The organism is uncultured Sulfitobacter sp. (assembly GCF_947499945.1).
Lineage (GTDB): Bacteria > Pseudomonadota > Alphaproteobacteria > Rhodobacterales > Rhodobacteraceae > Sulfitobacter.
Genome location: NZ_CANMQD010000010.1, coordinates 1 through 52,052, shown reverse-complemented (window position 1 = coordinate 52,052; position 52,052 = coordinate 1). Strand labels below are relative to the sequence as shown.

The window sequence follows — 52,052 nt, the reverse complement described above, 5'->3', positions numbered from 1 at the left end:
CAAAGGCCGCCAGTCTGCTGAAGATCAAGGTCTGACATTGGTCGCTCTCCTGAGGGGGGATAATTGCATCATCGGGAACGGGGGGGGCGTTGAGAATAATCTCGAATCGCTCGGACCCGACGGGCTGCGCACCGCCAAAGCGGTCTTGGGCGCAGATATAGAGGGTAGGATCGGTTTGTAGTTTGCCCTTTGCCAGCGGGGTGTATTCGGATGCGGGGTTGTCCGCAAAGAACACGTTATGCGCGGCGAGGGGGAAGTCATGCTGTACGGTGCTGGCAAATGCTTGGACCTGCGCAGACAGGCTGCGGGGTTCAACGGCGCTGATGCGTACGGCTTGGGCTAATTTCTCCCCCAACATTCCTTGGGCCAAGGCGCGGGGATCGCCGTTATACAGCACTGCATCAACGGGTATCCGCATTTTTTCTGTATACACAGCGCTGGGGCGTCCGCCTTCTGTTTCAATCCGTTTCACATGGGCCTGATAATGAAATTCGGCCCCTTTTTGGCGGGCCAGTTTCTCGATCGCTACGGCAAGGCGGTGCATGCCGCCCTCTACGTGCCAGACGCCGCGCCGCTCTGCGTCCCAGATCAGCGACAAGATCGCGGGACATTCAGACGGAATGCCGCCGACATAGGTGGCGTAACGCGCAAAAAGTTGGGCGAGTTTTGGTTCAGAAAAGCTGCGCCCCAGCATGTGTGCGAGGCTTTGATGCGGAGCCATGTCGGGAATGATCATGGGATTACTCAGTACCGTCTTCGTGAGTGATGCAACGCTTGGCGCTTCTGACCGCATCATGGGCACCTCGAAGATGTCGAATAGGCGCTTGGCGCGTTCGGACAGGTTTTGAAATTCCTGCGCGGCGCGTTTGCCAAAGGTATCGCCGACATTTGCGACGCTGTGCTCAGGGTCGGCCATCAGGTCAAGCGTGGTGCCATCGCGCCAGAAGTGCCGCGCCAACATCGGCTCGCGCATCAGGGTCACATGATCTTCCAGCCGCGCACCAACATCGGCAAAAAGATCATCAAAGACAGGCTTCATCGTGAGGACAGTTGGCCCTGCATCTACCGGTCCCGCCACCGAGGGAAGGGTACGCATTTTACCACCTGGTGTTGCATGCCGTTCCAACACAGTGACCCGCGCCCCAGCATGCACAAGGCGAAGCGCCGCCGAGAGGCCACCGATTCCCGTGCCTATTACAGCGATATGAGGGGGTTGGTCGGGGATATGGCTCTCCAAGCTGGTGATTGACAAACGATCCGAATGTGTCCAGTTTAGTTTACAGTTAAGCTGTCAGCAACAGTTTACATCATTTAAGTAGCGACCTTGCGCCACGACGGCCGGAGAATAGCATCATGTCATTTGCCAAAAGAATAGACAGCGCAATCATGCAGGCCATCGCAGAGGGGCAAACAGCACCCAGTCCCGCAAAGCTTGCCGAGGCGCTCCACTACGCGGTGACCCCGGGCGGTGCGCGGATCAGGCCAACGATTTTGATGAGCATCGCGGCTGCTTGTGGCGACCAGCACCCCAAGCTTGCAGATGCTGCGGCCACAGCCTTGGAATTGATGCACTGTGCATCGCTTGTGCACGACGATCTACCTTGTTTTGACGATGCAGATACGCGACGCGGCAAACCCTCTGTGCATAAGGTTTATGGTGAGGCGCTGGCCGTTCTTGTGGGCGACAGCCTCATTATCATGGCGTTTGAAGCGCTGGCAAAAGCGGCGGCGGAAGAGCCTGCGCGGGCTGTTGCAATGATGCGGGTTCTGGCCACACGGAGCGGCATGCCGAATGGCATTTGTGCGGGCCAAGGGTGGGAAAACGAGAGCAAGATTGATCTGAGCGCATATCACACCGCCAAGACGGGGGCGCTGTTTATGGCTGCAACGCAGATGGGTGCGATTGCAGGTGGGCATGAGGGCGAACAGTGGGAAGAGCTGGGCGCGCGAATCGGTGAGGCGTTCCAAGTGGCCGATGACTTGCGCGACGCGCTTTATGACGAAGAAACATTGGGCAAGCCTGTAGGTCAGGATGATCTGCACGGACGCCCCAACGCAGTGCAAGAGTTGGGCGTTGATGGTGCGATCCAGCGGATGCGCGATATTCTGGGCGGTGCGATTGCATCGATCCCCAAATGTCCTGGTGAGGCAATGCTGGCTGCGATGGTCACGGCGCAGGCCGAAGTGCTGACCCCGATCAAATGGCGTGCCGAGCAGGCCGCAAAGATTGCGGGCGAGTGACCTTTTCCACAAACACATCAATGGCCGTATCCAAACCTTCAAGGGGCGCATGGTTTAACCGCCTTATGGCGGCACGCGGGTTTCAGAAATGGGCCGCGAAATTTCCGCTCACCCGCCGCATTGTGCGCAGTGAGGGTGAGGCGATGTTTGATCTGCTGGCGGGGTTTTGTCATAGCCAAGTGCTTTCTGCGCTGGTGCAGTTGAGCATTCCACAGAAACTGATGCGCGGCCCGATGGACGCGCAAACGCTGGCGACAGATGCACAGATGCCGTTGGAGCGGATGCAGATCTTACTGCGGGCTGGTGTGTCGCTTGGTGTGCTTAAATCCAAGAGGGCAGGGCGGTTTGGTTTGAGCCGCACGGGTGCCGCATTGGTGGGTGTGCCGGGGCTGAGCCAGATGATCGCCCACCATGATGTGCTTTACCGTGATCTATCCGATCCCGTCGCCTTCTTTCGCGGGGAGGTCAAGACAGAGCTGGCAGGCTTTTGGCCATACGTCTTTGGCGGCAATATGGACCCCGATGTGGCAGCGACCTATTCCGATCTGATGGCGCAGAGCCAGCTTTTGGTAGCGGATGATACGCTTGCTGTTGTGGATTTCTCTGGTGTGAAAACGCTGATGGATATCGGCGGTGGTTCTGGTGCGTTTCTGACAGCTGTTGGCACGGTCTACTCCGATCTTGAGTTAATGCTGCTTGATCTGCCCGAAGTGGCCCCCTCTGCTGCACAACGGTTCGCGGATGAAGGGATGACCGTCCGTGCACGAATCACTGGCGGTTCGTTTCGGGAGAATGACCTGCCCGAGGGCGCTGATGCGATCAGCCTCATTCGTGTGCTTTATGATCACAGTGATGAGACAGTCACAGACTTGTTGGCGAAGTGTTATGCTGCGCTGCCGTCTGGTGGCCGTTTGATCATTTCCGAACCAATGACAGGTGGCGCACAGCCGAGCCGCGCTGGCGATGCCTATTTTGCATTATATACGCTGGCGATGCGTACAGGGCGCACCCGATCTGCCTACGAGATCAAATCATTGCTCCATGCAGCGGGTTTTGAAGACGTAAAAACGCCCCGTGCGCGGCGTCCGTTTGTCACATCTTGCGTTGAGGCACGTAAACCCTGACCATCTTTAGAAGTCAAAAGTGTCTAATCTAGTTGACACTATAGTATGTCTAGTTAGTATTACACTTAGAGCAAACGACCAAAGAGAGTCCCTCAATGTGAGGGCAGTGGGCCGTTTGATGATCGGGAGATTAATTTGCAAACCACTGCTGTCATCCTAAGCGAGCCTAAGACGATCGGGCTTGATGTGTTGGACGTAACCGCGCCCACGCATGATGATATTGTGGTGCAGGTCAGTCATTCAGGTATTTCCACCGGAACGGAAAAGCTGTTCTGGAGCGGTGAGATGCCGCCCTTCCCCGGGATGGGCTATCCGCTGGTGCCGGGCTATGAGGCTGCAGGCGAGGTGGTCGCGGCGGGATCGAATACGAATTTCAAAGTTGGCGACCGCGTCTTTGTGCCGGGTGCTAATTGTTTCGACGGTGCGTTCGGATTGTTCGGCGGCGCGTCGAGCCTGCTTGTCAGCAATGCAGACCGCGCGACAAAGATCGATTCGAACCTTGGGGCCGAGGGTGCGTTGCTCGCCCTTGCTGCCACGGCGCGTCACGCGATGGCCGGCCCGCACAAAGCTGTGCCTGACCTGATTGTGGGTCACGGTGTTTTGGGTCGCTTGCTTGCACGTCTTACGGTTGCGGCGGGTGCGCCTGCGCCAACTGTTTGGGAGACTAACCCTGAGCGCCATGCTGGTGCGGTTGGTTATAACGTGGTGCACCCCGATGATGACCCGCGCAAAGATTACATGTCCGTCTACGACGCCTCTGGCAGTGACGGCATTCTGGGGCAGCTTATCGGGCGTATTGCCCGTGGCGGCGAGATTGTGCTGGCGGGTTTCTACCCCGCGCCAATCAGCTTTGCCTTCCCGCCAGCGTTCATGAAAGAGGCGCGGTTCCGTATCGCTGCCGAATGGACGCGCGACGATCTTACTGCCACGCGAGCGTTGGTCGAATCCGGCGCACTGAGCCTTGGCGGACTTATCACACATACATCACCAGCAGGTGCTGCGGCGGACGCTTACGAGACAGCGTTCAGCGATGCCTCCTGCCTGAAAATGATACTCGACTGGAAAGGTCACGCATGACACTTGATATCCCCAACCTCAAAGATGGCGGCACCATTTCCGATTTTGACCGGCGCTTGCGCGATGAGGCGAACGAAGACTTCGCGGACATTGTTCACGACGAGCCTACCTCCAAGACCCAGATCATCGCGATCTACGGCAAAGGCGGCATTGGCAAATCATTCACTTTAGCGAATCTCAGCCACATGATGGCTGAGCAGGGCAAACGCGTCTTGCTGATCGGGTGTGACCCGAAATCCGACACCACCTCACTGTTGTTCGGCGGCAAGGCGTGCCCTACCATTATCGAAACCTCTACCCGCAAAAAGCTGGCCGGTGAAGAAGTGAAGATCGGCGACGTTTGTTTCAAACGTGGCGGCGTATTCGCGATGGAACTGGGCGGGCCCGAAGTGGGTCGCGGCTGTGGTGGGCGCGGGATCATCCACGGTTTTGAATTGCTTGAGAAGCTGGGCTTCCACGACTGGGACTTTGACTATGTCCTCTTGGACTTCCTTGGCGATGTTGTTTGTGGCGGCTTTGGCCTACCCATCGCGCGCGATATGGCGCAAAAGGTTATCCTTGTTGCCTCGAATGATTTGCAGTCGCTGTATGTGGCCAACAACGTCTGCTCCGCGGTGGAATACTTCCGCAAGTTGGGTGGTAACGTCGGTGTTGCGGGTCTTGTGATCAATAAAGATGACGGTTCTGGCGAAGCGGCGGCATTTGCCGAAGCGGTAAAAATTCCGGTGCTGGCGTCGATCCCGCAGGATGATGACTTGCGCAAGAAATCCGCCAATTACCAGATCGTCGGCACATTCGAGAGCCAATGGGGCCCGCTGTTCGCGGCCCTTGGTGACGAAGTTGCCGTGGCGCCACCGGTCCGTCCAACACCACTGGATCAGGATGGCCTTCTCGATTTGTTTGACGCGTCCCAGACCGGCGGCGATTTCGTGCTGGAACCAGCAACCGACATGGACATGCGCGGCAAGAATGCAGCGCCTGCCGAAAGCCTCGAGGTGATCTATGACACCGTATAAAGAGGATATCTTTCGCGAGCTGAAACAGGTTTTGGCCGAAGCTGAGCCTGAGCAGATCGAACGTTTGCTGAGCGATATCGCCCATGGTGAATTCGTTGAAACAGCGCAAACGCGTGCGGGATCAAACGACAATCAATGCAATGTGACCAACATTAACCATGTAGTTGGTTCGGTTAAGGCAGGCGCTTCACGCCCACGTAATCCCGAGCAGTTGTCTGATGCATCACGTCAGACGCGCCGTACGGGGTATTCCTCGTGAGTGAAGAGATGAAATATGACGCCGTCGATGCAGTCGAAGTGGACACAGGCACCGAGCTTGAAGGCCGCGATGTACTGCTGACCCAAGACGGGCTTGGATGTCATTCTGGCAACGAGATGGAAAAGGCGGCGCGTCTTGCTGGCAATTCCGAGATGCTTGATAAGTTTGCCGCCGACTATCCCAAAGGTCCACACGATCAACCGCAAAGCATGTGTCCTGCGTTCGGCTCGCTTCGTGTCGGTCTGCGGATGAAGCGTGTCTCGACGATCCTGTCGGGCTCTGCCTGCTGTGTTTATGGTCTGACGTTTGTGAGCCACTTTTATGGTGCGCGCCGCTCTGTTGGTTATGTGCCGTTCAATTCGGAATCCTTAGTGACGGGTAAGCTGTTCGAGGACATCCGCGAGGCTGTCCATGATGTGGCCGATCCCGAGAAGAACGACGCGATTATCGTGACGAACCTTTGTGTGCCGACCGCCTCCGGTGTGCCGCTGCGGTTGTTGCCCCGTGAGATTAACGGCGTGCGGATCATCGGTATTGATGTTCCCGGCTTTGGCATCCCGACCCATGCGGAAGCCAAGGATGTGCTCGCTGGTGCGATGCTGAAATATGCGCGCGAAGAGATCAAGGCAGGCCCAGTGCCGATGCCTGCTGCGGGTAAATCCGATCGCCCCACAGTGACGTTGTTGGGTGAGATGTTCCCTGCGGACCCGATGATGATTGGTCAAATGCTTGCCCCTCTGGGTCTGGCTGCTGGTCCGGTGGTTCCGTGCCGCGAATGGCGTGAGTTGTATGGTGCGCTTGATTGCGGTGCCGTGGCTGCGATCCACCCGTTCTATACGTCTGCCGTTCGTGAGTTTCAGGCAGCGGGCCGTCCGGTTCTGGGCTCTGCGCCTATTGGCCTTGATGGCACTGCTGATTGGCTCAAGGGCATTGGCGATATCTTTGGCCTGTCTGCCGATAAAATCGGCGAGGCGCAAAATATGTTCCTGCCGGCGATCAAAGCGGCCTTGGCTGCGACCCCAATCAACGGGACGATTACACTGTCGGGCTATGAAGGCTCCGAGCTGCTGGTCGCACGTTTGCTGATCGAGAGTGGCGCGAATGTTCCTTATGTAGGAACGGCTTGTGCCAAGTCTGAATGGTCTGCGGCTGATGCAGCATGGCTTGAGGCCAAGGGCGTGAAAGTAAAATTCCGCGCGTCATTGGAAGATGACTGCGGTGCGATGGAAGCGATCCAGCCTGATCTGGCCATCGGTACAACACCTGTTGTGCAGAAAGGCAAAGAGCTGGGTATTCCGTCTTTGTACTTCACCAACCTGATTTCAGCGCGCCCTCTGATGGGTGTGGCTGGTGCAGGCTCTCTGCAGGAAGTCGTCAACGCGGCGATGGGCAACAAAGAGCGCATGGGCAAGATGAAAGCCTTCTTTGAGGGCGTAGGCAGTGGCGACACAGCGGGTGTTTGGGAAAAATCCCCGAACGTGAAGCCTGAGTTCCGCGCCTTGAACGCCAAGAAGCTGGAGCGCGCCGCCAAGGCCGCAAAAGCGGCGGAGATGATCTGATGCTGGTTCAAGATCACGACCGGGCAGGCGGTTATTGGGGCGCTGTTTACGCATTTTGCGCCGTCAAAGGTTTGCAATGCGTGATCGACGGTCCTGTGGGCTGTGAGAACCTCCCCGTGACATCCGTGCTCCACTACACCGACGCGCTGCCGCCGCACGAGTTGCCCATTGTGGTAACGGGCTTGGGCGAAGGCGAAATGGGGTCTGGTACCGAAGAAGCGATGAAGCGTGCTTGGGGGACACTTGACCCAGCTCTGCCCGCCGTTGTTGTAACCGGATCGATTGCCGAGATGATCGGCGGGGGTGTGACCCCTGCGGGCACGAACATCCAACGCTTTTTGCCGCGCACCATTGATGAAGATCAGTGGGAAGCAGCTGACCGCGCGATGACATGGATCTTTACCGAGTTTGGCATGACCAAGGGCCGTATGCCCAAGGAAGTGAAACGCGAGGAGGGGTCCGCCCCCCGCGTCAATATCCTCGGGCCGATGTATGGCACGTTTAACATGCCCTCCGACCTCGCCGAAATTCGTCGCCTGATTGAGGGCATCGGTGCAGACATCAATATGGTGATGCCACTTGGTGCCCATGTAGGTGAGATGCGCGGATTGGTGAATTCGGACGTGAACGTCACGATGTACCGTGAGTTTGGTCGTGGCCTGTGTGAAGTATTGGGCAAGCCTTACCTGCAAGCGCCTGTTGGCATCGACTCCACTACGAAATTCCTGCGCAAGCTGGGCGAGATGCTGGACCTCGACCCTGAGCCGTTCATTGAGCAGGAAAAGCATTCGACCATCAAACCTGTCTGGGATTTGTGGCGCTCTGTTACGCAGGATTTCTTTGCCACGGCCTCCTTCGGGATTGTGGCGAACGAGACGTATGCACGCGGGATTCGCGGTTTCCTTGAGGATGATTTGGGTTTGCCGTGTGCTTTTGCAGTTGCGCGGACACGCGGCAAGAAGACTGACAACGACGAAGTGCGCAACCTGATCCATACCAAACGGCCCCTCATCGTGATGGGGAGCATTAATGAGAAGATGTACCTCGCCGAGATGAAATCAGGTTTTGGTCCTGCGCCCACATTTATTCCCGCCAGTTTTCCGGGTGCCGCAATCCGTCGCGCCACTGGAACGCCCTTTATGGGCTACGCTGGTGCCACCTATTTGTTGCAAGAGGTCTGTAATGGCCTGTTCGATGCCCTTTTCCATATCCTGCCGCTTGGCAGCGAAATGGACGAGACGCCAGCAACACTTACCCCTTTGCGCCGTGACTTCCCTTGGGATGCCGACGCACAGACCCGCCTCGATGAAATCGTGGCAACACATCCGATCCTGACCCGCATCTCTGCGGCCAAAACCCTGCGTGACGAAGCTGAAAAGCGCGCGCTGGATAACGGCGCAGAGCGGGTGGTTCTGGAAACGGTGAACGGTCTTCAACCCCAACCGGGAGAAACTAAATGACTGATTTTACCAATGACACAAGCATGCCGCGCAAGCGCAATGTGACCGCCAGCCAGCGGGAATATTACGCATATTTTGCGGTCATTTTTGTCGCCACACTGCCACTGGCGGTCCTCACATGGACCCTCACAGCAGTACGGCAAATGGCCCTGCCAACGCGCGGGCCTGTGAAAGCTGCGTGGAGCCAGGCGCAGATTATCACACCAAGGATCTTTTCGGCCTAAGGGCCAGACGATCCGCACATGAGTTTTTGCTTCTGAGGGACCAGGGCATATCGATATTCGTCATTCCTGCGAAGGTTTGGTGGATTGAAGCAGGGGATAAGCCTCTGTTGTGACCCGGCCGCGGGGGATGCGCGGCGTCGGTACTTATTTTTTCTAGGAGAAAAAACATGGCTGATAAAAATGACCTGTCCTTCACAGGTTTGACAGACGAGCAAGCGCAGGAATTGCACTCGGTCTACATGAGCGGCTTCATGATCTTCACGATCGTGGCATGTGTTGCTCACTTGCTGACCTATTTCAAACTGCCTTGGTTCAACTGGTAAACGGAAGGAATATTCAAACATGGCACAGTTTTACAAAATCTGGCTGATCTTCGACCCCCGTCGCGTTTTCGTGGCGCAGGGCGTGTTCCTCTTTTTGCTCGCAGCAATGATTCACCTCGTTCTGCTCAGCAACCCAGAGACCAACTGGTTCAACCGCGCCTTCGGTGCGGCAGAAGCCAGCGAATAAGCTCAGTTGCACGAACTCGCTGTGGGCGGCGCGGGGCAGTCCTCCGCCGCCCACGGCAAACCCGATCAATTACAACGCGCAAGTCTGCCCCTGATCCGGGTAGGGGGCGCTAGAGGAGACAGAAGATGGCACAGCTCAGCTTCGAGAAAAAATACCGGGTCCGAGGCGGGACTTTGGTGGGCGGAGACTTGTTCGACTTCTGGGTGGGCCCCTTCTATGTCGGCTTTTTTGGCGTCACGACATTTTTCTTTGCCGCACTCGGAACAATACTAATTTTTTACGGCGCATCGCTTGGCGATACGTGGAACCCTTGGCTCATCTCGATCGAGCCACCTGAACTCGAGATTGGACTGGGTGTTGCACCATTGGCCGAAGGTGGTTTGTGGCAGGTCATTACGATCTGCGCGACGTTTGCCTTTATCTCGTGGGCTTTGCGCGAGGTGGAAATCTGCCGCAAGCTGGGCATGGGCTATCACGTACCTGTCGCATTCGGTGTGGCGATCCTTGCCTATGTGACGCTGGTGATTATTCGCCCGCTGCTGATGGGCGCATGGGGGCACGGCTTTCCCTACGGGATTTTCAGCCACCTCGATTGGGTCAACAACGTCGGCTACGCTTACGGCAACTTCCACTATAACCCTGCGCATATGGTTGCGATCACGTTCTTCTTTACAACGTGTCTCGCTCTTGCGCTGCACGGCTCGCTGGTTCTGTCCGCGGTCAACCCCGGCAAGGGCAAGACCATCGGCACACCTGACCACGAAGATACCTACTTCCGCGATCTGATCGGCTATTCGATTGGACCCTTGGGTATTCACCGTCTGGGTCTGCTGCTGGCACTGAATGCTGGTCTGTGGAGCGCCATCTGTATCGTCATCTCCGGCACCATCTGGTTCGACCAGTGGAGCGCATGGTGGGACTGGTATGCTGAATTGCCCTGGTGGGCGGACCTGTAAGGAGGACATGACAAATGGCTGAATATCAAAACATCTTCACCCAAGTGCAGGTCCAAGGACCGGCCGAAATGGGAGTGGACCCATCGGGCACACTCGCACGGGAACGTACAAACGGGGCCAGCTTTAGCAAGCTAGCTGGCCTTTTCGGAAACGCACAGCTCGGCCCGATCTATCTGGGGACGTTTGGTGTGATCTCGCTGGTGACCGGCTTTGCCTGGTTCTTTATGGTAGGTTTGTCCTTCTGGGATCAAGTCGACTATAGCCCTGCACTGTTCCTGCGCGAGTTGTTCTGGCTGTCGCTTGAGCCACCTGCCGAGGAATATGGCCTCGGTATCCCGCCGATGGCTGAAGGGGGTTACTTCCTGCTGGCCTCGTTCTTCCTGCTGATCAGTGTGATCTGCTGGTGGGTACGCACCTACCTGCGTGCCGAAGAGCTGGGCATGGGCAAACACGTTGCATGGGCATTCGCCTCCGCAATCTGGCTGTTCCTTGTGTTGGGACTGTTCCGTCCCGTTCTGATGGGTTCGTGGTCGCATATGGTTCCATACGGTATCTTCTCGCACCTTGATTGGACGAACCTGTTCTCGCTGACCTACGGCAACCTGTTCTACAATCCGTTCCATGCGCTCAGCATTGTGTTCCTCTATGGATCCGCCCTGTTGTTCGCCATGCACGGTGCCACGATCCTCGCTGTGAGCCGTTATGGCGGGGAGCGTGAGATCGAGCAGATCGTGGACCGCGGGACAGCCTCTGAACGTGCCGCTCTCTTCTGGCGCTGGACCATGGGCTTTAACGCGACGATGGAAGGTATCCATCGCTGGGCTTGGTGGTTCGCAGTTCTCACGACCCTCACGGGTGGTATCGGGATCCTGCTGACAGGCACAGTTGTCGATAACTGGTTTATCTGGGCACAAGACCACGGCTATGCGCCGCTTGATTAAGGAGACATGAACATGAGTGAGAATCACGATTACCTCAAAACGTCCGATGACCCCCTCCTAAGGCTTCGCGTTGACGTACTTGCGCTGATGCTAAAGGGGGCAGGTTACGCTGCAATCTTCTGTATCGTTGTCGGTGTCTTTCTTGCCGCAACCATCTGGATTGGTACGCTGTTGCCAGCGGAATCCAAGGAAGCGCCCGACCCATCACTGGGTGCTGTGAAGATCATCCAGATGACCGCACAAGTCTAAGCAATTCGGTGCAGGGCGCGCCATAACTTAGCGCCCCGTACCACACGCCATCGGATAACTCTGTCCCTAGGGTTATCTGGTACTGTCGGGGGCCTCGACCCCCTGACGCCTCCTGTTGGCTACGGGAGACAGAGGGTAACTGGTTTACCCTCTGTTCCCCGGCCAACAGGCAATAGCCAACACGTTCGAGAGCCAACACAGTCGAGAAAAGGAGACCGCCATGGGCAGTCCCACACCGCAGCTAGACCGCATCACTGCCCCCTCCGATATGAAATCCCTGACCGACGCCGAGCTTTCCACGCTCGCGGATGAAGTTCGTGAAGAGGTGATCGCTTCTGTTGCCACGACAGGTGGGCATCTGGGATCATCGCTGGGTGTGGTAGAATTGACTGTGGCGCTGCATGCTGTCTTCGACACCCCAAGGGACAAATTGATTTGGGACGTGGGCCACCAGTGTTATCCGCATAAAGTGCTCACAGGTCGCCGCGACAAGATGCATACATTGCGTCAGGAGAGCGGACTTTCGGGTTTCACAAAACGGAGCGAGAGCGCGTTTGACCCCTTTGGTGCGGCGCACTCCTCTACTTCTATTTCTGCCGCCCTCGGCTTTACCATCGCGCGCGATATGGGTGAGGCGACGGGCGACGCAATTGCCGTGATCGGTGATGGTTCGATCAGTGCCGGCATGGCCTATGAGGCGATGAACAACGCAGGTGCCATGGGCCGCCGGATGTTTGTCATTCTCAACGATAACGAGATGAGCATCGCGCCACCCGTTGGGGCCATGTCGAGCTATATGTCAGGCCTGTCGGGGCTCAAGGATTTCGCGAACGATACACTTGCGGCTTTGCCTGGCCCGATCCGCGATCATGCACGGCGTGCACGTCAGCTTGTAACGGGTGCTGTGGAAGAGCAAAGTACCCTGTTCGAGAACCTTGGTTTTCAATATATCGGCCCGATTGACGGGCATGACATGGGCCAACTGCTCAGCGTTCTACGCTCTGCCCGCACACGGGCCACGGGGCCTGTGCTGATCCATTGCTGCACGACCAAGGGCAAGGGATACGCCCCCGCTGAGGCGTCAAGCGACAGCTACCACGGGGTGGGCAAGTTTGATCCCGTCACGGGTATTCAGGCCAAATCCAAACCTAACGCGCCCTCCTATACCCAGATTTTTGGTGAGGCGCTGACTGATGAAGCACGGCGCGACCCCAAAATTGTCGCGATCACGGCGGCGATGCCGGGCGGTACGGGCCTTGATATTTTCGCCAAGACGCACCCGAACCGTATGTATGATGTAGGCATTGCCGAGCAGCATGGTGTGACTTTCGCGGCGGGTGTTGCCGCAGGTGGGCTCAAGCCGTTTGTGGCGATTTATTCTAGTTTTCTCCAGCGTGGCTATGACCAGATTGTGCATGATGTGGCGTTGCAAAACCTGCCTGTGCGTTTTGCGATTGATCGTGCGGGTCTTGTGGGTGCGGATGGGGCGACTCATGCGGGGGCCTTCGACATCGGCTACCTTGCGGCGCTGCCGAATATGGTTGTGATGGCTGCCTCGGATGAGGCGGAACTGGTGCATATGGTTGCCACTGCTGCGGCCTATAATGATGGGCCGATTGCCTTCCGCTATCCGCGCGGTGAGGGGGAGGGCGTGACCCTGCCCGAGCGCGGTATGCCGCTCGAAATCGGCAAAGGCATCGTCGTGCGCCAAGGATTTGACGTGGCGATCCTGTCGTTTGGTGCGCATCTGGGCGAGAGCCAGCGTGCCGCTGATCTGATCGAGGCACAGGGGCTGACAGTGACTGTTGCCGATGCACGTTTTGCCAAACCGCTGGACAAGAACCTCATCAATGATCTGGCGCGTAAGCACCGTGTTCTCATCACAGTCGAACAGGGCGCCCGCGGCGGGTTCGGCTCTATGGTGCTTGACCATCTGGCGAATGAGGGCTGGCTGGACAAGACGCTGGCTGTGCGTACGGTGAACCTGCCAGACCGTTTCATTGACCAAGCTTCCCCAGACGCGATGTATGCGGATGCGGGCATGACAGCGGGCGATATCGCTGCGACTGCCCTTCAGGCGGCACAGCTTCAGCGGGTCAAAGTCACAGACATCTAAATCAGGCAAGACATGAAAAAGCCCCCGCTGCGGACCATCGCTGCGGGGGCTTTTCTATGTGGAGAGGAGGCTGCTAGGCGTCAGTGCCGAAGATGAGCGTGCTGTGCTGTTCCATATAAATGCGCAGCCACGGGGTGAAAACCTCGGGTGTCGCGGCAAGCTCGGCGCGGAGCGTGTCGACCTTGATCCAGCGTGTGTCCATCACTTCATCGGGGTTGAGCGCGAGGGGCAGATCACGCGTAGTCTCTACCATAAATACCTCAACCAACTCATGTTCGATCAGGCCGTTGCCAACGTCAGCGCGGTACTCGACCTGACCGCGATACTGGGCCTTCACTTTTGCAATGCCCAACTCTTCTTTGAGGCGGCGGGTCACGCAAACTGCGTCAGGTTCATCCCATTCAGGATGGGTGCAACAGGTGTTCGCCCACAGGCCGGGGGTGTGGTATTTTCCCAAAGCACGGCGCTGGATCAGCATTTCGTCGCCTGACATGATGAACACCGAGATCGCCTTGTGCCGCAGACCGCGCAGATGCACGTCGAGCTTTTCCACAGGCTGCAAGCTGCCATCGACCCATGCGGGGATCATGATATTGGTCATTGTCTCTCCGTCGCGCATCGGTTCAGACCTTGGTCTCGGCTACAAGACCCGTCAGGTGTGCAATGTTCTTAATGCCGATTTTGAGATGTGCCAAGGGCCGTGCGGCCACGAGCTTTTTGTTCATGTAGGCCTCGAAGGTCAGCTTTTGCACGTCGACATCATGGCAGAGCGAGACAAAGCGTTCGCGGCGCATATCGGATTTGTAATAGGCGTTTTGCATGGCACCGAGCACTTTGAACACTTGGCCATGCTCGCCCATGAACATCTTGCGGCTGAGTTTGAGATCAGAGGGCATATTTGTGCGCAAGCGACGCGCAGTGGCCAAAGCTGCGGATGTACCGCAGGCCATAGCGTAATAAATACCTTCACCAGAGGAGGGAGCTACAACACCCGCCGCATCACCCGCGAGCAGAACGTCATTGCCATTGTCCCAGCGGTCCAGCGGTTTGAGCGGAATCGGCGCGCCCTCACGACGGATCGTTTTGCAGTCGGTGAGGCCAGCAGTTGCACGCAGATCGGCAGTGGCTTTTTTGAGGTCTACACCATCGATGCAGGTGCCCATGCCGACACTGGCAGATTTGCCATGCGGGAAAATCCAACCATAGAAATCGGGGCTAATCTTGCCGTCATAAATGACATCACAACGTTTGGGGTTATAGGTTTCGGTCGTCTCGGTGGGGGCTTCGATGATCTCGTGGTAGGCGATCACGTATGGGATCTTATCGCCACCCGGCACTTCGGCCTTGGCTACGTTTGAACGTGCACCATCCGCGCCAATCACCATGCGGCAGGTCATGCTGCGCGTCTCGCCGCTGGCCTTGTCGCGGTAATGGACATGGGTGCCCTCGGTGTCGCGTGTGATCTTGGTATAGGTCCCTGTCACCCGCATGGCACCGGCATCCGCTGCACGCACGCGCAGGAATTCGTCAAAATGCTCACGATCCACCATCCCGACATAGCCGTTCTCGATCGGGATATCGACGTGGCGCTGTGTGGGGGAGATCATGCGCGCTGTCTTGATCTTGGCGACGATCTGGCTTTCTGGAATGTCGTAATCCTCAATCATGCGGGGAGGGACAGCGCCACCACAGGGTTTGATCCGGCCATCACGGTCCAGCAACGCCACACTATATCCGCGCTTTGCGAGATCGGCGGCGGCTGTGGCACCGCATGGGCCGCCACCCACAACAACAACATCGAATTTCTGGGCTGACGAGGTCATATCTAGCATCGGTTATTCTCCGGGAACGAGCGCAGGCGAGCCTTGCGCGGTTGTGCGGTCAAGGATGCGCAGGGCCATGAGGGCAGCCGCGACAAACAAAAACGCCTCGAATGTAAAGACAGCGCCGAAGGCGGCACCATCGGGCATGGTGGTCCGTAAGATATCAACAGCGGCGGCCCCTGTAAGACCGCCAAAGCCTGCGGCAATCGCTTGGGCAGCGCCCCAAAGACCCATGCGGGTACCTTCACGACGCTCCCGCCCGTCAGAAGCAAGCGTCATCATGGAACCAATTGCGGCAACAGCGAACATGCCGTTAAAAAAGCCGAGGCCTGTGACCAGCGCGGTGAGCGGGGCAAATGATACGCCCGTCCCGTTGAGCGCGATGAGGCCGAGCAGCGCAGCAGAGCCGAGGCATCCCGCTGTGACCCACCCACGCAAGCTGCCGCGTTTGAGGCCCGTCGCCATAATGCCAACCGTCAACATACCAAGGAAGACACCGCCGTTTTGGGCACCGCTAAGCTGGGTCGATTGTCCCGGGGTGAAGTTGAAGACGAGGCCTGCGTAAGGCTCTAGGATCAGCTCCTGCATGAAGTAGGCGTTCATTGAAAGGAAGACAAAGAGCGTGAAATTGCGCGCACGCGGCTCGGCCCAAATCTCGCGCAGACCTGCCATGAAGGGGGTTGCGGGTTCTTGCTCCGTCACGATGAGGCCACGCTCGATCCGCCCGACGGCGACAATGGTGAGCAGCATTGCGGCGGTCACGACCACAGCGACCACAGCCATGAGGCGAGCAGGGGAGTAAGGGTCAAGGAAGCCGCCCGAGAGGCCAGCGGTGAGCGCAATGCCAAAAATCATCATCAGCCAAGTGATCGTTGCTGCGGCAGCGCGGCGGTTCGGTGCAGTGGTTGTTGCAAGCAGCGCCAGAAGCGAAGTCCCAGACGCGCCGACACCAAGGCCAATCGCGGCATAAGCCAGCAGGGACAGGCCGAGCGCGAGCGCATAGCTGGCAGTGAACAATGTCACGGCATAGGCGGCGAGCAGACCACCCAATGCCAGCACCGCCATACCGCCGATAATCCATGCAGTGCGGTTGCCGCCTTTGTCAGAGATAAATCCCCACTTCGGGCGCGACAGCTGGATTCCATAGTGCAGCCCGACAAGCGCACCGGGCAGGACGGCGGGGAGGGCAAATTCGACAACCATCAGACGGTTGAGTGTCGAAGTGGTGAGAACAACAATTGCACCGAGTGCCATTTGCACAAAGCCCAACCGGACGATCTGGAACCATGTCAAATACATCTAAAGCCCTCTCAGTGCAAAGGCGGCGATCATCATGCCGCTGATATAGAAGAGGATGCCGGTGCCCTGATACCACGGAGTCTTACCCTCTGGATCGCGCAGCAGGATGCGCATTGCCGCGAGTTGGACGCCCAGCATAATGGTGACACCAAGAGCATGCAGCGGTTTGTCCCACCACAGCAGGAGGGCAACAACAGCAGTTTGAGGCACAGCCATGATGATGCAGGCAAGCCGCGCGGCGCGGTCAGGACCGAGGGTGACAGGAAGCGAGCGCAGACCCATCTGGCGATCACCCTCAATCGCTTTGAAATCGTTGAGCGTCATGATGCCATGGGCGCCCAGGCCATAAAGAACGGCGATCACGATGATAGGGGTCGAGGGCGCACCAGCGGAAAGGACAGCGGCACCAGTGATCCACGGCAGCGTTTCGTAGGCCAGACCGCACAGGCCCGGACCCCACCAGCCCGAGCGTTTGGCGCGGATCGGCTCGGCCGAATAGGCCCAAGCCGCAGCAACACCCATCAGAGTGGCGGCAAATCCCCATGGTCCAAGCTGGTATCCGACAAAAAGCGACAGCACAGTCATGGCAAGGGCAATCCACAAACCCCACTGACCCGGAATACGGCCAGAGGGAATCGGGCGATGTGGCTCGTTGATCGCATCGACGTCTCGGTCGCACCAATCATTGGCTGCTTGGGACATGCCGCAAACGACAGGGCCTGCAAGAATCACACCCAGCAGGACCAGTCCCCACTGGCCAGATGGCGACACACCAGAAGAGACAGCTCCACAAAGATAGGCCCACATGGGGGGGAACCATGTAATAGGCTTTATCAACTGCAACGCGGCAGCAGGCTCCGGCAGGCGGCGCTGAATGGGGGAGGTGGCTAAGCTCATACTGTCAGAATAGTCTGACACTTGGTTCTGGAGCAAGTGTAAACTTGAATTGACACATGGACAATTTGCAGCAGGCAAGCGCCGTTGCCAAAACAGTGTATTGGCCTTACTCACTAAGTGTGCATAAAATTGCACTTAAACCTTTACTTAGGGCGCTACCAGCCTAGGTCTTTAGGTGAAAATATAGGAGAATAACTATGAAACTATTCGCAGCAACAGCATTGGGCTTCGCGCTCATGAGCGCTCCCGCATTCGCAGAAGGCCACGCAACAGGCGACGCCGAAGCCGGTGAAAAGGTATTCAACAAGTGCAAAGCGTGCCACATGATCCAGGACGCTGACGGCAACGACATCGTAAAAGGTGGCCGCACGGGTCCAAACCTGTACGGACTTCTGTCTCGTGTCGCAGGTTCGGCCGACTTCCGCTATGGTGATTCCATTGTAGAAGCTGGTGAAGCAGGCCTAGAATGGAACGAAGAAGAGTTCGTGAAATACGTAGCCGATCCGAAGAAATATCTGGCTGAATATACAGACAACAAGCGTGCTAAGTCCAAAATGGCCTTCAAACTGAAGGACGAAGAAGATGCGGCAAATGTTTGGGCCTACATCGTATCAGTTGGTCCAGCACCAGCAGACGGTTGAGCTTTTAGCCCACGTTAAGAAAATGGCGGCCCCTCGGGAGCCGCCATTTTTACATCTAGCATTTCATTTTCAACTGACTTGTACCCGATCAAATGTCTGGTTCCAGATGTTGCGGGCCTGTTCGATTGCGTCATCCATACTGGTCGGAAGTATATCAACGCCCAATGCTTTCACATCGTTATAAGACGTCTCGAAAATTGCACCGCTCACCATGATCGCCGCATTCGGCGCGCTGATACGCAGCGCTACAATCAGCCGCGCAAGAGGCGCGAGGCCGTGCTCCCCGCCCGCCGACAGGCCAACAAAAGGCGCGCCCGACGATACGGCATATTGCACAATCTCGTCGTGATCCAAGTCCCGTTTGAGCGCAATATCCCAACCATCTTTACGAAATAGGTCGGCAGCCATTGAGACGCCAAGGAGATGGGTTTCACCTGGAACTGCTGTAAAAAACGCTGTTGGTTGTGACTGAACCGAAGCTGTCGGGCGGAACATTGGTTTCAACCCACGCATCACCGCATAGATGTGTCCCGTCGCTGCCGTCACTTCGGCAAAACTGACCAGATCATCCTCCCACCAATTACCAAGCGTTTTAGCAGCTTCCGCGAGATAGGCGATATAGACCGTCTCGACAGAGGCTCCCCGCTTTCGCACACGATTAATAAAAGCGATTCCCGCTTCAGCACCAGGCTCCATCAAAGCCCGGGCAAGCTCGTCGATTTTCGCTTCACTCGGAAAGACGACTGAATCAGACGGAACAGAGGGATGATCAGACAAACGTTTGATCACCTCTCGCGCCAAAGCAGCAAATACATCTTCTGGTAGTTTTTCTTTTAATGTCCCTATTTCTTTAACTGCCTCACGATAGAGACCGTCATGAAACAAGGACCGACCGCTATCACGATCTGTCATTGACCCCCCTGACGCAACGTGGCTAACGCTGCAACCTATAGGGTAGCGCAACTTATGATTCTTGCAAGAAAGTTCGGTTCACCGGCGGTATAGTGCATACAGCCGCATACAAATATTAACTTCGATAATATGAATTATGTAATTTTAAAGACTAATACGGATCAATTGCCCGACTTGAGTAAGTCGTACTTTCGCAGCTTTACATAGAGCGACTGACGCGACAGTCCGAGCATCTCTGCCGCCGCCACGCGGTTGTTCGAGGTCAGCTCGACTGCGGTTTCAATACACATCTTTTCAACAACATCAGTCGTCTTGGCCACAATCTCGCGCAGTGACTGGCTGCCGATGAGGTCCACGACAGATTGCATATCAACTTCACCCAACTGATGGGTTTCAGAACGGGCACCGTCCGCGCGGCTGATGTCACGCAGGATGAGTGCAAAAACAGGATCCGCCCCGGTTTGAACGTGCGTTGTTGAAACCTCCACCGCTCGCTCTGCACCAAATTCCCCTGTGACACGGGTGGTATAGGCACGCATCATCCCGCTGCGGGCGGCATTCTCAAGCATAACGTTGAGATCAACAGTCCCGCGCCCGAGGAAATCAACGATCGAACGTCCTTTGAGCGCCTTACCATGTGTCACGTCAGCAAGATTGAGGAACGCCTCATTTGCGCTGAGAATGACGCCCAAGCTGTCAACGAACACCATCGCATCTGCGCCGCGCTCATAAAGACCTGTTAGGTTGCTCTGCAGGCTATCAGATTTGAGGGTTTCTGGAACTGTGGCGGTAATTCGGCACAGCATTGCCTGATCACCGCCATTGCGGAACAACACAGGCCGCAATGTTACCATACGCGACGGTGTGCGTGCCTTGATCATAAGTTGTGCGGTCGCACTCTCGTTCGCTAAACCGATTAGTTGGTCCACCAATCCGCCTCTGCCTTTGTCATCGAGCACATGATCGAGGGATACACCCACCAGATCACCGCCTTGCTTGCCCAACAAAACACGCGCAGCAGGATTACAATCCTGAATCTTACCGCCCGGCAGGGACACGAATAGCATTGCATCCTCAATAGAGGCCATCAGCACACGAAACTGCATGTCATGGACACGGCGTGTCTCGTAATCTTTTTCAAGTGTAAGCTGGGCATTGATCAACTGCTGCTGCATCTCGGCGACCGCACGCAGGTCACGCCCCATCAACAAGATTTTGCCGTTCTCGCCCACCCGGTGAAAGCTATAGCGCACAGGAAAACTCGACTGGTTGTCAAAATCCTTGTGGTTCAATTCGACTGTGCGGGATTTCTCCGGCGATGCTTGAAACTCGGCCAGCCGCTTTTCGAACTTGGATACACTCTCGGTGGTGAAAGTATCGCGCAGCAACATGCCTTCGTAGCGCATCAGCGCGTCTTTTGGACGAAACGCGGGGTTGGCAAAGACACCTGTGACAGTACCGTCAGGCGCCATCACAATTCCCAGATCGGCAACCCGCCCAATAATGTCCTGAAAGCTCTCCGAGCCGATCAGCGGGATTAGTCCGCTTGTCCATGTGCCGTCCGTATTCAACATTAGGGTTGTACTCTTTGCGCGCAAAAACTTAGTGCGGCTTGCCAATCATTCATTGCGTGATCCGCACCGATGACCGCGCTCACATCACATTCTCGCTCTAAAACACTTCCGCCCACCAACACAGGCACCCATGGATTTCCATCGCGGACCTTTTTCACTACTGCCGTGAGGAAATCAAGCGGCTCCCATGGGGACGCAGATAACATAACACCGACAGTTGCAGGAGAGCTGACAAACTGGGCAATCTGATCGAGTGGTAAATCGCATCCAAGATGCACATCATATCCGGCACGGCGCATCTGTCCTGCCAGAATACTAGCTCCCAGCGAATGCTGGACACCTTCGGGCACAATAATGCAAATTTCGCCCAATGTGCCAAAGGGCGCACGCTCTGGCATGCACCAGCTGGAATCGAGCGTGCGCAGCATCGCTTGCAAATTCGAAACACCAACGGTCACTTGGGAAAATCCCATTTCATCATCAACCCATCCTTCACCCAACCGACGGGCGACAACGGGGATATAAAAATCAGCAATGTCGGTATCGCGGATACCGCTGCAGCGCATATCATCAAGGATCTTTGTGATGTTCTTCGGATTCGGCTGGGTCAAAGCAGCCTGCATATCATCAAGATACCGCACCAGAGCACGCGGCGGCATGTCGGGATAGATCAACCGAAGCTCACTCGACAGCACAGAGAGGACCTGACGCGCCACACCGCCCACAAATTGTGGGGGCAAAGCCGTACCGTCTGTCGCATCTTGTGACATCATTCCTCCGTCTGGCCTGTAAAGCAGGAAAACTGAATGTTTCTAGTGAGATCGCCTCTATGGTCTATGGCCCCTATACCATTGTCAATTAACATTGACATGCAGTTTAGTGCACTCTTTTTTTTCTATATTTTACAATAGGTAAGCTAAACGTGTTTAAAATCAGTCAATTTTCAAAAGTGTAAATCAAAGTTGACACTTGGTGTATTCGGTGTCAAATTTCTTGAAAGGTTTTAACCAGAGGATCACTAGATGGGACGCCCGCAACAGCGCAGCGCACAATACCAGCCGCTCTACACCCCTGCCCAACGGGCGCGGCGGGATGGTTCTGTCTGGACGCTGGTGCAGGGGATATTGGCCCCCGTTCAATTCGTGATTTTTCTGATCTCGCTGGCTCTTGTTCTGCGCTATCTCACCACGGGTGAAGGCTACTATGCCGCGACGGTTTCGGTGCTCGCCAAAACCGCCGCGCTCTACCTCATCATGGTCACTGGCGCGATCTGGGAGAAAGTCGTCTTCGGCCAGTACCTGTTCGCCCCCGGCTTCTTCTGGGAGGACGTGTTCAGCTTTGTCGTGATCGCCCTTCATACCTTATATTTATATGGGCTAATCACAGGGTCAATTGTGCCGCAAACGCTGATGCTGATCACACTGGCCGCCTACATCACATACGTTATCAACGCAGGTCAATTCCTGTGGAAACTGCGCATTGCGCGGCTGCAATCTGAGGTTCCCGCATGAACGATCTGACACCCCCTCCCCCGGCACTTGGTTGCCGCACTTCCCCTGTTCTCAAGCAACGCGGACAGCGTGAGGTTTTCTGTGGTTTGACAGGTATCATCTGGCTGCACCGCAAAATTCAGGATGCGTTCTTTTTAGTTGTCGGTTCACGCACTTGTGCACACCTTCTTCAGTCTGCCGCAGGTGTTATGATCTTCGCCGAGCCACGGTTTGGCACAGCGATTCTCGAAGAATCAGACCTCGCCGGGTTGAATGACGCCCATAAAGAGCTCGACCGCGAAGTCGCGCGCCTTCTGTCACGTCGCCCTGACATTCGTCAGCTTTTTCTTGTGGGTTCCTGCCCCTCCGAAGTGATCAAGCTCGACCTGAGCCGCGCCGCCGAGCGCCTCACCCAAGAATTTGCACCCAAAGTACGCGTGCTGGAATATTCCGGTTCCGGCATTGAGACGACATTCACCCAAGGCGAGGATGCCTGTCTTGCTTCTATGGTTCCCGTGCTCCCGCAGTCAGATGCGCGTGAGTTGCTGGTTGTCGGTGCATTGCCCGATGTGGTTGAGGATCAAATGCTTGGCCTGTTGGAAGCTATGGGCATCGGTCCTGTGCGTGTCCTGCCTGCTCGCAACATTGATGATGAAATGGGTATCGGCGAAAACACCATCTATGCCCTGACCCAACCTTTCCTGAGCGAGACTCACGCCGCACTCGAGCGCCGCGGTGCGAAACATATCCAAGCGCCCTTCCCCCTTGGCGAAGAAGGCACAACAGCATGGCTCTCCGCCGTTGCAGAAGAATTCGGTGTTGACCGCGACCTGTTCGACAAAGTGACCGAAGCCCCCCGCCGCCGTGCCCGCCAAGCAGTCGCAGCAGCCGCCGAAACGCTTACAGGCAAGACAGTCTTCTTCTTCCCCGACAGCCAGTTGGAAATCCCCCTCGCCCGCTTCCTTGCGCGTGAATGTGGCATGACCCCGCTCGAAGTCGGCTCCCCCTATATCCACGATGCGCTGCACGGTCCCGATCTTGACCTGCTGCCCGAAGGCCCACAAATCTCCGAAGGCCAAGACGTCGATCTGCAACTCGACCGCTGCCGCGAAGCGCGTCCCGATCTGACGGTCTGCGGCCTCGGCCTCGCCAACCCACTGGAAGCCGAAGGGCTGTCCACCAAATGGGCGATCGAACTGGTCTTCACCCCTGTTCATTTCTACGAACAGGCAGGCGATCTTGCCGCCCTCTTCGCCCGCCCCCTACGCCGCAAGGGCATCCTCAAGCATGGCGAAAGCACATCTGATCCGATGTTCGCGGAGGCCCGCGCATGAAGCTCACCGTTTGGACATATGAAGGCCCGCCGCATGTCGGCGCGATGCGCGTTGCCACTGGCATGACGGGTCTGCATTACGTCCTGCACGCACCCCAAGGTGACACATACGCCGACCTGTTGTTCACCATGATCGAGCGCCGCGATCACCGTCCACCCGTGACTTACACTACATTTCAGGCCCGCGATCTGAGCCGCGACACAGGCGGTTTGTTCAAGCAAGCCTGTCAAGAAGCCTATGACCGTTTTAAACCCGAAGCGATGATCGTTGGCGCCTCCTGCACTGCCGAGCTGATCCAAGACGACCCCGCAGGTCTGGCCGAAACTATGGGCCTGCCCGTGCCGATTATTCCGCTGGAACTGCCCAGCTACCAGCGTAAAGAGAATTTTGGCGCGGATGAGACATTCCTGCAAATCGTGCGCCATCTGGCAAAGCCGATGGAAAAAACTGCGCGTATCTCCTGCAATATTCTTGGGCCAACTGCCCTAGGCTTTCGTCACCGCGACGACGTGCAAGAGATCACAAACCTGCTTTATGAAATGGGCATCGAGGTCAACGTGACCGGCCCGATGGGCTCCTCCCCCTCAGACATTGCCAAGATGGGTCAGGCGCATTTCAACGTGCTGCTCTACCCTGAAACGGGCGAGAGTGCGGCGCGGTATTGCGAGAAAACATTTGGCCAGCCGTACACTAAAGTCGTGCCGATCGGCGTTGGCGCCACAAACGATTTCATCGCCGAAATCCGCGCCCTCACAGGCAGCACCTCCACTATCGATATGCAGAACTCTCGCCAGTCATGGTGGAGCCGTTCAGTGGACAGCACCTACCTCACTGGCAAGCGCGTGTTCATTTTTGGCGATGGCACACATGTCGCCGCCGCTGCCCGTTTCGCCCGTGACGAGATGGGTTTCGAAGTCGCTGGCATGGGCTGTTACAACCGCGAATTCGCCCGCCCAATCCGCGCATTGGCAAAAGATTACGGTCTTGAGGCGCTAATCACCGACGACTACCTCGAAGTCGAGGAAGCTATTGAGGCGCTCCAGCCCGAAATGATCCTTGGGACACAGATGGAACGGCACATCGGCAAGCGTTTGGGCATCCCCTGCGCCGTAATCTCCGCGCCCGTTCACGTTCAAGATTTCCCCGCCCGCTACTCCCCCCAGATGGGTTTCGAGGGCGCGAATGTCTTGTTCGACACATGGGTACATCCGCTGGTCATGGGTCTCGAAGAGCACCTGTTGCACATGTTCCGCGAAGATTTCGAGTTCAACGATGCAGCAGGGCCAAGCCATCACGGCGGCCACGCACCTGCGTCGAAATCATCACAAACAGAAGCACCAGCACAGCCACAACTGACCCCCGAAGTTCAGCCTTCAGGCGAAATTATCTGGCTGCCACTTGCGGAAAAAGAGCTCAAGAAAATCCCGTTCTTCGTGCGCGGCAAAGCACGCCGCAACACCGAAGCCTACGCAGTTGAAAAAGGGTTGGCCGAAATTTCGGTCGACACCCTCTATGATGCAAAGGCCCATTATGCGCGATGAATTAGCCGGACCTGTCTATAACTTCGTAATCATCACACTCGACCGGCACGCCGCCGGACCTGCCGCCCGTGTGGCGCCAGCGCTTGCGATGGATTTCCCGGGTCTGAACATCAAAATTCACGCAGCCGCCGAATGGGAAAAAAACCCCGCAGCACTGCAAGACGCTCTGGATGACATCGCTACGGCCAACATCGTTGTGAACTGCGTGCTGTTCCTCGAGGATCATGTCCGCGCCATTCTGCCCGCCCTCAAAGGACGCCGCGATGCGCTAGATGCCCTTGTTGGAGTTGTCTCGGACCAAGAGATCACACAGCTAACCCGCATGGGCGATCTGGACATGTCGCGCCCTGCAAGTGGTGCAATGGGTTTGCTAAAAAAGCTCAAGCCGTCGAAATCATCCGGCAAATCCGGCGCAGGCCAGATGAAGATGCTGCGCCGCATTCCAAAAATTCTCAAGCTAATCCCTGGCAAAAGCCAAGACCTGCGCGCCTGGTTCCTCGCCATGCAGTACTGGCTCGGCGGCTCCGACACGAACATCGAAAACATGATCCGCTTTCTGATCGGGCGCTATACCAGCGTGGCCGAATGGCGCGGGATCAAAGCAGCCGAGCCTGTCGATTACCCTGATTGTGGCCTCTATCACCCCGATCTGCCCGACATGCACATCACCACTGATCTGGATGATTTGCCGATCAAAGGGAACGGCCCGACCATCGGTATCCTGATGTTGCGCAGCTATATCCTGTCGGCAGATACGGCCCACTATGATCACGTTATTCGCACATTCGAGGCTAAAGGCTGTCGCGTGATTGCAGGATTTGCGGGTGGTCTTGACGGTCGTCCTGCGATGGATGCCTACCACATGGGCCGCATTGATGCGCTGGTCTCGCTCACAGGTTTCTCCCTCGTTGGTGGCCCTGCCTATAACGACAGTGACGCAGCCGTTGACGCACTCAAAGCACTCGATGTGCCCTACCTCAACGCGCAACCGCTGGAGTTCCAAACGCTGGCTGAATGGGCCGCGGGTGGTCAGGGCCTCAGCCCCATTGAGACGACGATGCTGATCGCGTTGCCAGAGCTAGACGGTGCTACCAACCCAACTGTTTTCGCGGGCCGTCACGGCTCGGATGGATGTGACCACTGCCCCGTTGCGTGCAAAGCGACAAGCGCCGTGAAGGCCATGGCGCCCTGCCCCGAGCGCATCGACGCGCTGGTGGACAAAGCCATGCGCCTCGGCACACTTCGCCGCCAGCGCAACGCGGACAAAACCGCTGCAATTGTGCTCTTTGGTTTCCCGCCAAATGCGGGCGCTGCTGGCACTGCTGCGTATCTGTCGGTCTTCGAGAGCTTGCACAACACCCTGCACGAGATGAAGCGCAGCGGCTATGATGTAACGCCCCCAGCCACCGTTGAGGAGCTGCGCGAGGTCGTCCTGCACGGCAACCGCGAAGTCTATGGTCAAGAGGCCAATGTCGCTACGACCGTAACCGCTGATCAACTGGTCAAGCGCACCCCATGGCTGTCGGAAATCGAGGCCGTCTGGGGCCCTGCACCCGGCAAGATTCAAGCAAACGGCCGTGAGGTCTTCATCCTCGGTGCGCATTTCGGCAAAGTCTTTGTCGGCGTTCAGCCCACCTTTGGCTATGAAGGCGATCCGATGCGCCTGTTGTTCGAGCGCGGTTTTGCCCCCACCCATTCGTTCAACGCATTCTATCAGTACATCAAGCATGACCTGAAAGCCGATGTCGTTCTGCATTTCGGCATGCACGGCGCGCTTGAGTTCATGCCCGGTAAGCAGAACGGTGTCGGCTCCAAATGCTGGCCTGACCGCATGATGGGCAACCTGCCAAATATCTATCTCTATGCCGCCAACAACCCGTCCGAGGCGACACTGGCCAAGCGCCGCATTGGTGCGACGACCGTGACCTACCTTACGCCGCCGCTGCAGAATGCGGGTCTGTATAAGGGGCTGACGTCCCTCAAGGAGTCGCTGAACCAATGGCGCAGCGCCTCGCCCGAGACGGACAGCAGTGATCTGGAAGAATTGATCCGCGTTCAGGCCGAAGCCGTTGATATGGACGCCTCTAACCTCGATACCCTGTGGCTCACGCTCTTGGAAACCGAGGCGAGCCTGATCCCCGAAGGGCTGCACATCGTCGGGAAAACGGGCACGGCTGAAAATATCGAGACAACCCTGAACCAGATGGATTTCGCCACGCCGCTGGAGCGTGCGACCGCGAAAAAGCATCTCAGCGAAGATGCCGAATTGCCCGCGCTCATGCGCGCGCTCAACGGTCAATACATTGCGCCCGTCCACGGCGGCGACGTGATTCGCGCACCCGATATCCTGCCCACGGGTCGCAACATCCACGCGTTTGACCCCTTCCGCATGCCCACCGCAGAAGCGATGATGAACGGTAAAAAGCAAGCCGATGAACTGCTGCGCACCCATGATTGCATGCCGCGCACTGTGGCGCTGGTCCTTTGGGGCAGTGACAACATCAAATCCAACGGCGGCCCGATTGCCCAGGCGTTGAGTTTGATGGGCTGCACCGCACGCTTTGACGCCCATGGCCGTCTGTGTGGTGCCAATCTGGTGCCACTCTCTGAGCTGGGCCGCGCACGTGTTGATGTCATTATGACGCTGTCCGGCATCTTCCGCGACCTGCTGCCCTTGCAGACCAAGTTGCTGGCCGATGCCGCCTACCAATGCGCCATTGCGAATGAGCCGAATGAGTACAACCCGATCCGCGCCCATGCGCTGGCATTTATGGAGAGCAACGGCTGCGATATGAAAACCGCCGCTTTGCGTGTGTTTTCCAATGCCGAGGGTGCTTATGGCTCCAATGTTAACCAACTCGTCGACAGCTCTGCCTTTGATGACGAAAGCGAATTGGCCGACGCGTACCAAGCGCGCAAAAGCTTTGCCTACGGCATGGACGGTGAGGCGAGCCAGCAAACGGCGCTCCTTGAGGATACGCTCAAGCAGGTCGATCTGGCTTACCAAAACCTTGAATCAGTCGAGTTAGGTGTCACATCCGTCGATCACTATTTCGATACGCTGGGTGGCATTGCCACTGCGGTAAAACGCGCTCAAGGCGGCAAAGAACTGCCCGTTTATATCGGTGATCAAACCACTGGCGGCACCAAAGTACGCACCCTGCGCGACCAAGTCTCGCTCGAAACCCGCGCACGCAACTTGAACCCCGCGTTCTACGAGCCGCTGTTGAAACACGGTCACGAGGGTGTGCGCATCCTTGAGGCGAACATCACCAATACCGTCGGTTGGTCCGCAACCACGGGCAAGGTGGATCCATGGATTTACCAACGCCTCTCCGAGACTTTCGTGCTCGATGACGCGATGCGCAAACGCCTGTCGGACCTCAACCCCCAAGCGTCCATGCGCATGGCCAACCGCCTGCTCGAAGCATCGGACCGCCAGTATTGGACACCAGACGACGCAACACTCGCCGCGCTGCAAAATGCTGCAGACGCCATTGAAGACCAACTCGAGGGCATTGCAGCCGAATGACCTCACCGACTTTGAATAAGGGAAAAACAACATGAGCCCACTTGATAAAGGTATGCCAAACCTGCGCGGCCAAGACGGAGAAGGCTCCGTTCAGGTCCAACTGGACAACGCAGACAAGATCGAAGGCGCAAAGGTTTTTGCCGTTTACGGTAAGGGCGGGATTGGTAAATCCACCACGTCATCAAACCTCTCCGCGGCGTTCTCCAAGATGGGCAAACGCGTTTTGCAAATCGGTTGTGATCCCAAGCATGACAGCACATTTACACTGACGGGTAAGCTGATCCCGACTGTGATCGACATCCTCAAAGAGGTGGATTTCCACCCTGAAGAGCTACGCGCAGAAGATTTTGTGTTTGAAGGTTATGGTGGTGTGAAATGCGTTGAGGCCGGTGGCCCACCCGCAGGTACGGGTTGCGGTGGGTATGTGGTCGGCCAGACCGTGAAATTGCTCAAACAGCATCACCTTCTCGAAGACACTGACGTAGTGATTTTTGACGTGCTGGGTGATGTGGTCTGCGGTGGCTTTGCTGCCCCTCTGCAACACGCCGATCGCGCGTTGATCGTAACGGCCAATGACTTCGACAGCATCTATGCGATGAACCGCATTATTGCCGCCGTCGAAGCAAAGTCTGCCAACTACAAAGTGCGCCTCGCCGGTTGCGTTGCCAACCGCTCCAAGGACACTAACGAGGTGGACCGCTATTGCGAGACTGTCGGGTTCAACCGTTTGGCCCACCTGCCCGATCTCGATGCGATCCGTCGCTCACGTCTCAAGAAAAAGACGCTCTTTGAGATGGAACTCGACGACGACATCGCAGCAGTTCAAGCGGAATACATCCGTCTGGCCAATACGCTCTGGGCGGGCACCGATCCTTTGGCACCAAAGTCCCTGCCCGACCGTGAAATCTTTGATCTGCTCGGGTTTGATTAATGTCATATGAGGCCACCAGAAACCGCGTCGAGACATACTTCGACCGGACTGCGACCAAGACATGGGAGCGTCTGACCTCGGACGCGCCCGTGTCAGGCATTCGTGCGACGGTGCGCAAGGGTCGTGACGAGATGCGCGCAAATATCATTGCCGCTCTGCCTGACGATCTGCGCGGTGCGCGGATCTTGGACGCGGGCTGTGGCACGGGCGCACTGGCGTTTGAATTAGCAGAACGTGGCGCAGATGTGGTGGGCGTGGATATCTCTCCCCAACTCATTGATATTGCGACAAAGCGGAGACCACGCAAGCTGGACCGCAAGATCCAGTTTTCCTCCGGCGACATGCTCAACCCTGCTCTTGGCGCGTTCGATCATGTGGTCGCGATGGACAGCATGATTTATTACACTGCCGCTGACATCGCAAACATTCTGGACGGGATCGCCCCGCGTCTGTCGGGCAAGATGATCTTTACCGTTGCCCCGCGCACCCCACTGCTGATGCTCATGTGGCGCGCTGGCAAACTCTTTCCGCGTGCCGACCGTTCGCCGACGATGGTGCCGCACACACCCGCCTCCATCGCAAGCAAACTCACACGCGGCAAGCTGCGCGACATCGGTCGCGTCACGTCAGGCTTCTACATCTCGAATGCGTTGGAGTTCACGTCATGATGATCCCGACCAAGAAAGGTTTGAAGGCTCTCACCCTGCGCTCGCTGCCTTTTGCGGACGCGATAAGTGATGATTTGCCGCTGGGCCAGTTGATGCGCATGTCGCTGTTTCAGGTCTCGGTCGGTATGGCGGCGGTTATGCTGCTCGGCACGCTGAACCGCGTGATGATCGTCGAATTAGGTGTGATGGCGTGGATCGTGGCCATCATGATTGCCATTCCCGTTCTGGTCGCCCCTTTCCGTGCTCTGCTTGGCTTCCGTTCCGACACCTACCGCTCTGCGATCGGGTGGAAGCGTATTCCCTATCTCTGGTTCGGCAGCCTGTGGCAGTTTGGTGGCTTTGCCATCATGCCCTTCGGTCTGCTGCTCCTGAACGGTGAGCAAGCCGCCGGTCCTGCGTGGGCGGGTGAAGTTGGGGCCGCCCTCGCGTTCCTGCTCACAGGTCTCGGCATGCACATGACCCAAACCGCTGGCCTCGCCCTCGCAGCCGACCGCGCCACGGACGAGACACGGCCCCAAGTGGTGGCCCTTCTTTACGTAATGCTGCTGGTCGGCATGGCCGTGGCGGCGATTATCATCGGCACGTTACTGCGTGATTTCAGTCAATTGCGCCTCATTCAGGTTGTGCAAGGCACGGCTGTGGTCACTCTTGTCCTCAATGTCATCGCCCTGTGGAAGCAAGAACGCATGAACCCGATGACACGCGCAGAGCGCGAAGCGGCTAAACCTACGTTCTCGGATGCATGGCGCGACCTGACGACGAACAACTCGGCCAAGCGTCTGCTGGTCGCTGTCTTCCTCGGCACTCTGGCCTTCAACATGCAGGATGTCCTCCTGGAGCCGTATGGCGGTGAGGTGCTGGGGCTTTCGGTCTCGGCCACGACGCTGCTGACCGCGATGTGGGCTTTTGGCGCGCTCATCGGGTTCGCTTTTGCAGCGCGTTGGCTCAAGATGGGCGTTGACACCTACATGATGTCCGCACGCGGGCTGCTGATCGGGATCGTCGCATTCTGCGCGGTAATCTTTGCGGCACCACTGGAGAGCGGAACACTCTTCTTTGCGGGTGCCTTTGGCATCGGGCTCGGCTCCGGACTGTTTGCGATCTCAACGCTGACTGCGGCCATGACGCTGGAAACAGGCAGCCTTGCAGGTAAGGGTCTCGCCCTTGGCGCATGGGGTGCCGCACAGGCCACGGCCGCTGGTCTCTCGATCTTTATCGGTGGGGCGTTGCGCGATGTGGTCAATTCCGCTGCCATGGCGGGCACTTTCGGCCCCGGCATGCAAAACGCCACGACCGGCTATTCGGTGGTTTACCACATCGAAATCGGCCTTCTTTTTGCGACACTGATTGCGGTGGGTCCATTGGTACGGACGCGGCGCATTACGACTCCACAAGCAGGGCGCGTAGGCCTTGCTGACTTCCCTACGTAACGAAATCCCAACACGGAGGACCCCCTAATGGTTGGCACAGAATTTTTTGGAAACTTCGATCTGGCAAGCGCCGCAATCTGGCTCTTTTGGATCTTTTTCGCGGGGCTGGTGTATTATCTCCAGACCGAGAACATGCGCGAAGGCTACCCTTTGCAAACCGACGACGGACAAGAAGCGCCAAACCAAGGGCCTTTCCCCGTCCCAAAGGACAAAACGTTTCACTTGCGCGATGGGCGCGGTGTGCTGACACTACCCTCCGGCCAGCGCGGTGACCGCGACAATCTGGCGATGGAGCAGACGTCACAAGCCGCAGGCTCTCCTTATGTGCCCACGGGCAACCCGATGATTGACGGGATCGGACCTGCCGCATGGGCACCGCGCGAGGATCATCCCGAACTTGACGCGCACGGCCACAATAAAATTCAACCAATGAGCACACTGGAGGATTTTACCGTTTCCGCAGGCACAGATCCGCGCGGCAAACCTGTTGTTGCTGGCGACGGTGAAGTTGTGGGCCGCGTCACGGACATGTGGATCGACGTACCAGAACAGTATGTGCGTTTCCTTACGGTTGACCTCAATCCTGAAGGTACGGGGAAAACCTGCCTGATCCCGTTCAACTTTGCCAAGGTAAAGTCGGATCGCGTTGTTGTGCGCTCAATCTATGGTGCGAACTTTGCCGCTGTGCCGCAGATCAAGGCCGCGAACTCCATCACGCTGCTCGAAGAAGAGAAGATCATGGCCTACTTCGGTGGTGGCACGCTTTATGCTGATGCCAAACGCCTTGAGCCACAACTTTAAACAACAGCTTTCAGGCTGGGATAGCCACCAGCCCGGACACCACATTAGGGGACTACCAAAATGCATCACGATGACTTCAAATTCGAACCGGTTCACGGCCTTCCCGAAGCATTGCCCGAGGGAGAGCACATCCTGTGGCAAGGCGCGCCAACACCACTGCGCCTTGCGAAAGAGGCATGGAAGCTGAACTGGATCATGGGGTACTTCGTGGTGCTTGCAATCTGGCGCGCGGGGGTGTCTTCCGCCTCCGTGCCACTGCCCACTGCGATGGGCCACGGCGTTCCACTGCTTCTCGCGGGTGCTGTTGCCTGTCTGGTGATTTACGGTCTTGCCTATGTGCAGGCGAAATCGACAGTCTACACTCTCACAAACAAACGTGCGGCGATGCGCATTGGTGCGGCCCTCACGATGACGCTGAACCTGCCTTATGTTTGCATCGGGAATGCCGCGCTCAAGACATCCAAGAACGGCCACGGCACCATCAGCTTTGAGCTGATCGGCGATACGCGCATCAGCTATCTCATGACATGGCCGCATGTGCGCGCCTGGAACATTTCCAAGGCCCAGCCATCTTTCCGCGCCATCCCTGATGCCGCCCGCGTTGCCCAGATCTTTGCCGACGCCGCAGAAACCCGCGTGCACGAGCCCAAAATTGAACGCACCGAGAGCGCCCCAAGCGCCGTTGCAGCGGAGTAAGTGATATGAACCTTTCCCAAACCGCCTCCCTCGCCAACCAGATGAAAGAGCGTGACCGCGATATGGTCCCGCGTTTTCTGGTCATCGCCATGTTCGCCCTGATGGCAGCATCGCTGGCGCTTGTCTCCTTTGCCAAGCTGACGGGCATGCCCCCCACAGCCATCGCCAGCCTGCCAGAAATCGTGGCAGAACGCACAGTTACCTTTGCAGGCGACCGCAGCAGTGGTATCATTCTTCTAGACGAGTCAGGGGCGCAGATCGCATCATCATCAGAGAATAAAGCGGGCTTCATCGACGTGGTCTGGGTTGCTGTCATGCGCGAGCGCAAGGTACAGGGCACAGACGCCACCGCCCCCATCCGTATCGTGCGCCGGATAGGAGGCCGCGTGGATGTTATCGACGATACCACCGGCTGGACCCTCGAACTCATCGGGTACGGCAAAGACAATGTCGCAGCGTTCGCCACGCTGATCGACTGATACGCAACCATTGTTCAAGGGACTGAATATCATGGGACTATTTACAAGAACACGCGAGCAAGCGCCCTGCGAGGTCACGATCTCGCACCGCTTTGAAGAACTCTCCGCACATGTCAAATTCCTCAACGGGGCCGTCATCAACCCCGGCGATAGCGTGCTGGTGCACGGCGCCGAGATTATGGCCCCCTACGGCGAATTGGTCGTGGAAGAGCGCATCGCCACCATCACCCGCGCTTCGAAACTTGAGCAGATGTGGACCCGCGCCACTGGTGATTTCGAATTTATGGAACTGTGTGAGTTCTCCTTCTCCGAAGAGGTGATGTCATGAACGTCCAGAACAAACCAACGCCGTCCCATTCCGCCTATGCCGACACCGCAGAAGAGGCGATCGCCGCACAGGACGCGCTAGATTCCAAGATGATTACATCGGATGAAGCAACACAAGTCGCGATGCAGAATACGTTGCTGACCCCGCGTTTCTACACCACTGACTTTGCGGAAATGGACGCACTCGACGTGACGCCAGTGCGCAAGGATTGGGATGCCCTGATCGCAGAGATGCAATCTGACCCCAATAAAGGTCATTTCAAGAAAACCGACAAATGGCAGGCTGATTGGGAAGGCATGGAGCCAAAGCTCAAGGCCGAGTTCATCGACTTTTTGATTTCCTCCTGTACCGCCGAATTCTCGGGCTGCGTTCTCTACAAAGAGATGAAGCGCCGAGGCAGTAACTCAGACATCACAACGCTGTTCCAACTGATGGCGCGCGATGAAGCCCGCCATGCGGGTTTCATCAACGATGCGCTACGCGAAGCGGGTATTCGCGTGAACCTCGGCTTTCTGACACAGCAAAAGAAGTACACCTACTTCCGCCCCAAGTTCATCTACTATGCGACGTACCTGAGTGAGAAGATCGGCTATGCCCGCTACATCACCATCTACCGCCACTTGGAGGAGCACCCCGACAAAGTGTTCCACCCGATATTCCAATGGTTCCGCGAATGGTGCAATGACGAGTTCCGCCACGGCGAAGCCTTTGCCCTGCTGATCAAAACCGAACCAAAACTAACCGAGAGTTTCGTTAATAAACTCTGGATCAAGTTCTTCCTCACTGCCGTTTATTCCACCATGTGGGTCCGCGATCACCAGCGCCCTGTGTTCCACGAGGCGCTCGGCGTTGACGTGACATGGTATGGACAGGAAGTGTTCCGCAAAACATCCGAGGGTACGCGCCAGATCTTCCCGTTTGTTCTCGATATCGACCACGCACGCTGGCGTCCGAACCTCGACCGTATGGAAGCGGCCAGCCGCCAAGTCGCGGAAGGCAAAGCGCGCGGTGGCATCGGTGGCACCATCACCCGGCTGGGCGGCATGGCAAAAGCGGCCTACGCATTCGTCGCTCTCTTCACGATCCCCGCGATCAAGAACGAGGTCCCCGAAAGCACAGTGATGGAGCCGACGTACTAATGACATCCGCATGGTCCGCCGCAGCAATAGCACTTTTTGCCTGGTGGTTCTTCACCGGTGCAATTCTGCTTGTGGTGCGGCGGGCCGATGCCGGTGATCAGGTGGCGCATGGACGCAATGTGTTTTTGTCCGTACCGCTGTTTGCACTGGGGTTCGCGGGTCTGTGGATCAGCTCCCAAGCGATGACAGTTGCCAATGCTTATCTTGCGTTTGTCTCTGTGCTGCTCATCTGGGGCTGGATTGAGTTGGCATTTTTGTCGGGCATCATCACGGGACCCGAACGCCGCCCCTGCCCCGACACACTCACAGGCCACGCCCGTTTTGCCCGCGCATGGGATACAATCTCGCGCCATGAACTTCTGCTTGTCGCAGCCCTGCTCGCCGTTGCCATGATCTCCGCACATGCAGAAAATACCGTAGGCTTCTGGACCTATGTAATCCTCTTTGTTGCGCGGATCTCGGCCAAGCTTAATCTCTTTTTCGGGGTGCCTCGGATCAACACTGAATTCGTGCCAACCCCCCTCGACCATATCAAATCATACTTCCGCCAAGGGCCGATCACGATGGCCTTCCCGATTGGTGTCACTTTCCTGAGCGTTACGGCAGTTTGCTTTGCTGAGCGTCTCATCACTGCCGAAACTCAAGCCACAACGGTCGGCTTCTCTTTGCTTACAGCGCTCGCGGTTCTTGCCGCACTTGAGCATTGGTTGATGGTGGTACCCCTGCCCGATGCCAAGCTCTGGCGCTGGATGCTGCCCGACTCCGCGACTTCAAGACAGGACCAAACCAATGAACTTTGACGCGCTATTTAACGAACAGATTGACCAGCTTAAATCCGATGGCAACTACCGCTATTTTGCCGAACTCGAACGCAAGGCTGGGAAATTTCCGCACGCGTCTAATCACGTTGACGGCGAAAAGCGCGATGTGACGGTTTGGTGTTCCAATGACTATCTCGGCATGGGTCAAAACCCCCTGACCATCGCCGCCATGTGTGAAGCGGTCCAGCGCACGGGCACAGGTGCAGGCGGTACGCGCAACATTTCCGGCACGAACCACGACCACCTTTTGCTTGAGGCCGAGCTGGCTGATTTACATGGCAAGGAGGCGGCGCTGCTGTTCACTTCCGGCTATGTCTCCAACTGGGCGGCCCTATCCTGCCTCGGCTCACGTCTGGAGAATTGCGTGATCCTGAGCGATAGCGGCAACCACGCCAGCATGATCGAAGGCATCCGCCACTCCAAGGCCAAGAAGGTTTTGTGGAAGCATAACGATGTGGCCGATCTTGAAGCCAAGCTGGCCGCCTTGCCCGCGAACGTTCCGAAGATTGTGGCATTCGAATCTGTCTATTCGATGGATGGCGACATCTGCCCGATGCGCGAAATTGTCGAAGTCTGCGAAAAATATGGCGCGATGAGCTATCTCGACGAAGTGCATGGCGTCGGCCTCTACGGTCCGCGCGGTGGTGGCATTTCCGAGCGTGAAGGTCTGGCCGATCGTATCACTCTGATTGAAGGCACACTTGGCAAAGCATTTGGGGTTGTCGGCGGGTATATCACCGGCTCTGTCGCTCTGTGCGATTTCATCCGCAGCTTCGCCTCCGGCTTTATCTTTACCACCGCCCTACCCCCCGCCATTGCGGCGGCGGCGCGTGCCTCCATCATGCATCTCAAGACATCGCAAGACGAGCGGACGCGCCATCAGGTGCAAGTCGCAAAACTGCGTGAGCGTCTCGACCGCGCTGGCATCCCGCATTTGATGAACGACAGCCATATCGTGCCTGTGATGATCAAGGATCCGGTGAAAACTCGCATGTTGGCCGATTATCTGATGAATGAATGGGATATCTATGTGCAACCAATCAACTATCCTACTGTGCCAAAAGGGACCGAGCGGTTGCGCTTTACCCCCTCCCCTCTGCACACAGATGCGGATATCGAGCATCTGGTCAATGCGCTCAGCCACTTGTGGAAGCAGTGCGCCGTGAGCCACGCGGTAGCTTAAATAAAAAAGGCCCGCGTGATGCGGGCCGTTTCTCAAAATTGATGCCGCCGATCCTGATAACAGGGTCGGCAGTTTTTTCTTAGCGCCAGTCGAAGAAATCCGGCCCTGCTTGCGAAAGCAGCTTTTGCGCCATCTCTTTGCCGGCTTGTACTCCATCCTCAATAGGACAGCTCATCGCGTCATTCAGGGCCTCGGACCCGTCGGGCCGCAATACTTCACCGCGCAAATGCAGCGTGCCGCCGTCAAGTTCCGCCAGACCCGCAATCGGTGTCTCGCAAGAGCCGTCAAGCTCCAGCAGGAAGGACCGTTCCGCCGCAAGGCGCTGACCCGTTGGAATGTGATGGATCGCCTCCAACATTTCGGCGACGTTGGTGTCTTCGATGCGCCGCTCGATGCCGATCGCCCCTTGGGCAACGGCGGGCAGCATCACATCGGTTTCAATTGCGGTATGGGGAACATCGTCCATCTTGAGACGGCGCAGGCCCGCCATGGCGAGGAAGGTTGCGGCGGCAACTCCTTGGTCCAGCTTCATCAAACGGGTTTGCAAGTTGCCGCGGAATTCGACCACTTCCAGATCCGAGCGTTTGAGCATCAGCTGCGCACGGCGGCGCAGGCTGGAGGTGCCGACAACAGTTCCTGCGGGCAGATCAGCCAAAGACTTTGCCGTTGGAGAGATAAACGCATCGCGCACGTCTTCACGCGGCAGATAGGTATCGAGGATCAGCCCCTCTGGCTGGAGCGTCGGCATGTCTTTCATGGAATGTACAGCGATATCAATCTTGTGGCTGAGCATGTCGGCCTCGATCTCGCGGGTGAACAACCCCTTCCCGCCAATCTCTTTCAACGGGCGGTCGATGATCTTGTCACCAGTCGTTTTGATCACAACAATCGTAAATGCTTCGAACGGCAGATCAAACGCCTTTGCCAGACGCTCGCGTGTCTCATGCGCTTGGGCCAGGGCCAAAGGCGATCCACGGGTGCCGATCATCAGCGGTTGGGCGGGAGTGGGTAATTTCAATGTCATAAGTCATCTCTAACGGTGTAAACTAAACCTGACAACTCTTGTATCTTGCATGTGTTTTGACGCAAGGTGCAGGCAACCAAATTCAGTGATAGAGACAACATATGACAAGCCAGAAAACAATACTTCGCGCCCTCGCCGGTGAAACGCTCCCGACACCGCCGATATGGATGATGCGTCAGGCGGGCCGCTATTTGCCCGAGTACCGCGCCACCCGCGCCCAAGCAGGTGATTTTCTGAAGCTTTGCTACAATCCCGAACTCGCTGCCGAAGTTACGCTCCAGCCGATCCGCCGCTATGGATTTGATGCTGCCATTCTCTTCGCCGATATCCTGCTGGTCCCCCAAGCGTTGGGTGCGGACCTGTGGTTTGTGACGGGCGAAGGGCCGCGCCTGTCCACGATCACAACTCAGGCGGAACTGGACAAACTCGTGCCAGCGGATGCGATCCACGATCACCTCTCCCCCATCTATGAGACTGTGAAAATCCTGTCCAAGGAACTGCCTGCTGAAACAACATTGATTGGATTTGCAGGAGCACCATGGACTGTCGCCACCTATATGATCGCAGGCCAAGGGACGCCGGATCAAGGGCCAGCACACAAACTTAAGACCGAGAACCGCGCCGTGTTCGACAGCCTGATGGACCGCATCACTGAGGCCACAATTCACTATATGTCAAAGCAAATTGAGGCTGGTGCCGAAGTCGTCAAAATCTTTGATAGCTGGGCAGGGTCTCTGCAAGGCGATGATTTCATGGATTATTCGATCAAGCCGATGGCAAGAATTACAGCAGCACTCAAGGAAAAGCACCCCGGCGTGCCGATCATCGCCTTCCCGCGCGGCGCCGGTGAGCGGTATGTGGGAGCGCATGCTGCCACAGGTGCCGACTGTATCGCTGTGGATGATGGTGTGACTGCCGAATGGGCCGCCGAGCACGTGCAAACAGGCGGATGTGTTCAGGGCAACCTGAAGTCGTCGCATATGGTGTCGGGGGGTGACGCACTTGTTTCCGAGACACGCCGCACGGTCAAAGCCTTCTCCAAAGGACCGCACATCTTCAACCTTGGCCATGGCATCACACCAGACGCCGACCCCGAAAATGTTCAGCTTATGATCGACACTGTGCGCAACGGATAGTCTCTACGAGGCCGGCCCCTAGATCGGGTTGGCCTCGGCAAATGCCTTGAAGAACGCCAAGAATGCGCGGTCAGGATCACGCGGCGCGTCCTTGCCCTTGGCCCAATCGCGCCACTCCCCCTCCACATGATAAATGTCGAACCCAGGGTAGCGCAGGCGTGCTGTCTCGTAGGTATCGGGCCGCAACGCTGCCCCGCGAGTCTCAAGCCAGACAGGCCGCGGTCGCTGGGCATAAGCGCGTGGCTCCTCGCGGACGGTCTCTGTCCGCTCTTGGGTACGCGCCTTGCGCCCCACTTTGGAAAAGGTCAGTTCCCGCTCTACTTCAGCTTCTGATTTCGCATCTTTGCGCCACCAGCGCAGCTCGACATGGGTGACCCGCCTGCCCGTCTTGATCGGCACGACCTCGACCACATAATCGCTGAGCGCACAGACCTCGGCCACGGCAGGATCAATCGCGCGCAGTTTGAGGTTGGACCACGAGGTCAGCTTGCCCTTAGGCACCCCAAGGATACCACGTAGATCATCAACGCTGAATTTCTCATCAGACTTCCAGCGCAGGTTGCCGCGTTTCTGGATCATCTCATAGAGCGTCAACGCGTATTTCGAGCTAAGCGCGAACATCACTTCGCGTTGGAGGCGGGCAAACACGGTGCTGTCCTTGATAATGCGCCGGAGCCTCGTGGGGATTTCATATTCCAGCAGACCATCGCGGCGCGTCGTCTCGATGTTGCCGCCCAGAAGCTGCACCCGTTCAATCGCATCCTCGCCGTCGCGCTTCACCTTCACTTTGACGATGGAGCCCATAAGCCGCTCAATCGATTCACCCACACGGTCATTGGAGTTGTGTGAGCCCCGCAACTCAGCTTTGGCAATGACGTGGGTCACAGGCTTGTCGATGGCATCCCATGCGTTTTCCAAGAGTTGGTTATAGATGCGGCGATCAGCCAGCGTCAGTGGCGTGACCTCCACAAGGTCCACCAACTCACCTGGTTTCACCAGGCTTTCAGCATTGGGGCGCGCCGTTATGGTGCGGTAGGGTTTGGTTGCCATCTGCTCGCTTACACGTTTATTCTTACTTTTGTAGTCTGTTGCGCGTAAGGTATCAAGAAAATTGCCCATGGGCAATCATTGGGTAGTCACCCGAAAAGTAAGGTTAGAAAGATCCGATTTTGAGGTCCCGATTCGCATCACACTGTATTTTACCGCTTTTTTTCACTCTGCACAGCACCCGTACATTAACACCCGATATGTAAGGATTAAATTGCACCCCAAAACGTAAGAACAGCCACCCCAAGACGTATTGCCAGACCTCCCAATTCGTAAGTCAACCAGCCCCAATACGTAAGTTTAGAGACTAATATTCCCTTATTTCACTAGGGGTGCGTGCTATGAACAGAGAAGACTCCGAAGGAAGAACACAAAGAGGTTTTTCTTTTTAGGTTTATTAGATGAATTGACGGTTTGGGACTCACCCATATGATTAAACTTACTTTTTGGGTGTGAGCGCCAATGACAGGCTGTTACACGAAGATATCGCGGCATATTGCGATGCTTTTTCCACTCCTCTCATCAATGCTGACGAATTTCCAACTTTTTCGGGTAAACCTCCAAATATTCACACTTGAGCATTTGGCCTAGGCAGTTCATGATTCGCATATAATCATAACATGAGGAACTCATGGAGCAGCCTGTACTTCCCCCCGTCACATTGGCCGAGCTTGACCAGCTTTCAACGCGGGCCTCTACTGTCATCAATCGCTTGCGGGACCGATTATTTGCACCCGGAACAAGCAAGACGCTGGACCTACGCTTCACGGTCCGAAAGGCCGCTGACATGGTGGGTCGGAGCGACAAGCTTATCCGCGATGCAGAGGCTGACGGTCGCTTGCCTATGCCTGAAAAAGATCCCGATACAGGGCGGCGCACAGGTTATAGTCTTGCTCAAGTCAACGAGATGCGCCGTGTGTTCGGCACCGTACCTCACCGCGCCAGTGATGATCCTGCAATGGTCTTGGCCGTGCAGAATTTCAAAGGCGGCGTTGGTAAGTCCACGATGGTCTGCCACCTCGCCCAATATCTCGCGCTCAAAGGATACCGCGTTTGTGTGATCGACTGCGACAGTCAGGCCAGTACCACCAGCGTCTTTGGCCTCAACCCTGATATCGACGTCGATGAGGAGGAGGAGACGCTCTATCCTTTCTTCCGTCATGGGGGCCCCAAGACCCTTCATTATGCCCTGCGCGGCACCTACTGGCCCGGTATTGCGCTGATCCCTGCCAACCTTGGTCTTTATGATGCTGAATACGAGTTTGCCGCCCGCATGGCGCGAGATTCCAGCTTTGTCCTCGATAAACTCCGCGAAGGAATCGAGAGCATCAAGGACGAGTTCGACGTAATTCTTCTTGATCCACCCCCTGCCCTTGGCATGTTATCGCTTTCAGTGTTGCGTGCGGCCAATGCGATTGTGATCCCCGCGCCGCCCAATAACATCGATTTCGGCTCGACCGCGCACTTTCTCAAGATGATGGGCGCCACCCTTAACGAATTGGCAAGGGCTGGGGGTGCGCGCGATTATGCTTTTATTAAAATTCTCGCGACAAAGATGAACGACAGCAAGTCGGCCCATCAGGCAATCAAGCGGATGATGGATGCGGTTTTCCCGCATGACATGCTGAATGCGGTACTCAAAGACAGTGCTGAAATCGACAACGCCGCCGCCAATCTGGCTACGGTCTATGAGTTAACGGGGGCCTCCACGCGGACCGAGACGCACAAACGCTGCCGCGCCTATCTGGATGCGGTGAACGGCGAGATTGAGTTGCTCATCCGCAAGACATGGCCCAGCCACCACAAAAGCCTGCGCAAGGAGGGGCTGTTATGAGCAAAAAACATGACGCGATTTTTGACGATGTGCTGAGCGATCTGGACGGGCCAAGTACGCCAACAAGTGGCCGTGAATCTGCACGGTTTCTCAAACGCTCAACGACGATCAGCGACCGCATGTCTGGCGAGTTGGAAGAGAAAACACTGCGTTGGGTGGACCCGTCCGAGTGTCGTATGTGGGAACGCCATAATCGCGAATATACGCTGCTGAACGAGGAGAACTGTCGCGACCTGATCGACGGGATCAAGGCGCAAGGCCGTCAGGAATTCGCTGCTGTCGTGCGGCCGATTGATGACCCGGATTACAAATATGAAGTAATCTGTGGTGCGCGTCGCCATTTCGCTGTGAGCTGGCTGCGCGCGAATAACTACACCCAATTTAAGTACCTGATAGAGCCGCGCGAGATGTCGGATGAAGAGGCTTTCCGCCTAGCCGATATCGAGAACCGCGAGCGCGAGGATATCAGCGATTACGAGCGTGCCATTGACTACGCTGACGCCATTGCGCGGTATTATGGTGGTAAGCAGAAGGCGATGGCAGAGCGACTGGAAGTGAGCCAGCCATGGCTGTCGCGCTACCTTGCTTTGGCCTCTTTGCCTCAGCAGGTCGTGGCGGCTTTCCCGTCTATTCGCGATCTGAAAGAACGTCACGCCCGTGACCTTAAGCCGTTGTTGGCGCGATCAGTCACTGCCACGCCTGTTCTGGCACAGGCCGTCCGCCTTGAGGCGCAGCAACAAACGGCGCGCAATGGCCGCGGGCCTTTTGTGGACCCGGTGGATGTGGTCAAGCAGTTGCGTCAAGCTGCCGAAGCGCCAAAGGTGAAACCACCGGGTAAGACGGATGAGCAGACCTATCGCCGCTCTGCAGGGGAGAAGGGGATCACTGCGCGCAAGAAAGGCCGCAAGTTCCTGCTTGAGTTCGAGGAAAACCTGTCCGAAGCCAGCTTACGCGGTGCCTTGGACGTCTTCCTCAAAGACCGATTTGTGAAATAGCGGTTGCCCACGGGCAATATTATTGCAAACTATTGAAATATATCAAAAATGCGCCTTAGTCGGGCGCATTTTTTGCAAGATAGTCGAGAATAAGCTGCGCAACTTGTACCGGCGCTTCCTCATGGGCCAGATGCCCCAGCTTCTCCAACTGTGCATAGTCGACATGTGACATCTGCTTGGCCATCTCGCGTGATGTGGCGGCGGGCACGGCACGGTCATCTGTCGCAGCAATGAGCAGGCCGTGTATGTCACTCTGCGGGAGGTGGTTCAGGAGCACGCCAAGGTCCCATTGTGCCATCATTTGCAAGGTGGCGTTCACATGCCCTCTGTCGCTTATCAAAGCGCTGTAAAAGCGTAACTCCTCGGGCGGTAGCTTTGAGCCTGTTCCGTCAATGAGACGCTTCACCGAACGTGGATTGCCATTGGATGCGGTAAAGAGCCCCGCAATTCCGGGCATCATGGCAAGTGCCTTTGCCATTAGGGGAAACAGGATGCCGGCCACGCCTTTGAAGTGCGACAGTGCGGCGTTTATGCCGATGACCAATGGGGTAGGCGAGGGCAGGCGCGGCGCCAGATCAAACGCAACCGCAGCGCCTGCAGAATGCCCGATAATCGCATGGGGCTGCCAGTTTTCCTGAGTGCAAAGCGCCGCAATATCTTCGGCCATCGTTTCAAGGCCGCAACGTGCTTGAGCCCCCAAACGGGTGAAGCCCTGACCAGGCAGATCAATGGCAATTACGCGGTAGAATGGCGTGAGCAGAGGGATCAGGTGACGAAAGCTTTGTGTGGCGCCCCCCGCGCCATGCAAGAGCAACAGAAGGGGGCCGTCACCGGCATCCTGCACGTGCCATTTGTGCGGCTTGCATAGGACAAAGCGGGAGGTGTCGGCATGCGGCCAATAACTCTTATGGCGGTCCCACTCCACCGCTCAGGTTTCCAGCGTTTGCGCAATGGCGTTTGAAAGGCTGCGCGCATCAGCGCGGGGCAGGGCGATATAGGCACCCCCAAGGATATTGGCGATCTGGGCAAGGCCTGCCTCTGGCCGACGGCCTGTATCGATTACGATACTGTCGACATTCTCAGTACGCAGCCTGCGTGCGATGCTTTGGGCGTCAGTAGCGGCTTGAGCACGATTTGCCGTACCATCGAGAGCCATATTAGCGCGCCCGTCTGTAAGAGTGATAACTGTGGGCATCAGCCCTTTGCGACGCGCCTGAACCGCCATGTTTTGAGCAGCCATGAGGCCGGCGGCCAGCGGCGTTGCGCCCCCTCCTGGAAGGGCGGCAAGTTTGCGTTTTGTCTGAACCAGCGAACGTGTGGGCTGCAGCAGAACCTCCGCCTCCATCCCGCGAAAAGCGATCAGAGCCACATGGTCGCGGCGCGCATAGGCTTCGGCGAGAAGCAATTCGATCGCGCCTTTCGCCTCACCCATACGCGCCATCGCGGCAGAACCGGAGGCATCGACGGTGAAGATCAGCAAACGGTCGGAATGATCGATATAACGTTTATGGCGCAGGTCGCCGTGGCGGATGATCGGAGCCGTGCGGTGGGGGGCATCACGGCGGCGCAGGGTCTGCCACGGAATTGCCGCCCGCAGAGTTGCGATGAGGTCGACGCGGCCCTGATCATTGCCGACATCACGGGCGGGCAGAGGGCGGCCGCGGCGGTTACCAATCTTCTTTTGACCCGCACCGCTGCCCGTCGCACTTCGGTTTGCGGTGCCAGCGTTCAGCTTTGCCAAAAGATCAGGCGGCAAATTAGCGAGTACGGCATCAAGCAACATGTCTTGCGGCAGGCTGCCCATCGGCTCGGCCTGCTGTTCTGCATCCTCTGGGGGCGGCGGGTCATTAGGGGTTTCCCGAGTTTCCTCATCGGCGGGGAGTTGCGTTGCGCGGTGCGCTAAAACCAGCGCTACGGCGGCAGTAACATCATCTTGATCAGTCTCTAATCGGCCATTCAGCGCCGCATGTGCCTTTGCCGCGCGTAGAGCAAAACCAACAGCCCGCAAGCTGACAATACCCAAACGTACAGCGAGCAGCACCAGCGCTTCAGTGATGTCGTCAGTCGCCGTTACGTGGCCCAGAGAAAGGGGCGTGGGCCAGGTCGGCGGGCGACAAATCTCACTCAGCGCGCAATTTTCCAGATCAACCCGAAAGGCGATCCTGTCGGATAGGGCAGGGGGTATGGCCTCATCTTCAATCCCCTCATCCAGCGCGACAAGAGTGTGACCTTCTTGCTTATCCAAAGTCGCCGCCAGACGCGCCGCGATATAGGGTTCGGCGCGTTCTGCCATAGCAAGGACGAACAGACCGTTCTGTGCAAGTAAGCCACGGGTTTGCGTTAGCGTTCGAGAACCGAGGGTTGCGGAAACGTCGATACCCCCGTCAAGCGCTTCTGCCGTCATAGTGGGGTGGAGGCGGGTATGTGCCGGCACATCTGCCATTACTGCGTCCCGCACAGCACCGGCACGGGCACGGATTACCAGCCCACCGAGGGCGGGATCAAGCGCCAGCAAGGCCAACGCGGTATGGGCGCGCAGGAGGGGGGTCATCAGCTGCCTAAAGTCTCGGCTACGATACGCTCTACCCGCGTGCCAGAGCCTGCATCATCCAGCGGATCGCGCCGCATGCGGTGGCGCAGCGCGAGAGCGGCGACATCGCGGATATGACCGCGGGTAAGTGCCGTATCATCGCGGAACGCGGCATAGGCGCGCGCGGCTTTGAGTAGGGTCAATTCACCGCGCAACCCGTCAGAGCCGAGGGCGATACACAGCTCGGCCACATCGCGCAAACTCTGTTCTGGCGTGGTGAGCTTTTTCAGCGCAACACGGGCAGCTGTGATCTGGTCGCGTAGCATTCCATCCTCCGCCTGCCAGCGCACCATAAACGCGGTGTGGTCATTCTCATAAGCATCGCGGCGTTTGATGACCTCGATGCGTTCGTCAATGTCCGTGGGAGATGCCACGTCGACCGACAGGCCAAAACGGTCCAAGAGTTGGGGCCGCAATTCGCCCTCTTCGGGATTGCCCGACCCCACCAGAACAAACCGCGCGGCGTGACGGATAGACAGGCCCTCGCGCTCCACCACATTCTGACCGGATTGCGCCACGTCGAGGAGCAGATCGACAATGTGATCTTCAAGCAGGTTCACCTCGTCGATGTAGAGATATCCTCGGTTCGCTTTTGCGAGCAAACCAGGTTGAAATGCCTTTTCCCCGTTGGTTAGAGCCTTCTCAATGTCCAGCGCTCCTGTCACACGATCCTCTGACGCACCAAGGGGCAGATCTACAACGGGCGTCGGGATCTCATGCGTTTTGTCAGTGGTCACACCCGCCCAGTCGGGGCAATCGCTCATGCGTTCCGCATTCACGGGACAGCCTTCAACGGCCATAATCGGTGGCAGCAATGCGGCCAGTGCACGCACGGCTGTCGACTTGCCTGTGCCGCGATCCCCAAACACCAGCACCCCGCCAATGGTGGGATCAATCGCGGTAAGGATCATCGCGCGTTTCATGTCTTCTTGACCCACGATCGCGGAGAAGGGGAAGGGCTGTTTCATATCGTTTCTTTCGGGTGGAGAGGAGACACGCCGCCCCATGTGCCACGGTCGGACACGAGGGAAAAGCGGGCGTAGAGTTCTTCGGAAAACCAGCCGTCACTGCGGACCGCTTTGATTGCCTCCGCATGGGGGCCAGTGCGGGCAAAATTATTCATGGCAGCGGCATCGGGCCAGATGGAGAATGTCACTTGGTGTACCAAGGGTTTCTCCCCGATCCCCAGTTTGAACAGGACAGAGGGGTCCGTGCCGATCACAGCGGAGATGTTGGGAACACGCCCCCAGAAATGCCGCGCCATGCTCGGCTTTACGCTGGCACGGGTAAGGGCGGCAATCGGGCCAGTGCTGGTGCTATCATTTGGAATGAACGGCTGTACGCCTGCCCAATCGCCACGTGCAGAGGTTGGCGACATATAGACGGTCCAATCCTCGACAGATTTAGCAGTATAGCGGGCAAAGACGCCGCGCCCTGTCTCATGCTTGGCTGTCTCTTCATCCGGCCAAGTGGCAAGAATCGCATAAACGCCAAAGTTCGGTTTGGGCGTGAACCCTTCGCCCGTGCCAGAGCCGCAAAGCTTCCAAAATCCGATGCCCTTGGTGCGCGCCATAGCTCCACGCGCAAGGCCCATCATGGCAAACGCCCAAAGGCGCGACCCAAGACTGCCGAAGCGGTAAAAGCTGAGGCTTACGACCTGCTGCACAATGCTAAATTCCCTAATGTGTCTATTTTAGTTTACACATTTGGTGTAAACATGAAAGAGTGTTCGTGAAAACCTCATCTCTAACAGACAGTATAAACAGCACCCTATGACAGATACCCAAACACAACCTGACAACCGCGCCATTGTAATCGGGGCAGGCCTTGGTGGCCTTGCTGCGGCGATGCGCCTTGGGGCAAAGGGGTATGCAGTTACTGTGCTGGATCGGCTGGATCGGACGGGCGGGCGTGGTTCGTCGATCACGCAGGATGGTCACCGATTCGATTTGGGGCCGACGATTGTGACTGTGCCGCAGGTGTTCGAGCAGCTATGGGCGGATTGTGGCCGTGATTTCCGCAAGGACGTTGATCTGCGACCGCTTGATCCGTTTTATGAAGTGCGCTGGCCCGATGGCACAAAGTTCGCCGCTTGCGGGGATGACGAACGGATGTTTGCCGAAGTCAACAAAATCTCCCCACGCGATTTGAAGGGGTACAAACGGTTTCTCAAGGACAGCCATGCCCGTTATGTTGTGGGGTTTGAAGGGATGGTCGCCAAGCCGATGCACCGCATTTGGGAGACGATCAAGGTTTTGCCCAAGTTCGCGATGTTGCGGGCCGACCGTTCCATCTATGCCCATGCGGCGACGCGGGTTAAGGATGAAAAGCTGCGCATGGCGCTGTCGTTTCACCCGCTGTTCATTGGCGGTGATCCGACGCATGTGACTTCGATCTATGCGCTGGTGGGGCATCTTGAGAAAACCTATGGCGTGCATTACGCAATGGGCGGTGTGCAGGCGATTGCTGATGGTATGGCCGATGTGATCCGCGGCCAAGGTGGCGTGATCCGTCACAACGTCGAGGCGGATGAAATCATCGTCGCAAATAACAAGGCGCGCGCTGTAACTCTTACAAACGGGGATCGCGTTGAGGCGCCCCTGATTGTGAGCAACGCAGACGCGGGCCATACCTATACCCACCTGCTGCGCAATCATAAGAAAAAGCGTTGGACCGCGCCCAAATTGCGGCGCAAGCGGTGGTCGATGGGCCTGTATGTCTGGTACTTCGGCACAAAAGGCACGGCAGAGCAGTGGCCTGATCTGGGCCACCACACGATCGTCAACGGCCCACGATTTACGGGGTTGCTCAATGATATTTTCATGAAGGGCAAACTGTCGGATGACATGAGCCTGTATATTCACCGCCCTTCTGTGACCGATCCCACAGCTGCGCCGAAAGGGGACGATACCTTCTATGTCCTCTCACCTGTGCCGCACCTTGGCTGGAAAGATGCCGTGGATTGGAAGACTGAAGAACCCATCTACCGCGAGAAGGTTGCTGCCGAGTTGGAAAAACAAATGCCTGGCTTCCGCGACAAGATCACGACCGAGCTGGTCTTTACCCCCGAAGAATTCCGCGACCGCTACTTGTCGCCCCATGGTGCTGGCTTCTCGTTAGAGCCGCGCATTCTGCAATCCGCATGGTTCCGCCCCCATAACGTGAGCGAGGAGGCGGGTGGCCTGTTTCTTGTCGGTGCAGGCACGCATCCTGGTGCAGGTCTGCCCGGTGTTGTGTCCAGTGCTGAGGTGCTGGCAAAGTTGGTCCCTGACATGGAAGTCATCGCCGACGCACCACGATTGGCCGCCGAATGATTGCCCCCGCTGACCTCGAACATTGCCGCAATGTGATCCGGACGGGGTCGCTGTCCTTCCATGCGGCGTCGAAATTACTGCCGTCTTCTGTACGCGATCCGGCCCTTGCGCTCTATGCCTTTTGCAGGCTTGCGGATGACGAAGTGGATGAGGGGTTCGAGAAGGGCAAAGCTGTGATCGAGCTGCAAGAGCGTCTTGATCTTGCCTATGCTGGCACGCCCAAGGATGCTCCCGAAGACCGCGCCTTTGCCGCGATCATCGAGCAGTTCGACATGCCCCGAGCCCTACCAGAGGCTCTACTTGAAGGCCTCGCATGGGACGCGGTTGAACGCCGCTATCACACGCTGTCGGAGGTGCGTGAGTACTCTTCCCGCGTGGCCTCTGCCGTGGGGGCGATGATGTGTGTGTTGATGCACGTGCGGGATGCCGATGCTTTGGCGCGTGCCTGTGATCTGGGTGTGGCGATGCAGCTCACGAATATTGCCCGCGATGTGGGTGAAGACGCCCGTGCAGGTCGTATCTATCTGCCGCTCGATTGGCTGTCGGATGAAGGTATGAATGTCGATGATTTCTTTGCCGCGCCCGAAGCCACACCCGAAGTGCGCCGCATGGTGAAACGTTTGCTGGCTGAGGCACGCCGTCTCTATATCCGCTCCGAGGCGGGAATTGGTGCCCTCCCTATGAGGGCCCGCACAGGAATTTTCGCCGCACGGTATATCTATGACGGGATCGGTGGTGCGCTGCGCCGCAACAATCACGATTCGATAAACTTTCGCGCTCGGACGACCAAAGCACAGAAAATAAAACTTATCGGGAAGGCAGGCATACGCGCCGCCGCAACGGTTGCCCTTCCCCGCTCTCCGATAATTTTTGCCAAGCCGTTGCCAGAAGTCGCTTTTCTGGTGGAGGCAACCGCGTATAAAAACACTGCAAAAACCACCCGCATGGATGGGCTGATGGATGTGATGGCAGAGCTTCGTGCGCGCGAACTTGCGAAAGCACGCATGCAAGGGGTGGCGGCTGAGTAAACAGCCGCTATGTAGGGCACATGGACATTTATCTCTTTGCGATCTTTCTCATGGCGTGTGGTGCTGCGGGTGCCACTGGTGCCGTGTTCACTCCGGGTGCGTGGTACCAATCTCTGGATAAACCGTGGTTTACTCCGCCAAACTGGGTCTTCCCTGTGGTTTGGACCAGTATCTATTTGCTGATCTCCTTTGCGGGTGCACGCCTCGCTGTGATTGATGGCAATGCATATGCCATGGCCTTCTGGGCAGCCCAAGCAGCTCTGTCCACACTCTGGACACCGCTGTTTTTTGGTCTGCGCCGGATCAAAGGGGCGCTATTCGCCATGGGTCCGCTGTGGCTTAGCGTCCTTGGTTGCACATGGTCCGCGTTCTCGTTGGATTTCTGGGCTGGTGCTGCCTTCATTCCTTATCTGATCTGGGTCACAGTCGCGGCAGCGCTCAATGTTGAAATGCTGCGCCTTAATCCAAATGTCACAGCGCTCACATCCGAAGAAATTGAGTAGCACGGGGGCCGCCAAACCCGCTTTTCTACCTTGCATTTAAACCTAAACCCGACTGCGCGAAGGGTGCTGGCAACCGCTAAAATGTCCAGCCTTTGCGCCGTGGTACCCGTACGGCCAGCATCGGCTTGAGCAAGGGCTGCTTGTATCGGTTCAGATCCAGCGCCTCGTGCACCCCCTGCACAGTTTCACCATTCACAACTGTCTCGACGACGGAGCGGGAGTAGAAGGGCGCGTCCAGCATCGCTTTAATTTGGCGCGGTGTTGTCCCAGCGTCGGCGCGTGTTTCGCGGCGCAGCGCCCAAAGCGTGCGTTTAAACGGTGTCCGCCCAGGGGCCTTCGTGAGCTTGGCCTGACCGTTGCGGTCAAATGCGATGGCCGCATCCAGTGATGTTCCATCTCGGCGGTCTGCATCATAAAAGCATGTCGCGCCATCGCGTGTAGGATAGCGCCCCCATGTCCAATAGCTGAAATCCTTCTCCAGCGGGCGCGTGCCAAAGTTGGCATCGAAATAGCCATGCCCGCTCCATTGCCAACCCTTGGCCTCCAGATCGACCTTGATCCGTGAGGAGGGGGCGAAGGGGCGCCAGACATGCGCCCCGTCAGTGGTGAGGGGCAATTCCACGTTGGTCACGGCTTCGGGTGTGATGGTGATCTGTCCGCGCACGCGGGAGATGATCGGGGGCGATGAAATCTCGTTAATGTCGATGACCAGCTCCTTGCCGTTCCAGTACATCGACGATGGCCCAACGCGGAGCATGTCGGGTGTCGCTTGCAAGGCTGCTTCGCCGCGATCCGTCATGGTGAAGCGTCCGCCAGCACCATAGGTCGCCACGTTGATACAGCAGTTATCGGCAGGATTGGCGCGCCCTGACCAATGATACCACGGTGAAAATACCGACCCGATAAAACCGATGACCGAGACGGCGCGTGTCCCGCAGTCGCTTACGCCGTCGACATACCACCATGCGTAGCCACCTTTGGGGACGTCGAGGTTAAACATAGGTCGGTCATGATCGCTGCGGCCGCATGCGCGGCGGAGAGCGTGGCCATCGGCACCCCCGCGCCCGGGTGCGCCCCGCCCCCCGCCAGATAGAGGCCCGCCATTTTGGTCCGCGCCGTTGGACGGGCAAACGCCGCCATCATCCCCGCTGGGGATCGCCCGTAGAGGGATCCGTTTGACGCCGGAAACAGGGCGCTGAACCGCGGTGGTCCTGTCAACGTACTGGTGGTTGGCTGTTGGTCGAAGCGCAGACCAAAGGCCGCCAGTCTGCTGAAGATCAAGGTCTGACATTGGTCGCTCTCCTGAGGGGGGATAATTGCATCATCGGGA

General features: G+C 57.1%; 50 protein-coding genes and 1 pseudogene. 35 read left to right on the top strand and 16 right to left on the bottom strand.

Going from position 1 to position 52,052, the window contains the following annotated elements:
- The coding region (locus Q0775_RS19410; RefSeq protein ID WP_298865112.1) for an FAD-dependent oxidoreductase at positions 1 to 1,252 on the bottom strand (1,252 nt) is incomplete at its 3' end.
- Positions 1,253 to 1,353: 101 nt separating this feature from the next.
- Here Q0775_RS19410 and Q0775_RS19405 point away from each other — a divergent pair.
- The 14 genes from Q0775_RS19405 (at position 1,354) to dxs (ending at position 13,732) form a co-directional block, all read left to right on the top strand.
- A complete protein-coding gene (locus Q0775_RS19405) occupies positions 1,354 to 2,241 on the top strand; it encodes a polyprenyl synthetase family protein (protein ID WP_298865109.1) in 888 nt (295 codons plus the stop codon).
- Positions 2,242 to 2,261: 20 nt separating this feature from the next.
- A complete protein-coding gene (locus Q0775_RS19400) occupies positions 2,262 to 3,365 on the top strand; it encodes a methyltransferase (RefSeq protein ID WP_298865121.1) in 1,104 nt (367 codons plus the stop codon).
- A 135-nt stretch (positions 3,366 to 3,500) separates the two neighbouring features.
- Complete coding sequence (bchC, locus tag Q0775_RS19395) at positions 3,501 to 4,442, top strand: chlorophyll synthesis pathway protein BchC (protein WP_298865107.1); 942 nt, start codon at positions 3,501 to 3,503, stop codon at positions 4,440 to 4,442.
- Positions 4,439 to 5,458, top strand: coding sequence for a chlorophyllide a reductase iron protein subunit X (locus Q0775_RS19390; RefSeq protein ID WP_298865104.1), 1,020 nt, complete (start codon positions 4,439 to 4,441; stop codon positions 5,456 to 5,458). Before bchC ends, Q0775_RS19390 begins: the two co-directional genes overlap by 4 nt.
- Positions 5,445 to 5,717 carry a hypothetical protein gene (locus Q0775_RS19385; RefSeq protein ID WP_298865101.1) on the top strand — a complete coding sequence of 91 codons (273 nt, stop codon included), beginning with the start codon at positions 5,445 to 5,447 and terminating at the stop codon, positions 5,715 to 5,717. The genes Q0775_RS19390 and Q0775_RS19385 overlap by 14 nt, the downstream gene beginning before the upstream one ends.
- An 8-nt stretch (positions 5,718 to 5,725) precedes the next feature.
- Positions 5,726 to 7,276 (top strand): chlorophyllide a reductase subunit Y, encoded by a 1,551-nt coding sequence (bchY, locus tag Q0775_RS19380; RefSeq protein WP_298865098.1) that lies wholly within the window; start codon positions 5,726 to 5,728, stop codon positions 7,274 to 7,276.
- A complete protein-coding gene (bchZ, locus tag Q0775_RS19375) occupies positions 7,276 to 8,736 on the top strand; it encodes a chlorophyllide a reductase subunit Z (RefSeq protein ID WP_298865095.1) in 1,461 nt (486 codons plus the stop codon). The genes bchY and bchZ overlap by 1 nt, the downstream gene beginning before the upstream one ends.
- The gene (gene pufQ / locus Q0775_RS19370) at positions 8,733 to 8,960 is read left to right on the top strand and encodes a cytochrome PufQ (RefSeq protein WP_298865093.1); all 228 of its coding nucleotides are present in this window, start codon (positions 8,733 to 8,735) and stop codon (positions 8,958 to 8,960) included. Before bchZ ends, pufQ begins: the two co-directional genes overlap by 4 nt.
- Positions 8,961 to 9,127: 167 nt before the next feature.
- A complete protein-coding gene (gene pufB, locus Q0775_RS19365) occupies positions 9,128 to 9,283 on the top strand; it encodes a light-harvesting antenna LH1, beta subunit (RefSeq protein WP_298865092.1) in 156 nt (51 codons plus the stop codon).
- Between the two features lie 19 nt (positions 9,284 to 9,302).
- The gene (pufA, locus tag Q0775_RS19360; RefSeq protein ID WP_298865089.1) at positions 9,303 to 9,470 is read left to right on the top strand and encodes a light-harvesting antenna LH1, alpha subunit; all 168 of its coding nucleotides are present in this window, start codon (positions 9,303 to 9,305) and stop codon (positions 9,468 to 9,470) included.
- 125 nt (positions 9,471 to 9,595) lie between these two features.
- Complete coding sequence (gene pufL, locus Q0775_RS19355; protein WP_298865087.1) at positions 9,596 to 10,426, top strand: photosynthetic reaction center subunit L; 831 nt, start codon at positions 9,596 to 9,598, stop codon at positions 10,424 to 10,426.
- 14 nt (positions 10,427 to 10,440) lie between these two features.
- Positions 10,441 to 11,367 carry a photosynthetic reaction center subunit M gene (gene pufM / locus Q0775_RS19350; protein ID WP_298865085.1) on the top strand — a complete coding sequence of 309 codons (927 nt, stop codon included), beginning with the start codon at positions 10,441 to 10,443 and terminating at the stop codon, positions 11,365 to 11,367.
- Positions 11,368 to 11,379: 12 nt separating this feature from the next.
- Positions 11,380 to 11,616 (top strand): RC-LH1 core complex protein PufX, encoded by a 237-nt coding sequence (gene pufX, locus Q0775_RS19345; protein ID WP_298865082.1) that lies wholly within the window; start codon positions 11,380 to 11,382, stop codon positions 11,614 to 11,616.
- Positions 11,617 to 11,836: 220 nt separating this feature from the next.
- Positions 11,837 to 13,732, top strand: a complete 1,896-nt coding sequence (dxs, locus tag Q0775_RS19340) for a 1-deoxy-D-xylulose-5-phosphate synthase (RefSeq protein ID WP_298865080.1) — start codon at positions 11,837 to 11,839, stop codon at positions 13,730 to 13,732.
- Positions 13,733 to 13,805: 73 nt separating this feature from the next.
- Here the strand turns inward: dxs and idi are convergent, their stop codons facing one another.
- The 4 genes from idi to chlG are packed head-to-tail and all read right to left on the bottom strand — an operon-like array spanning position 13,806 to position 17,751.
- Positions 13,806 to 14,333, bottom strand: coding sequence for an isopentenyl-diphosphate Delta-isomerase (gene idi, locus Q0775_RS19335; RefSeq protein WP_298865079.1), 528 nt, complete (start codon positions 14,331 to 14,333; stop codon positions 13,806 to 13,808).
- A 22-nt stretch (positions 14,334 to 14,355) separates the two neighbouring features.
- Entirely contained in the window at positions 14,356 to 15,564 is a 1,209-nt protein-coding gene (locus Q0775_RS19330) for a geranylgeranyl diphosphate reductase (RefSeq protein WP_298865077.1), read from the bottom strand.
- Between the two features lie 3 nt (positions 15,565 to 15,567).
- Positions 15,568 to 16,854, bottom strand: coding sequence for a BCD family MFS transporter (locus Q0775_RS19325; RefSeq protein ID WP_298865076.1), 1,287 nt, complete (start codon positions 16,852 to 16,854; stop codon positions 15,568 to 15,570).
- On the bottom strand, positions 16,855 to 17,751 hold the full coding sequence (gene chlG, locus Q0775_RS19320; RefSeq protein WP_298865074.1) for a chlorophyll synthase ChlG: 897 nt from the start codon (positions 17,749 to 17,751) through the stop codon (positions 16,855 to 16,857).
- 197 nt (positions 17,752 to 17,948) lie between these two features.
- Between chlG and Q0775_RS19315 the strand changes: the two genes are divergently transcribed.
- The gene (locus Q0775_RS19315) at positions 17,949 to 18,392 is read left to right on the top strand and encodes a c-type cytochrome (RefSeq protein ID WP_298865072.1); all 444 of its coding nucleotides are present in this window, start codon (positions 17,949 to 17,951) and stop codon (positions 18,390 to 18,392) included.
- 69 nt (positions 18,393 to 18,461) lie between these two features.
- On the opposite strand, the gene Q0775_RS19310 is transcribed toward Q0775_RS19315, so the two are convergent.
- The 3 genes from Q0775_RS19310 to Q0775_RS19300 all read right to left on the bottom strand — a co-directional run bounded on the left by Q0775_RS19310 (position 18,462) and on the right by Q0775_RS19300 (position 21,648).
- Positions 18,462 to 19,304 (bottom strand): B12-binding domain-containing protein, encoded by an 843-nt coding sequence (locus Q0775_RS19310; protein ID WP_298865071.1) that lies wholly within the window; start codon positions 19,302 to 19,304, stop codon positions 18,462 to 18,464.
- 161 nt (positions 19,305 to 19,465) lie between these two features.
- Positions 19,466 to 20,878, bottom strand: coding sequence for a transcriptional regulator PpsR (gene ppsR / locus Q0775_RS19305; RefSeq protein ID WP_298865068.1), 1,413 nt, complete (start codon positions 20,876 to 20,878; stop codon positions 19,466 to 19,468).
- Positions 20,878 to 21,648 carry a B12-binding domain-containing protein gene (locus Q0775_RS19300; RefSeq protein ID WP_298865065.1) on the bottom strand — a complete coding sequence of 257 codons (771 nt, stop codon included), beginning with the start codon at positions 21,646 to 21,648 and terminating at the stop codon, positions 20,878 to 20,880. Before Q0775_RS19300 ends, ppsR begins: the two co-directional genes overlap by 1 nt.
- 252 nt (positions 21,649 to 21,900) lie before the next feature.
- On the opposite strand from Q0775_RS19300, the gene bchF reads away from it, so the two are divergent.
- Genes bchF through hemA form a run of 14 tightly spaced genes read left to right on the top strand, consistent with a single transcriptional unit; the run spans position 21,901 to position 37,251 of the window.
- Positions 21,901 to 22,389: a 2-vinyl bacteriochlorophyllide hydratase gene (gene bchF / locus Q0775_RS19295; protein ID WP_298865062.1), complete on the top strand. Its 489-nt coding sequence runs from the start codon at positions 21,901 to 21,903 to the stop codon at positions 22,387 to 22,389.
- On the top strand, positions 22,386 to 23,702 hold the full coding sequence (locus Q0775_RS19290; protein ID WP_298865059.1) for a ferredoxin:protochlorophyllide reductase (ATP-dependent) subunit N: 1,317 nt from the start codon (positions 22,386 to 22,388) through the stop codon (positions 23,700 to 23,702). The genes bchF and Q0775_RS19290 overlap by 4 nt, the downstream gene beginning before the upstream one ends.
- Positions 23,699 to 25,243 carry a ferredoxin:protochlorophyllide reductase (ATP-dependent) subunit B gene (gene bchB / locus Q0775_RS19285; protein ID WP_298865056.1) on the top strand — a complete coding sequence of 515 codons (1,545 nt, stop codon included), beginning with the start codon at positions 23,699 to 23,701 and terminating at the stop codon, positions 25,241 to 25,243. Before Q0775_RS19290 ends, bchB begins: the two co-directional genes overlap by 4 nt.
- A complete protein-coding gene (locus Q0775_RS19280; protein WP_298865053.1) occupies positions 25,233 to 28,775 on the top strand; it encodes a cobaltochelatase subunit CobN in 3,543 nt (1,180 codons plus the stop codon). The genes bchB and Q0775_RS19280 overlap by 11 nt, the downstream gene beginning before the upstream one ends.
- A gap of 31 nt (positions 28,776 to 28,806) precedes the next feature.
- A complete protein-coding gene (bchL, locus tag Q0775_RS19275) occupies positions 28,807 to 29,706 on the top strand; it encodes a ferredoxin:protochlorophyllide reductase (ATP-dependent) iron-sulfur ATP-binding protein (protein ID WP_298865050.1) in 900 nt (299 codons plus the stop codon).
- Positions 29,706 to 30,374 (top strand): magnesium protoporphyrin IX methyltransferase, encoded by a 669-nt coding sequence (gene bchM, locus Q0775_RS19270; protein ID WP_298865047.1) that lies wholly within the window; start codon positions 29,706 to 29,708, stop codon positions 30,372 to 30,374. Before bchL ends, bchM begins: the two co-directional genes overlap by 1 nt.
- Positions 30,374 to 31,804, top strand: coding sequence for a PucC family protein (locus Q0775_RS19265; RefSeq protein ID WP_298865117.1), 1,431 nt, complete (start codon positions 30,374 to 30,376; stop codon positions 31,802 to 31,804). The genes bchM and Q0775_RS19265 overlap by 1 nt, the downstream gene beginning before the upstream one ends.
- A 27-nt stretch (positions 31,805 to 31,831) precedes the next feature.
- Positions 31,832 to 32,605, top strand: coding sequence for a photosynthetic reaction center subunit H (puhA, locus tag Q0775_RS19260; RefSeq protein WP_298865045.1), 774 nt, complete (start codon positions 31,832 to 31,834; stop codon positions 32,603 to 32,605).
- A gap of 60 nt (positions 32,606 to 32,665) precedes the next feature.
- Positions 32,666 to 33,301, top strand: a complete 636-nt coding sequence (gene puhB, locus Q0775_RS19255; RefSeq protein WP_298865042.1) for a photosynthetic complex putative assembly protein PuhB — start codon at positions 32,666 to 32,668, stop codon at positions 33,299 to 33,301.
- 5 nt (positions 33,302 to 33,306) lie between these two features.
- A complete protein-coding gene (gene puhC, locus Q0775_RS19250; RefSeq protein WP_298865039.1) occupies positions 33,307 to 33,780 on the top strand; it encodes a photosynthetic complex assembly protein PuhC in 474 nt (157 codons plus the stop codon).
- A 31-nt stretch (positions 33,781 to 33,811) separates the two neighbouring features.
- Positions 33,812 to 34,108 (top strand): hypothetical protein, encoded by a 297-nt coding sequence (locus tag Q0775_RS19245; RefSeq protein WP_298865036.1) that lies wholly within the window; start codon positions 33,812 to 33,814, stop codon positions 34,106 to 34,108.
- A complete protein-coding gene (gene acsF / locus Q0775_RS19240; protein ID WP_298865033.1) occupies positions 34,105 to 35,247 on the top strand; it encodes a magnesium-protoporphyrin IX monomethyl ester (oxidative) cyclase in 1,143 nt (380 codons plus the stop codon). Before Q0775_RS19245 ends, acsF begins: the two co-directional genes overlap by 4 nt.
- A complete protein-coding gene (puhE, locus tag Q0775_RS19235) occupies positions 35,247 to 36,047 on the top strand; it encodes a putative photosynthetic complex assembly protein PuhE (protein ID WP_298865031.1) in 801 nt (266 codons plus the stop codon). The genes acsF and puhE overlap by 1 nt, the downstream gene beginning before the upstream one ends.
- A complete protein-coding gene (hemA, locus tag Q0775_RS19230; protein WP_298865028.1) occupies positions 36,037 to 37,251 on the top strand; it encodes a 5-aminolevulinate synthase in 1,215 nt (404 codons plus the stop codon). Before puhE ends, hemA begins: the two co-directional genes overlap by 11 nt.
- Before the next feature lie 79 nt (positions 37,252 to 37,330).
- On the opposite strand, the gene hemC is transcribed toward hemA, so the two are convergent.
- Positions 37,331 to 38,275, bottom strand: a complete 945-nt coding sequence (gene hemC, locus Q0775_RS19225) for a hydroxymethylbilane synthase (RefSeq protein ID WP_298865026.1) — start codon at positions 38,273 to 38,275, stop codon at positions 37,331 to 37,333.
- A 101-nt stretch (positions 38,276 to 38,376) separates the two neighbouring features.
- On the opposite strand from hemC, the gene hemE reads away from it, so the two are divergent.
- Positions 38,377 to 39,411, top strand: a complete 1,035-nt coding sequence (gene hemE, locus Q0775_RS19220) for a uroporphyrinogen decarboxylase (protein WP_298865023.1) — start codon at positions 38,377 to 38,379, stop codon at positions 39,409 to 39,411.
- 18 nt (positions 39,412 to 39,429) lie between these two features.
- Here hemE and Q0775_RS19215 read toward each other — a convergent pair whose 3' ends face one another.
- Entirely contained in the window at positions 39,430 to 40,530 is a 1,101-nt protein-coding gene (locus Q0775_RS19215) for a replication initiation protein (protein WP_298865020.1), read from the bottom strand.
- 559 nt (positions 40,531 to 41,089) lie between these two features.
- Here Q0775_RS19215 and Q0775_RS19210 point away from each other — a divergent pair.
- Together Q0775_RS19210 and Q0775_RS19205 are read left to right on the top strand one after the other, a co-directional pair.
- On the top strand, positions 41,090 to 42,292 hold the full coding sequence (locus tag Q0775_RS19210) for an AAA family ATPase (protein ID WP_298865017.1): 1,203 nt from the start codon (positions 41,090 to 41,092) through the stop codon (positions 42,290 to 42,292).
- The gene (locus Q0775_RS19205; protein ID WP_298865014.1) at positions 42,289 to 43,287 is read left to right on the top strand and encodes a ParB/RepB/Spo0J family partition protein; all 999 of its coding nucleotides are present in this window, start codon (positions 42,289 to 42,291) and stop codon (positions 43,285 to 43,287) included. Before Q0775_RS19210 ends, Q0775_RS19205 begins: the two co-directional genes overlap by 4 nt.
- Positions 43,288 to 43,342: 55 nt before the next feature.
- On the opposite strand, the gene bchO is transcribed toward Q0775_RS19205, so the two are convergent.
- Genes bchO through crtA form a run of 4 tightly spaced genes read right to left on the bottom strand, consistent with a single transcriptional unit; the run spans position 43,343 to position 47,543 of the window.
- Positions 43,343 to 44,212, bottom strand: coding sequence for an alpha/beta fold hydrolase BchO (gene bchO / locus Q0775_RS19200; protein ID WP_298865011.1), 870 nt, complete (start codon positions 44,210 to 44,212; stop codon positions 43,343 to 43,345).
- 3 nt (positions 44,213 to 44,215) lie between these two features.
- Complete coding sequence (locus Q0775_RS19195; protein WP_298865009.1) at positions 44,216 to 45,838, bottom strand: magnesium chelatase subunit D; 1,623 nt, start codon at positions 45,836 to 45,838, stop codon at positions 44,216 to 44,218.
- Entirely contained in the window at positions 45,838 to 46,845 is a 1,008-nt protein-coding gene (gene bchI / locus Q0775_RS19190) for a magnesium chelatase ATPase subunit I (protein WP_298865006.1), read from the bottom strand. The genes Q0775_RS19195 and bchI overlap by 1 nt, the downstream gene beginning before the upstream one ends.
- Complete coding sequence (crtA, locus tag Q0775_RS19185) at positions 46,842 to 47,543, bottom strand: spheroidene monooxygenase (protein WP_298865001.1); 702 nt, start codon at positions 47,541 to 47,543, stop codon at positions 46,842 to 46,844. The genes bchI and crtA overlap by 4 nt, the downstream gene beginning before the upstream one ends.
- Positions 47,544 to 47,649: 106 nt before the next feature.
- Here crtA and Q0775_RS19180 point away from each other — a divergent pair, with 106 nt between their 5' ends.
- From Q0775_RS19180 to Q0775_RS19170, 3 genes are read left to right on the top strand one after another with little or no spacing between them, the layout of a single operon-like run.
- Complete coding sequence (locus Q0775_RS19180) at positions 47,650 to 49,191, top strand: phytoene desaturase (protein WP_298864998.1); 1,542 nt, start codon at positions 47,650 to 47,652, stop codon at positions 49,189 to 49,191.
- Complete coding sequence (gene crtB / locus Q0775_RS19175; RefSeq protein ID WP_298864995.1) at positions 49,188 to 50,219, top strand: 15-cis-phytoene synthase; 1,032 nt, start codon at positions 49,188 to 49,190, stop codon at positions 50,217 to 50,219. The genes Q0775_RS19180 and crtB overlap by 4 nt, the downstream gene beginning before the upstream one ends.
- 20 nt (positions 50,220 to 50,239) lie before the next feature.
- Positions 50,240 to 50,722, top strand: a complete 483-nt coding sequence (locus tag Q0775_RS19170; RefSeq protein WP_298864992.1) for a TspO/MBR family protein — start codon at positions 50,240 to 50,242, stop codon at positions 50,720 to 50,722.
- A 76-nt stretch (positions 50,723 to 50,798) separates the two neighbouring features.
- On the opposite strand, the gene crtC is transcribed toward Q0775_RS19170, so the two are convergent.
- Both crtC and Q0775_RS19160 read right to left on the bottom strand, forming a co-directional pair.
- Entirely contained in the window at positions 50,799 to 51,722 is a 924-nt protein-coding gene (crtC, locus tag Q0775_RS19165; RefSeq protein ID WP_298864989.1) for a carotenoid 1,2-hydratase, read from the bottom strand.
- A pseudogene (locus Q0775_RS19160) lies at positions 51,665 to 52,052 on the bottom strand (methoxyneurosporene dehydrogenase); the annotation flags it as partial. The pseudogene Q0775_RS19160 and the gene crtC, both read right to left, overlap by 58 nt.

What these genes read in the sequence shown, in the direction of transcription:
- pufX (WP_298865082.1), top strand. Translation starts at nt 11,380, where the DNA reads ATGAGTGAGAATCACGATTACCTCAAAACGTCCGATGACCCCCTCCTA.
- puhA (WP_298865045.1), top strand. Translation starts at nt 31,832, where the DNA reads ATGGTTGGCACAGAATTTTTTGGAAACTTCGATCTGGCAAGCGCCGCA.
- Q0775_RS19315 (WP_298865072.1), top strand. Translation starts at nt 17,949, where the DNA reads ATGAAACTATTCGCAGCAACAGCATTGGGCTTCGCGCTCATGAGCGCT.
- ppsR (WP_298865068.1), bottom strand. Translation starts at nt 20,878, where the DNA reads ATGTTGAATACGGACGGCACATGGACAAGCGGACTAATCCCGCTGATC.
- crtB (WP_298864995.1), top strand. Translation starts at nt 49,188, where the DNA reads ATGATTGCCCCCGCTGACCTCGAACATTGCCGCAATGTGATCCGGACG.
- Q0775_RS19265 (WP_298865117.1), top strand. Translation starts at nt 30,374, where the DNA reads ATGATCCCGACCAAGAAAGGTTTGAAGGCTCTCACCCTGCGCTCGCTG.
- acsF (WP_298865033.1), top strand. Translation starts at nt 34,105, where the DNA reads ATGAACGTCCAGAACAAACCAACGCCGTCCCATTCCGCCTATGCCGAC.
- bchZ (WP_298865095.1), top strand. Translation starts at nt 7,276, where the DNA reads ATGCTGGTTCAAGATCACGACCGGGCAGGCGGTTATTGGGGCGCTGTT.
- Q0775_RS19195 (WP_298865009.1), bottom strand. Translation starts at nt 45,838, where the DNA reads ATGACCCCCCTCCTGCGCGCCCATACCGCGTTGGCCTTGCTGGCGCTT.
- hemA (WP_298865028.1), top strand. Translation starts at nt 36,037, where the DNA reads ATGAACTTTGACGCGCTATTTAACGAACAGATTGACCAGCTTAAATCC.
- pufM (WP_298865085.1), top strand. Translation starts at nt 10,441, where the DNA reads ATGGCTGAATATCAAAACATCTTCACCCAAGTGCAGGTCCAAGGACCG.
- Q0775_RS19280 (WP_298865053.1), top strand. Translation starts at nt 25,233, where the DNA reads ATGCGCGATGAATTAGCCGGACCTGTCTATAACTTCGTAATCATCACA.
- crtC (WP_298864989.1), bottom strand. Translation starts at nt 51,722, where the DNA reads ATGTTTAACCTCGACGTCCCCAAAGGTGGCTACGCATGGTGGTATGTC.
- Q0775_RS19205 (WP_298865014.1), top strand. Translation starts at nt 42,289, where the DNA reads ATGAGCAAAAAACATGACGCGATTTTTGACGATGTGCTGAGCGATCTG.
- bchB (WP_298865056.1), top strand. Translation starts at nt 23,699, where the DNA reads ATGAAGCTCACCGTTTGGACATATGAAGGCCCGCCGCATGTCGGCGCG.
- puhE (WP_298865031.1), top strand. Translation starts at nt 35,247, where the DNA reads ATGACATCCGCATGGTCCGCCGCAGCAATAGCACTTTTTGCCTGGTGG.
- pufL (WP_298865087.1), top strand. Translation starts at nt 9,596, where the DNA reads ATGGCACAGCTCAGCTTCGAGAAAAAATACCGGGTCCGAGGCGGGACT.
- puhB (WP_298865042.1), top strand. Translation starts at nt 32,666, where the DNA reads ATGCATCACGATGACTTCAAATTCGAACCGGTTCACGGCCTTCCCGAA.
- Q0775_RS19325 (WP_298865076.1), bottom strand. Translation starts at nt 16,854, where the DNA reads ATGTATTTGACATGGTTCCAGATCGTCCGGTTGGGCTTTGTGCAAATG.
- Q0775_RS19330 (WP_298865077.1), bottom strand. Translation starts at nt 15,564, where the DNA reads ATGCTAGATATGACCTCGTCAGCCCAGAAATTCGATGTTGTTGTTGTG.
- hemC (WP_298865026.1), bottom strand. Translation starts at nt 38,275, where the DNA reads ATGACATTGAAATTACCCACTCCCGCCCAACCGCTGATGATCGGCACC.
- bchY (WP_298865098.1), top strand. Translation starts at nt 5,726, where the DNA reads ATGAAATATGACGCCGTCGATGCAGTCGAAGTGGACACAGGCACCGAG.
- bchF (WP_298865062.1), top strand. Translation starts at nt 21,901, where the DNA reads ATGGGACGCCCGCAACAGCGCAGCGCACAATACCAGCCGCTCTACACC.
- bchI (WP_298865006.1), bottom strand. Translation starts at nt 46,845, where the DNA reads ATGAAACAGCCCTTCCCCTTCTCCGCGATCGTGGGTCAAGAAGACATG.
- puhC (WP_298865039.1), top strand. Translation starts at nt 33,307, where the DNA reads ATGAACCTTTCCCAAACCGCCTCCCTCGCCAACCAGATGAAAGAGCGT.
- Q0775_RS19170 (WP_298864992.1), top strand. Translation starts at nt 50,240, where the DNA reads ATGGACATTTATCTCTTTGCGATCTTTCTCATGGCGTGTGGTGCTGCG.
- Q0775_RS19385 (WP_298865101.1), top strand. Translation starts at nt 5,445, where the DNA reads ATGACACCGTATAAAGAGGATATCTTTCGCGAGCTGAAACAGGTTTTG.
- Q0775_RS19215 (WP_298865020.1), bottom strand. Translation starts at nt 40,530, where the DNA reads ATGGGCAATTTTCTTGATACCTTACGCGCAACAGACTACAAAAGTAAG.
- Q0775_RS19245 (WP_298865036.1), top strand. Translation starts at nt 33,812, where the DNA reads ATGGGACTATTTACAAGAACACGCGAGCAAGCGCCCTGCGAGGTCACG.
- hemE (WP_298865023.1), top strand. Translation starts at nt 38,377, where the DNA reads ATGACAAGCCAGAAAACAATACTTCGCGCCCTCGCCGGTGAAACGCTC.
- pufQ (WP_298865093.1), top strand. Translation starts at nt 8,733, where the DNA reads ATGACTGATTTTACCAATGACACAAGCATGCCGCGCAAGCGCAATGTG.
- Q0775_RS19210 (WP_298865017.1), top strand. Translation starts at nt 41,090, where the DNA reads ATGGAGCAGCCTGTACTTCCCCCCGTCACATTGGCCGAGCTTGACCAG.
- Q0775_RS19290 (WP_298865059.1), top strand. Translation starts at nt 22,386, where the DNA reads ATGAACGATCTGACACCCCCTCCCCCGGCACTTGGTTGCCGCACTTCC.
- chlG (WP_298865074.1), bottom strand. Translation starts at nt 17,751, where the DNA reads ATGAGCTTAGCCACCTCCCCCATTCAGCGCCGCCTGCCGGAGCCTGCT.
- Q0775_RS19180 (WP_298864998.1), top strand. Translation starts at nt 47,650, where the DNA reads ATGACAGATACCCAAACACAACCTGACAACCGCGCCATTGTAATCGGG.
- bchL (WP_298865050.1), top strand. Translation starts at nt 28,807, where the DNA reads ATGAGCCCACTTGATAAAGGTATGCCAAACCTGCGCGGCCAAGACGGA.
- dxs (WP_298865080.1), top strand. Translation starts at nt 11,837, where the DNA reads ATGGGCAGTCCCACACCGCAGCTAGACCGCATCACTGCCCCCTCCGAT.
- pufB (WP_298865092.1), top strand. Translation starts at nt 9,128, where the DNA reads ATGGCTGATAAAAATGACCTGTCCTTCACAGGTTTGACAGACGAGCAA.
- pufA (WP_298865089.1), top strand. Translation starts at nt 9,303, where the DNA reads ATGGCACAGTTTTACAAAATCTGGCTGATCTTCGACCCCCGTCGCGTT.
- idi (WP_298865079.1), bottom strand. Translation starts at nt 14,333, where the DNA reads ATGACCAATATCATGATCCCCGCATGGGTCGATGGCAGCTTGCAGCCT.
- Q0775_RS19405 (WP_298865109.1), top strand. Translation starts at nt 1,354, where the DNA reads ATGTCATTTGCCAAAAGAATAGACAGCGCAATCATGCAGGCCATCGCA.
- Q0775_RS19400 (WP_298865121.1), top strand. Translation starts at nt 2,262, where the DNA reads ATGGCCGTATCCAAACCTTCAAGGGGCGCATGGTTTAACCGCCTTATG.
- Q0775_RS19310 (WP_298865071.1), bottom strand. Translation starts at nt 19,304, where the DNA reads ATGACAGATCGTGATAGCGGTCGGTCCTTGTTTCATGACGGTCTCTAT.
- Q0775_RS19390 (WP_298865104.1), top strand. Translation starts at nt 4,439, where the DNA reads ATGACACTTGATATCCCCAACCTCAAAGATGGCGGCACCATTTCCGAT.
- Q0775_RS19300 (WP_298865065.1), bottom strand. Translation starts at nt 21,648, where the DNA reads ATGTCACAAGATGCGACAGACGGTACGGCTTTGCCCCCACAATTTGTG.
- bchM (WP_298865047.1), top strand. Translation starts at nt 29,706, where the DNA reads ATGTCATATGAGGCCACCAGAAACCGCGTCGAGACATACTTCGACCGG.